Source organism: Blastococcus sp. KM273128 (assembly GCF_021698975.1).
Classification (GTDB): domain Bacteria; phylum Actinomycetota; class Actinomycetes; order Mycobacteriales; family Geodermatophilaceae; genus Blastococcus.
This window is the reverse complement of record NZ_SSXA01000016.1, coordinates 1-57,671: the sequence shown is the minus strand read 5'-3', so window position 1 is coordinate 57,671 and position 57,671 is coordinate 1. Positions and strand designations below refer to the sequence as shown.

Annotated in this window: 52 protein-coding genes (1 of these 52 running past the window's edge); 31 read left to right on the top strand and 21 right to left on the bottom strand. The window is 75.2% G+C overall.

Going from position 1 to position 57,671, the window contains the following annotated elements; translation table 11 throughout:
• A protein-coding gene (locus E9529_RS07315; RefSeq protein ID WP_236826386.1) for a rhodanese-like domain-containing protein crosses the window boundary here: on the top strand, positions 1-241 show its 3' portion. The gene continues 89 nt to the left of window position 1, outside the view; only the last 241 of its 330 coding nucleotides appear in the window; the start codon falls outside the window, past its left edge; its stop codon occupies positions 239-241.
• Between the two features lie 38 nt (positions 242-279).
• Here the strand turns inward: E9529_RS07315 and E9529_RS07310 are convergent, their stop codons facing one another.
• The 4 genes from E9529_RS07310 to E9529_RS22640 all read right to left on the bottom strand — a co-directional run bounded on the left by E9529_RS07310 (position 280) and on the right by E9529_RS22640 (position 4,675).
• Positions 280-1,050: a hypothetical protein gene (locus E9529_RS07310; RefSeq protein ID WP_236830475.1), complete on the bottom strand. Its 771-nt coding sequence runs from the start codon at positions 1,048-1,050 to the stop codon at positions 280-282.
• Positions 1,047-1,553, bottom strand: a complete 507-nt coding sequence (locus E9529_RS07305) for a SigE family RNA polymerase sigma factor (RefSeq protein WP_236830474.1) — start codon at positions 1,551-1,553, stop codon at positions 1,047-1,049. Before E9529_RS07305 ends, E9529_RS07310 begins: the two co-directional genes overlap by 4 nt.
• Positions 1,554-1,697: 144 nt before the next feature.
• Positions 1,698-3,314 (bottom strand): long-chain fatty acid--CoA ligase, encoded by a 1,617-nt coding sequence (locus tag E9529_RS07300; RefSeq protein WP_236830473.1) that lies wholly within the window; start codon positions 3,312-3,314, stop codon positions 1,698-1,700.
• Positions 3,315-3,478: 164 nt separating this feature from the next.
• Positions 3,479-4,675 (bottom strand): cytochrome P450, encoded by a 1,197-nt coding sequence (locus tag E9529_RS22640; RefSeq protein WP_236830472.1) that lies wholly within the window; start codon positions 4,673-4,675, stop codon positions 3,479-3,481.
• A gap of 212 nt (positions 4,676-4,887) precedes the next feature.
• Between E9529_RS22640 and E9529_RS07290 the strand changes: the two genes are divergently transcribed.
• Positions 4,888-5,820: a DUF5926 family protein gene (locus E9529_RS07290; protein WP_236830471.1), complete on the top strand. Its 933-nt coding sequence runs from the start codon at positions 4,888-4,890 to the stop codon at positions 5,818-5,820.
• A gap of 145 nt (positions 5,821-5,965) precedes the next feature.
• On the opposite strand, the gene E9529_RS07285 is transcribed toward E9529_RS07290, so the two are convergent.
• The 3 genes from E9529_RS07285 to E9529_RS07275 form a co-directional block, all read right to left on the bottom strand.
• Positions 5,966-7,408, bottom strand: coding sequence for a M20/M25/M40 family metallo-hydrolase (locus E9529_RS07285; protein ID WP_236830470.1), 1,443 nt, complete (start codon positions 7,406-7,408; stop codon positions 5,966-5,968).
• A complete protein-coding gene (locus E9529_RS07280) occupies positions 7,405-8,880 on the bottom strand; it encodes an MFS transporter (RefSeq protein WP_236830469.1) in 1,476 nt (491 codons plus the stop codon). Before E9529_RS07280 ends, E9529_RS07285 begins: the two co-directional genes overlap by 4 nt.
• 135 nt (positions 8,881-9,015) lie before the next feature.
• Positions 9,016-10,242: an arginine deiminase gene (locus E9529_RS07275; protein ID WP_236830468.1), complete on the bottom strand. Its 1,227-nt coding sequence runs from the start codon at positions 10,240-10,242 to the stop codon at positions 9,016-9,018.
• Positions 10,243-10,348: 106 nt separating this feature from the next.
• Between E9529_RS07275 and E9529_RS07270 the strand changes: the two genes are divergently transcribed.
• Positions 10,349-11,116, top strand: a complete 768-nt coding sequence (locus tag E9529_RS07270; protein WP_236830467.1) for an SDR family oxidoreductase — start codon at positions 10,349-10,351, stop codon at positions 11,114-11,116.
• Positions 11,117-11,200: 84 nt separating this feature from the next.
• Here the strand turns inward: E9529_RS07270 and E9529_RS07265 are convergent, their stop codons facing one another.
• The 4 genes from E9529_RS07265 to E9529_RS07250 are packed head-to-tail and all read right to left on the bottom strand — an operon-like array spanning position 11,201 to position 12,906.
• The gene (locus E9529_RS07265) at positions 11,201-11,608 is read right to left on the bottom strand and encodes a PPOX class F420-dependent oxidoreductase (RefSeq protein WP_236830466.1); all 408 of its coding nucleotides are present in this window, start codon (positions 11,606-11,608) and stop codon (positions 11,201-11,203) included.
• On the bottom strand, positions 11,605-12,147 hold the full coding sequence (locus E9529_RS07260) for an NADPH-dependent FMN reductase (RefSeq protein WP_236830465.1): 543 nt from the start codon (positions 12,145-12,147) through the stop codon (positions 11,605-11,607). Before E9529_RS07260 ends, E9529_RS07265 begins: the two co-directional genes overlap by 4 nt.
• 31 nt (positions 12,148-12,178) lie before the next feature.
• Complete coding sequence (locus E9529_RS07255; RefSeq protein WP_236830464.1) at positions 12,179-12,613, bottom strand: DUF6069 family protein; 435 nt, start codon at positions 12,611-12,613, stop codon at positions 12,179-12,181.
• 59 nt (positions 12,614-12,672) lie between these two features.
• Positions 12,673-12,906 (bottom strand): hypothetical protein, encoded by a 234-nt coding sequence (locus E9529_RS07250; RefSeq protein WP_236830463.1) that lies wholly within the window; start codon positions 12,904-12,906, stop codon positions 12,673-12,675.
• A 177-nt stretch (positions 12,907-13,083) separates the two neighbouring features.
• On the opposite strand from E9529_RS07250, the gene E9529_RS07245 reads away from it, so the two are divergent.
• Positions 13,084-13,536: a MarR family winged helix-turn-helix transcriptional regulator gene (locus E9529_RS07245; RefSeq protein ID WP_236830462.1), complete on the top strand. Its 453-nt coding sequence runs from the start codon at positions 13,084-13,086 to the stop codon at positions 13,534-13,536.
• 47 nt (positions 13,537-13,583) lie between these two features.
• On the opposite strand, the gene E9529_RS07240 is transcribed toward E9529_RS07245, so the two are convergent.
• On the bottom strand, positions 13,584-15,650 hold the full coding sequence (locus tag E9529_RS07240) for an anthranilate synthase family protein (protein WP_304505590.1): 2,067 nt from the start codon (positions 15,648-15,650) through the stop codon (positions 13,584-13,586).
• 211 nt (positions 15,651-15,861) lie between these two features.
• Here E9529_RS07240 and E9529_RS07235 point away from each other — a divergent pair, with 211 nt between their 5' ends.
• The 17 genes from E9529_RS07235 (at position 15,862) to E9529_RS07150 (ending at position 38,937) form a co-directional block, all read left to right on the top strand.
• Positions 15,862-17,190, top strand: coding sequence for an aspartate kinase (locus E9529_RS07235; protein ID WP_236830461.1), 1,329 nt, complete (start codon positions 15,862-15,864; stop codon positions 17,188-17,190).
• A 56-nt stretch (positions 17,191-17,246) separates the two neighbouring features.
• Positions 17,247-18,083: a 2-amino-3,7-dideoxy-D-threo-hept-6-ulosonate synthase gene (locus E9529_RS07230; RefSeq protein WP_308195259.1), complete on the top strand. Its 837-nt coding sequence runs from the start codon at positions 17,247-17,249 to the stop codon at positions 18,081-18,083.
• Positions 18,084-18,129: 46 nt separating this feature from the next.
• Positions 18,130-19,239: a 3-dehydroquinate synthase II gene (locus E9529_RS07225; protein ID WP_308195258.1), complete on the top strand. Its 1,110-nt coding sequence runs from the start codon at positions 18,130-18,132 to the stop codon at positions 19,237-19,239.
• Positions 19,236-20,003: an amidohydrolase family protein gene (locus E9529_RS07220; protein ID WP_236830460.1), complete on the top strand. Its 768-nt coding sequence runs from the start codon at positions 19,236-19,238 to the stop codon at positions 20,001-20,003. The genes E9529_RS07225 and E9529_RS07220 overlap by 4 nt, the downstream gene beginning before the upstream one ends.
• A gap of 2 nt (positions 20,004-20,005) precedes the next feature.
• Positions 20,006-21,319 carry a phenylacetate--CoA ligase family protein gene (locus E9529_RS07215; RefSeq protein WP_236830459.1) on the top strand — a complete coding sequence of 438 codons (1,314 nt, stop codon included), beginning with the start codon at positions 20,006-20,008 and terminating at the stop codon, positions 21,317-21,319.
• Positions 21,320-21,382: 63 nt separating this feature from the next.
• A complete protein-coding gene (locus E9529_RS07210; RefSeq protein WP_236830458.1) occupies positions 21,383-22,582 on the top strand; it encodes an FAD-dependent monooxygenase in 1,200 nt (399 codons plus the stop codon).
• 95 nt (positions 22,583-22,677) lie between these two features.
• Entirely contained in the window at positions 22,678-24,057 is a 1,380-nt protein-coding gene (locus E9529_RS07205; protein ID WP_236830457.1) for a cation:proton antiporter, read from the top strand.
• Positions 24,058-24,240: 183 nt separating this feature from the next.
• The gene (locus tag E9529_RS07200; protein WP_236830456.1) at positions 24,241-25,563 is read left to right on the top strand and encodes an NAD(P)/FAD-dependent oxidoreductase; all 1,323 of its coding nucleotides are present in this window, start codon (positions 24,241-24,243) and stop codon (positions 25,561-25,563) included.
• Between the two features lie 170 nt (positions 25,564-25,733).
• Positions 25,734-27,173, top strand: a complete 1,440-nt coding sequence (locus E9529_RS07195; protein ID WP_236830455.1) for an FAD-binding oxidoreductase — start codon at positions 25,734-25,736, stop codon at positions 27,171-27,173.
• Between the two features lie 55 nt (positions 27,174-27,228).
• A complete protein-coding gene (locus E9529_RS22635; protein WP_236830454.1) occupies positions 27,229-29,343 on the top strand; it encodes a prenyltransferase/squalene oxidase repeat-containing protein in 2,115 nt (704 codons plus the stop codon).
• A 121-nt stretch (positions 29,344-29,464) separates the two neighbouring features.
• Positions 29,465-29,866, top strand: a complete 402-nt coding sequence (locus tag E9529_RS07185; RefSeq protein ID WP_236830453.1) for a hypothetical protein — start codon at positions 29,465-29,467, stop codon at positions 29,864-29,866.
• Positions 29,867-29,868: 2 nt separating this feature from the next.
• Positions 29,869-31,473 (top strand): MFS transporter, encoded by a 1,605-nt coding sequence (locus E9529_RS07180; RefSeq protein WP_236830452.1) that lies wholly within the window; start codon positions 29,869-29,871, stop codon positions 31,471-31,473.
• Positions 31,474-31,669: 196 nt separating this feature from the next.
• Positions 31,670-34,471, top strand: a complete 2,802-nt coding sequence (locus tag E9529_RS22390) for a LuxR family transcriptional regulator (RefSeq protein WP_304505589.1) — start codon at positions 31,670-31,672, stop codon at positions 34,469-34,471.
• An 89-nt stretch (positions 34,472-34,560) separates the two neighbouring features.
• A complete protein-coding gene (locus E9529_RS07165; protein ID WP_236830451.1) occupies positions 34,561-36,159 on the top strand; it encodes an FAD-dependent monooxygenase in 1,599 nt (532 codons plus the stop codon).
• A gap of 73 nt (positions 36,160-36,232) precedes the next feature.
• On the top strand, positions 36,233-37,432 hold the full coding sequence (locus tag E9529_RS07160) for a 3-deoxy-7-phosphoheptulonate synthase (protein ID WP_236830450.1): 1,200 nt from the start codon (positions 36,233-36,235) through the stop codon (positions 37,430-37,432).
• Complete coding sequence (gene dhbA, locus E9529_RS07155) at positions 37,429-38,187, top strand: 2,3-dihydro-2,3-dihydroxybenzoate dehydrogenase (RefSeq protein WP_236830449.1); 759 nt, start codon at positions 37,429-37,431, stop codon at positions 38,185-38,187. Before E9529_RS07160 ends, dhbA begins: the two co-directional genes overlap by 4 nt.
• 39 nt (positions 38,188-38,226) lie before the next feature.
• Positions 38,227-38,937 carry an isochorismatase family protein gene (locus E9529_RS07150; protein ID WP_304505588.1) on the top strand — a complete coding sequence of 237 codons (711 nt, stop codon included), beginning with the start codon at positions 38,227-38,229 and terminating at the stop codon, positions 38,935-38,937.
• Here E9529_RS07150 and E9529_RS07145 read toward each other — a convergent pair.
• Positions 38,934-40,586 carry an FAD-binding oxidoreductase gene (locus E9529_RS07145; protein ID WP_236830448.1) on the bottom strand — a complete coding sequence of 551 codons (1,653 nt, stop codon included), beginning with the start codon at positions 40,584-40,586 and terminating at the stop codon, positions 38,934-38,936. The genes E9529_RS07150 and E9529_RS07145 overlap by 4 nt on opposite strands.
• Positions 40,587-40,624: 38 nt before the next feature.
• Here E9529_RS07145 and E9529_RS07140 point away from each other — a divergent pair, with 38 nt between their 5' ends.
• Together E9529_RS07140 and E9529_RS07135 are read left to right on the top strand one after the other, a co-directional pair.
• Entirely contained in the window at positions 40,625-42,121 is a 1,497-nt protein-coding gene (locus tag E9529_RS07140) for a glycerol-3-phosphate dehydrogenase/oxidase (RefSeq protein ID WP_236830447.1), read from the top strand.
• Positions 42,122-42,186: 65 nt separating this feature from the next.
• Positions 42,187-42,981: a methyltransferase domain-containing protein gene (locus E9529_RS07135; RefSeq protein WP_236830446.1), complete on the top strand. Its 795-nt coding sequence runs from the start codon at positions 42,187-42,189 to the stop codon at positions 42,979-42,981.
• A gap of 7 nt (positions 42,982-42,988) precedes the next feature.
• Here E9529_RS07135 and E9529_RS07130 read toward each other — a convergent pair whose 3' ends face one another.
• Positions 42,989-44,077 carry an aromatic acid exporter family protein gene (locus E9529_RS07130; protein WP_236830445.1) on the bottom strand — a complete coding sequence of 363 codons (1,089 nt, stop codon included), beginning with the start codon at positions 44,075-44,077 and terminating at the stop codon, positions 42,989-42,991.
• A gap of 268 nt (positions 44,078-44,345) precedes the next feature.
• Between E9529_RS07130 and E9529_RS07125 the strand changes: the two genes are divergently transcribed.
• From E9529_RS07125 to E9529_RS07110, 4 genes are read left to right on the top strand one after another with little or no spacing between them, the layout of a single operon-like run.
• Positions 44,346-44,987: an ABC transporter permease gene (locus E9529_RS07125; protein ID WP_236830444.1), complete on the top strand. Its 642-nt coding sequence runs from the start codon at positions 44,346-44,348 to the stop codon at positions 44,985-44,987.
• Entirely contained in the window at positions 44,980-46,167 is a 1,188-nt protein-coding gene (locus E9529_RS07120) for an ABC transporter ATP-binding protein (RefSeq protein ID WP_236830443.1), read from the top strand. The genes E9529_RS07125 and E9529_RS07120 overlap by 8 nt, the downstream gene beginning before the upstream one ends.
• On the top strand, positions 46,164-46,979 hold the full coding sequence (locus tag E9529_RS07115; protein ID WP_236830442.1) for an ABC transporter permease: 816 nt from the start codon (positions 46,164-46,166) through the stop codon (positions 46,977-46,979). The genes E9529_RS07120 and E9529_RS07115 overlap by 4 nt, the downstream gene beginning before the upstream one ends.
• Complete coding sequence (locus E9529_RS07110; RefSeq protein ID WP_236830441.1) at positions 46,979-47,956, top strand: glycine betaine ABC transporter substrate-binding protein; 978 nt, start codon at positions 46,979-46,981, stop codon at positions 47,954-47,956. The genes E9529_RS07115 and E9529_RS07110 overlap by 1 nt, the downstream gene beginning before the upstream one ends.
• Before the next feature lie 22 nt (positions 47,957-47,978).
• Here E9529_RS07110 and E9529_RS07105 read toward each other — a convergent pair whose 3' ends face one another.
• On the bottom strand, positions 47,979-48,731 hold the full coding sequence (locus tag E9529_RS07105; RefSeq protein ID WP_236830440.1) for a MerR family transcriptional regulator: 753 nt from the start codon (positions 48,729-48,731) through the stop codon (positions 47,979-47,981).
• Between the two features lie 77 nt (positions 48,732-48,808).
• Here E9529_RS07105 and E9529_RS07100 point away from each other — a divergent pair, with 77 nt between their 5' ends.
• Positions 48,809-49,510, top strand: a complete 702-nt coding sequence (locus tag E9529_RS07100) for a methyltransferase domain-containing protein (protein ID WP_236830439.1) — start codon at positions 48,809-48,811, stop codon at positions 49,508-49,510.
• Here E9529_RS07100 and E9529_RS07095 read toward each other — a convergent pair.
• Complete coding sequence (locus tag E9529_RS07095; RefSeq protein WP_236830438.1) at positions 49,507-49,887, bottom strand: hypothetical protein; 381 nt, start codon at positions 49,885-49,887, stop codon at positions 49,507-49,509. The genes E9529_RS07100 and E9529_RS07095 overlap by 4 nt on opposite strands.
• A gap of 69 nt (positions 49,888-49,956) precedes the next feature.
• Between E9529_RS07095 and E9529_RS07090 the strand changes: the two genes are divergently transcribed.
• Together E9529_RS07090 and E9529_RS07085 are read left to right on the top strand one after the other, a co-directional pair.
• Positions 49,957-50,517, top strand: a complete 561-nt coding sequence (locus E9529_RS07090) for a TetR/AcrR family transcriptional regulator (protein ID WP_236830437.1) — start codon at positions 49,957-49,959, stop codon at positions 50,515-50,517.
• 101 nt (positions 50,518-50,618) lie between these two features.
• Positions 50,619-51,506, top strand: coding sequence for a haloalkane dehalogenase (locus tag E9529_RS07085; protein ID WP_236830436.1), 888 nt, complete (start codon positions 50,619-50,621; stop codon positions 51,504-51,506).
• A 7-nt stretch (positions 51,507-51,513) separates the two neighbouring features.
• Here the strand turns inward: E9529_RS07085 and E9529_RS07080 are convergent, their stop codons facing one another.
• Positions 51,514-52,110, bottom strand: coding sequence for a TMEM165/GDT1 family protein (locus E9529_RS07080; protein WP_236830435.1), 597 nt, complete (start codon positions 52,108-52,110; stop codon positions 51,514-51,516).
• A 92-nt stretch (positions 52,111-52,202) separates the two neighbouring features.
• Complete coding sequence (locus E9529_RS07075; RefSeq protein ID WP_304505587.1) at positions 52,203-53,702, bottom strand: diguanylate cyclase domain-containing protein; 1,500 nt, start codon at positions 53,700-53,702, stop codon at positions 52,203-52,205.
• A 268-nt stretch (positions 53,703-53,970) separates the two neighbouring features.
• Here E9529_RS07075 and E9529_RS07070 point away from each other — a divergent pair, with 268 nt between their 5' ends.
• The gene (locus E9529_RS07070) at positions 53,971-55,035 is read left to right on the top strand and encodes an MFS transporter (RefSeq protein ID WP_236830434.1); all 1,065 of its coding nucleotides are present in this window, start codon (positions 53,971-53,973) and stop codon (positions 55,033-55,035) included.
• Here E9529_RS07070 and E9529_RS07065 read toward each other — a convergent pair.
• The 3 genes from E9529_RS07065 to E9529_RS07055 form a co-directional block, all read right to left on the bottom strand.
• The gene (locus E9529_RS07065) at positions 54,928-55,662 is read right to left on the bottom strand and encodes a YitT family protein (protein WP_236830433.1); all 735 of its coding nucleotides are present in this window, start codon (positions 55,660-55,662) and stop codon (positions 54,928-54,930) included. The two genes, E9529_RS07070 and E9529_RS07065, sit on opposite strands and share 108 nt — an antisense overlap.
• Before the next feature lie 153 nt (positions 55,663-55,815).
• Complete coding sequence (larC, locus tag E9529_RS07060; protein ID WP_236830432.1) at positions 55,816-57,018, bottom strand: nickel pincer cofactor biosynthesis protein LarC; 1,203 nt, start codon at positions 57,016-57,018, stop codon at positions 55,816-55,818.
• A partial coding sequence (locus E9529_RS07055) for an AIR carboxylase family protein (RefSeq protein ID WP_236830431.1) occupies positions 57,015-57,671 on the bottom strand: 657 nt, incomplete at its 5' end. The genes E9529_RS07055 and larC, both read right to left, overlap by 4 nt.

The window sequence follows — 57,671 nt, the reverse complement described above, 5'->3', positions numbered from 1 at the left end:
CGGCCACATCGAGGGGGCCACGCACATCCCGATGGGCGACGTCCCGGCGCGGCTCGACGAGCTGCCCGAGGGCGACCCGCTCTACGTCACCTGCCGCGGTGGCGGCCGCTCGGCGCGGGTGGCCGCCTGGCTGAACGCCAACGGCTTCGACGCGGTGAACGTGGGGGGCGGCATGGGCGAGTGGCAGGCCGCGGGCAAGCCCATGGTGAGCGAGACCGGCGAGGAGCCCTTCGTCCGCTGACCCCCTATGGCGTTTTGTGCACAAAACGCCCGGAGGGGTCAGCGCCAGGCGGCCGCGGTCTCCTCGTCGAAGTAGCGGGTGAACCCGCACAGCCAGGCGATCGGCTCCAGCGGCTCGCCCTCCCAGCGGTCGGCGCCGCTGACCAGCAACCGCGAGCCGACCCCGTAGACCGGCCCCGGCGTGCTGCTGCCCGCGGCCGGGGCGTACGGCGCCGGGAGGTCCACGGTCACCGTCTGCCCCGGTCCGCCGGTGAACCACTCCTGCACGGCGAAGGTGACGCCGACCAGGTCCTCCGGTGGGCCGGGCCGGGTCGTCACGGCGGGCCCGATGTCCACCACGACGCCGGCGAAGGCGAAGTCCTGCTTGCTCAGCGCGGCCGGGCTGTACTCGACGGCGCACGAGCCCGTCGGGGTGCTGTCGAGCGGCCCGGTGCGCCCGGCGGTCGGGTCCTCGGCGAGCTGCGAGAGCTCGCTGCCGGCCGCCGTCCCGGGGTCGTCCCGGCCGTCCGCGGGCGGCATGCCGGTGCCCGGGAGGGCGTCGGCCGCCTCCGGGCCGCTCTCGCGCGGCTCCTCAGCGCTCAGCGCGGCCGCGGAGCCGGCGGCGTCGCCCTGCCCGTCCGGCAGGTCGACGACGGTGACCACGCCCCCGGCGACGACCGCCACCCCCGCGGCGACGGCGAGCGAGACGCCGGCGGTGCGGCGCCGGCGTGCACGGCGCCCCGCTTTCAGCAGCTGCCCCACGGGTGCGGGGCCCACCGGCACGCGATCGGCGGCCTCCCCCAGCAACGTCGAGGTCTCCCGGTCGGTCACGATGCCCTCCCTCCCCGCAGCTCGGCGACGTCCAGATCGGTCTGCAGCTGGGCCAGCGCGCGGGAGAGCCGGCTCTTCACCGTTCCCGGTGCGATGCGCAGCGCGTCGGCGATCTGCTGCTCGCCCAGGTGGGCGTAGTAGCGGAGGACGACGACCTCCCGGTGCGGCGGGCTCAGCCGGGCCAGCGCGCGGCGGACGGCGTCGGCGTCGTCCACCTGCGCGGTGCCGTCGTCGGTGGCGACGTCGGGTACCTCGGCGGTGGGCCGCTCGCCCCACCAGCGCCGGCGGCGGCTGTCGTGGTGGCAGTTCACCAGCACCCGGTAGACGTAGGCGTCGCGGTTGGCCGCGCTGCCGACCTTGTCCCAGGCGACGTAGCAGCGCACCAGCGCCGTCTGCACCAGGTCCTCGGCCTCGGGGCGGGCGCAGCCGAGCAGCACCGCGGAGCGGACGAGCACCGGCCAGCGCTCGTCCACGTACCGCGTGAACGCCTCGTCCCGCTCCACTCGCCCTCCGGAAGTCGTCCTCTGGAGAGCATGACGGGTGAGGGGGCGGGCGTGGTTCCACCGCGCCCGGAGTCGATCATCGGCGAGTGGTCGCCCGACGCGCCGGCGGGGGCAGCCACCCGCCGATGATCAACCCGGAGGCGGTCAGCTCTTCAGCTCGTACTCCGCGAACCGGCTGCGCAGGTCCTTCTTGGAGAACTTGCCGACGCTGGTCTTGGGCACCTCGTCGATGAACTCCACGGCCTCGGGCATCCACCACTTGGCCACCAGGGGCTTGAGGTGCTCGAGGATCTCCTCCTCGGTCGCCTCCTCGCCCTCGTTGAGGACGACGCAGGCCAGCGGGCGCTCGTCCCACTTCGGGTGCGGGATGCCGACGACCGCGGCCTCCTTCACCTTCGGGTGGCTCATGATCGCGTTCTCCAGGTCCACCGAGCTGATCCACTCGCCGCCGGACTTGATGAGGTCCTTGGTGCGGTCGGCGATGCGGATCGAGCCGAAGGAGTCCATGGCGGCGACGTCGCCGGTCTTCATCCAGCCGTCGGCGGTGGTGAGCTCCACGCCGGCGTCGGGGTTGTAGTAGTCCTGCGCGCACCAGGGGCCGCGGACCTGCAGCTCACCGGTGGCCTTGTCGTCCCACGGCTGCGGCTCGAGGGTGTCGGAGTCGACGATGCGGGCCTCGACGCCGAGGAAGGGGATGCCGGCGCGGGCGCGCTGGGTGGCCTTGGTCTCGTCGTCGGCGTCCTGGTAGCGCTTGGGCAGCACGCCGGACGAGGCGACCGGGTGGGTCTCGGTCATGCCCCAGGCCTGCAGGATCGGGATGCCGACCTGCTCCCGGTAGGCCTCGCTCAGCGCCTTCGGGACGGCGGAGCCGCCGCAGCCGATGTCGCGGAGCTTGTGCGGCTTGCCGGCCAGGTGGGGAAGCACGCCCTGCCAGATGGTCGGGACGCCGGCGGTGAAGGTGACGCCCTCGTCGACGATCAGCTTGGCCAGCGCCTCGGGCTGCATCAGCGCGCCCGGCATGACCAGCGAGGCGCCGGCGGCCGGGGCCGCCTGCGCGATGCCCCAGGCGTTGGCGTGGAACATCGGGACGACCGGCATCGCGACGTCGTTGATGCCGAGGCCGAAGGCGTTGGGCGCCATCACGCCCATCGTGTGCAGGAACGTCGAGCGGTGGGAGTAGACGACGCCCTTGGGGTTGCCCGTGGTGCCGGAGGTGTAGCACATGGACGCGGCGGAGTTCTCGTCCGTGACGGAGAACTCGACCGGCTGCGCGTCGGCCAGCAGGGTCTCGTAGTCGAGCACCCGGGGGTCGTCGGGGATCTCGTTGTCGCCGCCGTCGTCCATGACCACGACGTGCCGGACCGTCTTCATCGTGTCGATCAGCGGCCACAGCAGCGGCAGGACGGTGCGGTCGACGAAGACGACCTCGTCCTCGGCGTGGTTGGCGATGTAGGTCAGCTGCTCGGGGAACAGCCGGACGTTGAGGGTGTGCAGCACGCGGCCGGTGCACGGCGCGGCGAAGTAGAGCTCCAGGTGCCGCTGGCTGTTCCAGCCGAAGGTGCCGACCCGGCCGTCGGCGCTGATGCCCAGGGTGTCGAGGACGCCGCCCAGCCTGCGGGTGCGCTCCGCCCACTCCGCGTAGGTGGCCCGGGTGACGCCGCCGGGGTTGTTGGTGACGATCGTCCCGTCGCCGTAGTGCTGCTCGACGTGCCGGAAGATCGAGTCGATCGTGAGGGGGTAGTCCTGCATCAAGCCGCGCATGGCCGGATCCTGCCAGTGACCGCGCTCACCTTCTACCGGTGCGGCGATGATCAGCTTCCCTGATCATGGCGCGTCCTCCCTCGCGGTGGGCGCTGGGGGAGGACACCGTGCGGTGAGGGAGGACGGCGGCGTCCCCGCCAGCGGCGGGGCAGGACGGCGAGGCGTCAGCGGCCGAGGACGACGGGCAGCGTCTCCAGGCCGCGGATGACGAACTCGGGGCGGCGGACCGGCTCCCCGCCGAGCTCCAGCACCGACGCCCGGTCCAGCAGCGCGCCGAACGTGGCCTGCAGCTCCACCCGGGCCAGCGGCGCCCCGATGCAGAAGTGGATGCCCGCCCCGAAGGCGATGTGCGGGTTGTCGGTGCGCCGGACGTCGAGCGCCTCGGGGTCGGTGAAGACGGCGGGGTCGTGGTTGGCCGCACCGAGCAGCGCGGCGACCTTCTGGCCCTCCTGCACGGTGATGCCGCCGATCTCGACGTCGGCGGTGGCGGTGCGCTCGAACAGCTGCAGCGGCGGGTCGAACCGCATCAGCTCCTCCAGTGCCGCGGGGAGCAGGGCTCGGTCCGCGCGCAGGGCGGCCAGCTGGTCGGGGTGGCGCAGCAGCGCGAGCATCCCGTTGCCGGTCACGTTGACGGTCGCCTCGTGGCCGGCGTTGAGCAGCAGGATGCAGGTGGTGACCAGCTCGTCCTCGGTGAGCTTGTCGCCGTCGGCGTCCCGCACGGAGACCAGGTGGGAGAGCAGGTCGTCGCCGGGGGCGGTGCGCCGCTCGGCGGCCAGCCGGCGCAGGTAGGTGACGAACTCGTCCGCCGCGCGCTCGGCCGCCTCCTCGACGGCCGCCGTCCGCCCGTACTCGTACATCTTCACGATCGCGTTGGACCACGGGCGCAGCAGCGGGCGGTCGGCCTCGGGCACGCCCAGCAGCTCGGCGATGACGGCGACGGGCAGCTGCTCGGCCATGCCGGTGAGCAGGTCCACCGGCTCCGACCCGGCCGAGCGCTCGACCAGCTCGTCGGCCAGCCGCCCGGCGAGCTCCTCCACCCACGGCCGCAGCCGCTCCACGTGCCCGCGGGCGAACGCGCTGGTGATCAGCCGGCGCAGGCGCGTGTGGTCCGGCGGCTCCATCTCCAGGATGGCGTTGCGGTGGATGAGGTTGAAGCTGCCGAACCGCTCGGCCGGCTCCTTGTCCCGCCAGATGCGGCCGAGCCGCCGGTCGCGCAGCACGGCGTTGGACTCCGCGTGGGTGAACGCCAGCCACAGCCCCAGCCCCTCGTGCCACTGCACGGGCGCCTCCGCCCGGGCCTGCGCGAAGGCGGGGTAGGGGTCGGCGACGAACGAGGGGGCGCGGAGGTCGAGCTTGGTCACGCGGCGAGCCTAGGGAAGGCCTCCCGCGCCGAGTCATGCGCAGTCGTGGCGATCAGCCGTCGACGGCCACGAGTGCGCATGGTCCGAGGGCGGGCGCAGCTGCCGGCGAGGGCGGGCGGAGCTGCCGGCCGGGCGGGTGGGCGGAACGGGCGCAGGGGTCGGACGGGTCGGGCGCGGGCGGGGCCCCGCGTGCGGCCACCTACGCTGCACGCATGGCTTCCCGCAAGCGCTCCGCCGCTCCCGCCGCCGTCGCCGAGGGTGGCGTCAACCCGAAGGCGCCCTGCCCCTGCGGGTCGGGCCGCCGCTACAAGCACTGCCACGGCTCGGGGTACGCCCCGCCGGTCACGCGGCCGTTCGAGGGCCTGCCCGGCGAGGTCGACTGGGTGGCGCTGCGGGAGCTGGTCCCGGCGGCGACGGCGACGCTCCGGTCGGCCGACGGCCGCGAGCTGACGCTGGCCAGCGTGCTGCCCGGGGGTGCGCCCGGCCTGGTGCGCGCCAACGGCCAGATCCTCGTCGGCGCGCAGCTGGCGACGTCGTCGGACGACGTCAGCCGCGACCTCGGCACCGCGATCGCCGCGGCGCTGGAGGCCCCCGCCGGCGCCCCCGTGGACCCGGGCCCGATCGGTGGCGCCGGGTCGGCCGGACCCCGGCTGCAGGAGGTCCTCGACGTCACCGCGCCGCTCGAGGTGACGGTGCACGAGACCTTCGACTTCTGGCTGGAGGGCACCGACCCCAGCCCGCAGGCGCGCGCCGGGCTGGCGCAGGCCAACGAGGCGATCCTGCCCACGGTGCGGCTGGAGGGCCTGGAGGCCGCCTACTGGGTGCGCCCGGGCAACGAGCGGGCGCACCTGCGCTGGGTGCGCGCGGAGAAGGAGGAGCAGCTCCTCGACGCGCTGGCCCGCCTCTCGGCCGCCGAGCAGATCCTCCTGGGCGAGGGCACGCGCTACGCCGGGGCCTTCCGTGCGCACGGCCTGGTCGTCCCGGTGTGGGACCTCCCCGCCGACGTCCCCGCCGCGGACTGGGTCGGCCCCGCGACGGAGTTCCAGGCACGGCTGGAGAAGGCGCTCGCCGAGACCGCGCCGCTGACCGCCGACGAGCGGCGCGCCCGGGCCGGCCTGCTGTCGCGCCAGATCACCCTGCGCTGATCCCACCGGTCCCGTGCCCGTCACCTGCGGGCGCGGGACCGGGGCGCCCCGACCTGCTGGGGTGGTCCCGGTGCAGTAGCGCTCTGCCCCCGGTGGGGTGGGCAGAGCGCGAGAAGCCCCGCCGTCGGTGGGCCGGACGACGTCGTCAGACGCTGCGGACCAGGTGCCGGAAGAAGCCCGCGCCGCGGTGCAGGGCGGCGATCGAGATGCGCTCGTCGGCGGCGTGCAGCGCGGACAGCTCCTCGCGGCTCAGGTCGAACGGCATGAAGCGGTAGACGCTGTCGCAGATCTGGCTGAAGTGCCGGGCGTCGCTGGCCTGCACCATCACGTACGGCGCGACGACGGCCTCGGGGTACGTCGCCCGCGCCGCGGCGCTGATCAGCGCGAACGCCTCGTTGTCCGCCCGCGAGACCGGCGACGGGTCGTTGCCCGACACGACGCGCACCTCCACCGACGGGTCGCCGATGACCCGGTGCAGCCGGTCGACCGTCGACTGCACGGTCTCGCCCAGCGCGATCCGGATGTTCAGGTGCGCCAGCGCGCGGGTCGCGAGCACGTTGGACGCCCGGCTGCCCTCGAGCCGGGTGACCGCCACCGTCGTCCGCACCATGGCGCCGGCCTCCCGGCCCGCCCGCGCCAGCACCGACGCCAGCACGGGGCGCAGCCGGCCGGCGTGGGCGAACAGCGCCCGGTGGGCGAGCGGGGCCCGCCGGCCGACGGCGTCGATCATGCCGAGGACGACGTCGTGCAGCCGCGCGGGGAACGGGTCGGCCTCCAGCGCGAGGATCGCCTTCGCCAGCCGCGCCGGCGCGCCACCGAGGGCGGGGGAGGAGGCGTGCCCGCCCGCGTCGGTGGTGACCAGCTCGACGTCGAGCAGCCCCTTCTCGGCCAGCCCCACGACGGCGACCTGCCCCGGGACGCCCGGGAACATCCCGCTCACCACGGCGCCGCCCTCGTCGACCACCGCCCAGGGCCGGATGCCGCGGGCGGTGAACGCCTCGACGGCGAGCCGCGCCCCGACCCCGGCGACCTCCTCGTCGTTGCCGAACGAGAGGTAGACGTCGCGCCGGGGCGTGAAGCCGTCGGCCACCAGCGCCTCGACCGCCTCGAGGATCGCCACCATCGAGCCCTTGTCGTCGATGGCGCCGCGGCCGTGCACGCAGCCGTCCTCGACCAGCCCGGAGAACGGGTCGCGGCTCCACTCCTGTCCGGCGACCGGGACGACGTCGTAGTGCGCCATGAGCACCAGCGGCGGCTCACCGGTGGTGCCGCGCCAGCGGTAGAGCAGTGCGCCGTCGCCGAGCACCTCGCGCTCGAGCGCCTCGTGGGTGCGCGGGTACAGCTCGGCCAACCGGGCGCGGTAGGTCTCGAAGGCCGCGGCGTCCACCTGGTCGGGGTCGCGCGAGGAGACCGTCGGGATGCGGATCAGCTCGGCGAGCCGGTGCGCCGCGGCGTCGGCGTCCAGGCCGGTGAGGTCGACCGGGGCAGCGGGCTGCTCCACCGGCCGGAACCGGGCCACCCGGCGGGCGGCCGTGGCGGCGGCCGCGGCGGCGGCTCCGGTCGCGGCCAGCGTCAGCGCGCGCTTCATGCCCGGGACTCCTCGGCGGTGGTCGGGTCGGAGAAGGCCAGCTTCGGGACGACGAGCAGCGCCACCGCGGCCAGCAGCGCCGTCGTCCCGCAGATCACCCACACGGTGATGTAACCGGACAGCGAGCCGGCCGTGCCCGCCGACCCGTCGGCCAGCAGCGGCACGTTCGAGGCCAGCGCGAGCGCGAACGCCGCCGAGGCGAACGACCCGCCGATCACCTTGGTGGTGTTGGTCAGGCCGGTCGCGACGGCGGTGCGCCCCACCGGAGCGGCGGCGGCCGCCGCCGCGGGCAGCGCCGCGACCAGGGCACCGGAGCCGAGCCCGGCGATCGCGATGCAGGAGAGCATCTGGGCCAGCGTGTCGTGGAAGGGGACGAGCAGCAGGTACCCGGTGCCGGTGAGGGTGGCCGCGCCGATGAGCGTGCTCCGCGGCGTGGTGAGCCGGCTGACCCGGGAGAACTGGCTCGCGCCGACCAGCATCGAGATGACGTAGGCGCCGATGACGACCGAGACCTCGCTGGTCGACAGGCCCAGCCCGTAGCCGTAGACCGCCGGGTCGGTGCGGGCGTAGGTCGAGAGCGGGCCCTGGGCGCCGAGCACGCTGACCCCGAACAGCCCGGCGGTGAGCTGCACCGGCCACATCGCGGGGCTGCGGAGCACCCGGAAGTCCACCAGCGGGTCGTCCTGGCGCAGCTCGTAGGCGACGAACGGGACGACGAGCAGGATGCCGGCCGCGGCCACCGCCCACGGCCACAGCGCACCCTCGTTGAGCCGGACGAAGCTCAGCCCGCCGGTGATCACCAGCAGGATCACGCTGAGCACGGCGACGCCGGTCGCGTCCACGCTGCCGCCGGTGCGGTCCTCGCTCTCGGGCACCCGGAACGCGACGACCAGGCAGACGCCGACGACCAGCACCGCGGGCAGCACCAGCACCAGCCACAGGGAGTCGCCGAGGCTCTGCCCGATCTGGCCGCCGCCCAGCGCGCCCGCGATCGCCCCGGCCTGCAGCGCGGCCACGATCAGCCCGGTCGCCCGGCGGGTCTGGCCCGCCGCCCCTGGTGTGCGGCGGGACCGGTCCCAGATCAGCGCCACCTGCAGCGGCAGCCAGACGACGTAGAGGCCCTGCAGCGCCCAGGCGACCAGGAACACGGGGAAGCTCGTGGCGAACGCCAGGGCGACCGTGGCCAGCGCCGTCGCGACCGCCGACCACAGCAGCACCCGGCGGTGCCCGTGCAGGTCGCCGAGCTTGGCCAGCACCGGGACGGCGATCGCCGAGAGCACCAGCTGGGCGGCCTCGAGCCAGTTGACGTCGGCGTCGTTGACCCCGAGGTAGCGGGCGATGTCGGTGAGCAGCGGGATGTAGTAGCCCTGCAGGACGCCGCTGGTGAACTCGACGAAGACCAGGTAGCCGACCAGCCCGCCGCCGATCCCCGCGATCCGCCCCGCCCCGCGCGCCGTCCCCGTCGTCGCCACCCGCGCCGTCCCTTCCCCGAGGCGCCGGGCCCGGCGCGGAGAGCCAGCAGCGTAGTGGCCGGGATCACCGCGGTCGCCTCCCACCAGCGGAGATTCCCTCTCCCGGCGTTATGTGCACAAAACGCCGGGAGGGGGTCAGAGGGGGTCGCGGGAGACCGGGCAGGACATGCAGCGCGGGCCGCCCCGGCCGCTGCCGAGCTCGGAGCCGGCGATGCGGACCACCTCGATGCCGGCCGCCTCGAGCGCGGCGTTGGTGACGGTGTTGCGCTCGTAGGCCACCGCCAGCCGCGGGGCCAGGGCGAGGGTGTTGTTGCCGTCGTCCCACTGCTCGCGCTCGGCGGTGACCGGGTCCAGCCCGGTGTCGATCACCCGCAGCTTGTCGATGCCCATCGCGCTCGCCGCGGCACGGACGAACGGCTGCGGCCCGGTGACGGCGAGGTCGGTGGTGCCGGCGTCCTCGGGGGTGGAGCCCTCGGGGGCGCGCACCGTCCAGGCGACCAGCGAGTCGGCGACCGCGGGGTACATGACCATCGCGTCGACGTCGACCATCGTGGCGATCGTGTCCAGGTGCATCGTCGCCCGCTCCTGCGCGATCGGGACGACGAGGGCGGTGTGCGCCAGCCCGCGGGCGAACAGCCGCCGGGCCAGCCGCTCCGCGCCGCCGGGCGTCGTCCGCTCGCCCACCCCGACGGCGACCACGCCCTCGGCCAGCAGCAGCACGTCCCCGCCCTCCAGGTGCTCGAGCTCGGGCCCGTACAGCTGCTCGGCCCCGGCGAAGCGCGGGTGGTGGGTGTAGATCGCCGCGGTGATGGTGCTCTCCCGGTGCCGCGCGGGCATGGCGAGGGAGGTCACCGCGACCTCGTCGCCGATCCACACCGACGAGTCGCGGGTGAACAGCAGGTTGGGCAGCGGGGGGACGACGAAGTCCGAGCGGTCCATGAGCTGGTAGGCGAGCCCCGAGCCGCGCAGCTCCTCGTGCGCCAGCCCGGCGATGAGCGCCGTCGCCAGGTCCTCGGGGGCGAGCCCGGCCAGGTGCCGGGTGGCGTCGCGCTGCAGGGTGGCGCCGAGCCGGGGGTCGTCGACGGCGGCGGCGACGAGCTCCTCGCGGGCCGCGGGGACGGCGAGCACCTCGGCCAGCAGCGTGGCCACGTGCAGCACCTCGACGCCACGGTCGCGCAGGGCCTGGGCGAACGCGTCGTGCTCGTCCTGCGCCCGGGCCACCCACGGGACGCCGTCGAAGAGCAGCTGGTCGTTGTTCCGCGGCGTCAGCCGGCGCAGCTCGGGGCCGGGCCGGTGCAGCATCACGGTGCGCAGGGGGCCGACCTCGCTCGTGGCCCCCGGGGTCGCGGCGGATCCGATCATGACCGCCAGGCTGGCACAGGTCGGCGCGGACGGCGTCGTGGGCGCCTCGTTAGGGTGCCGGGGTCGGTGCCGACGACGGCGCCGCGACGCCGAACCGGAGGTACCCGTGGACCTGTTCGACCTGACCGGCAAGGTGGCTGTGGTCACCGGGGGCACGCGCGGCATCGGCCTGATGATGGCCCGGGGCCTGCTCCAGGCGGGGGCGAAGGTCTACATCAGCTCCCGCAAGGCCGAGGCCGGCGAGGCCGCGGCCGCCGAGCTCGCCGAGCACGGCACCGTCGTCTCCATCCCGGCCGACCTCTCCACCGAGGCCGAGTGCAAGCGGCTGGCCGAGGAGGTGGGCCGGCAGGAGGAGAAGGTGCACGTCCTGGTCAACAACGCCGGCGCCACGTGGGGCGAGCCCCTGGAGACCTTCCCCGAGTCGGCCTGGGACAAGCTGCTCGACCTCAACCTGAAGTCGCCGTTCTTCCTCACCCGGGCGTTCCTGCCGAAGCTGGAGGCCGCAGCGTCCGACGGCGACCCGGCGCGCATCGTCAACGTCGGCAGCATCGACGGCCTGCACGTCAACCCCATGCCGACCTACTCCTACGCCGCCAGCAAGGCCGGGCTGCACCAGCTCACCCGCGTGCTCGCCCGGGAGCTCGGGCCCAAGGGGATCACCGTGAACGCCGTCGCCCCCGGGCCGTTCGAGTCGAAGATGATGGCCGCGACGCTGGACGCCTTCGGCGCCGAGATCGCCGCGAAGTCGCCGCTGGGCCGCATCGGTCGCCCCGACGACATGGCCGGCGTCGTCGTCTACCTCGCCTCGCGGGCGGGCGCCTACGTCACCGGCGCGGTCATCCCCGTCGACGGCGGCATCGCGACGACCATCTGAGCGCCGCCTCGCCGTCGTCGGCACCGCGTCGCACCGCGGTACCGACGACGGCAGCGGGGGAGGAGCCGCGCCGCGTGGGCCGGCTCAGGCGTCGAGCCCCCACGAGACGACCTTGTCCGGGTGGATGCGGATCATCGCCTCGCGCCCGCCCGACCGGTCGGCGTCCAGGGTCTCCACCGGCCCCTGGACCATGACGCACCGCGGCCGGAACGGCGGCAGGACGTCGTCGACGACGAAGGCGGCCTGCGGGTTGGCCGCCGCGTTGCGGTACTTGCGGGTGGCGGCGAACCCGTGCCCGGAGATGTCGATCGTCCCCAGCTCGGCGTTGTAGCTCCAGCCCACGGGGACCACGTGCGGACGGCCGGTGGCATCGGCGGTGGCCAGTCGTCCGAGCCGGCGTTCCCCCAGCAGGTAGGCGATCTCGTCGGCGGACAGCGTCGCGGTCGGCCTGAGGTCGCTGTCCGTCGACGCGGTCGCGCCCGGGGCGGTCATGCCGACAGCGCCGGGGGTTGCACGTCGAGCGCGTCGGCCAGCAGCGCGCCGAGGTCCGCCAGCAGCTCCGGATCCGACGGCACCTGCCCCAGCCGCTGGTGCGCCGTCGCCACCGACAGCCCGGCGGGCCGCACCGCCGCGCCCGCACGGGTCAGGACGCCCCGCAGGTGCTCCGCGGCCCAGGTCCCCCCGTAGGGGGTGGGGGAGGCCGACAGGACCAGGACCGGGGTGTCCTGCAGGACCGATTCCCGGGCCGGCCGGGAGAGCCACTCCACCGCGTTGGCCAGGATGCCGGGGACGGTGCCGTTGTACTCCGGTGTCACGAAGACGACGACGTCGGCGGACGCGACGTCCGAGCGGAGCTGCTCGACGGCCCGGGGGATGCCTGCCGCCTCGACGTCGCCGTCGTAGAACGGCACGACGTCCAGGTCGTTGCGGACGCGTACGGCGTCCTCGGGGCGGACGGCCGCGACCAGGTGCGCCAGGCGCGTGTTGAACGAGCCCTCCCGGGTGGACCCGGAGATGACGAGGATGTCCATGGTTGCCTCCAGTACCTCGGGTGCGACGACGTCAGCGGGTCGGCGACGTGCGCCGCAACGCGGGGACGAGAACGGCTGCCACGGCCACGTGCAGCAGGGCGAGGGTGACCTTGGCCGCGCCGGTGACGCCGGCGCCGAGCGGGCCGCCGAGCGACAGGACGAGGACAACGACGGCCACGACCGTCCAGATGCCGCGGGCTCGCGGCGTGCGCTTCTCGAGCAGGGTCAGCAGACCCCAGCCGAGGAGGGAGGCCAGCAGGCTGGCGACGAGGACAGGGACGACGCCGACGGTCTGGGTGGTGTCGCCGGTGGCGACCTCGAGGTCCACGCCGGCCAGCGGCGAGGCGATCGTCCAGACGACGACCGGAGCGATGACGGCCCCGGCGACGGCCAGCAGCCGCGTGCGCAGGACGGGAGTGGCCGTGGCCGGTCCGGTGGTGGACTGGTCGGTGAGGCGTGCGGTCATGGGAGGGCTCCTTCCGGGGTGCCTGCGGGTGCAGGCGGGACAGGACGGCGGTGCGTGGGCTACTGGGCGGGTGGGCAGGCCTGGTCGGCCGCCGCAGTGGGCGTCTGGGCCCGTCGGAGGGCCATCACGACCAGGTAGGCGGCCAGCCCGGCGAGCCGGAGGTAGGGATCCGCGGCGTTGCGGCTGTCCTTGTACTGGGACATCACCGCGGTGACCCGGCTGTCGAGCCGTCGCAGACGACTCGACAGCGCGGCGCTCGTCGCGGCCGGTCCGGCAGCATCGGTGCTCGTCACTGGCCCTCCTCGGCGCGATTACTAAGGCGACTGAAATTTAGGCGCCTAACGGTCGGCTTGGCAAGACCCTTGTCGACCTCCCCTCCCGTGGGGGAGGCCGGCCGTGCGCCGGCGACGGAGAGGGGGACGGGGGCGTAAAGTTGGGTGGCTAAGTTTTCGAGCAGGAGGAGCGGACAGGTGCGTCGCGAACAGGTCGAGGCCCTCAACGGCGCCGTCCGCACCATCGCCATCCGGCACCGTGCCCTCGCCGGAGAGCTCTTCAGCCGGCTCGGGCTGCATCCCGGGCAGGAGGTGGTGCTCTTCGACCTCTACGCCTCCGGGCCGCGCACCCAGGGCCAGCTGGCGGTCGCGGCCGGCTGCGAACCGTCGACGATCACCGTCTCCGCGCGGAAGCTCGAGGCCGCCGGCCTGATCACCCGCCGGCCCTCGCCGACCGACGCCCGCGCCACGATCGTGGAGCTCAGCGACGCCGGCCGGGAACTGGTGCCCGAGCTGCAGGCCGCGTACGACGAGCTGGCCGAGCGCAGCGTCGCCGGTCTCACCTCGGTCCCGGTGGACGAGCTCGTCGCGGTGCTCACCGCGTTCGCGCAGAGCCTCCAGGCGAGCGACCGCGCCCCGTTGCGCAGCTGACCCGGGCGGGTTCCGCGGCGGCGGGTGGGCCCCCCGCGGGTGCTGGGTCACGGGAGCCGCGCGACCGGCGTCGGCTCCACCACCCCGACCGGGACCCGGCGCGGCGTGGCGATGGTCCCCTCCGGCACCCTCCGCCGAGCCACCTGCTGCGCAGGCCGCACCCCCAGGGACCAGAGCACGCCGTCGGCCAGGATGCCCGGTCCGTCCGCCGTCAGGACCGACTCGGGGTGGAACTGGGCCGACGCGAAGTGAGCGCCTCGGAGACCGTGCACCTCGCCGCTGCGCTCGTCGCGGCTGACGAGCACCGGATCTGACGGAGCGGCCGCGGAGAAGGTGCTGCTCGCCGACGTCGCCACGAAGGTGTTGTAGAAGCCCACCCGCTCCGGCCGGCCGAACCAGTCGATCTCCCGCTGCTGCCCCTGGCTCGGCACGGTCTTGCGCACCAGCGGCAACCCGAGCGCCGTCGACAGCACCTGGTGACCCAGGCAGACGGCGAGGAAGGGCGTCCGGTCGGCCAACAGCCGTGAGACGACGGCCCGCAGCGTGGCGATCTTCGGATCGGCCGGCTCCTGGGGGTCGCCCGGACCGGGCCCGACCAGCACGAGGTCGTAGCCCTCCGCGACGCACGCCGGGACCACGGTGCGGTGGGACCGCACGTCCACGACCAGCCCGAGCGCCCGGAGCTGGTGACCGAGCATGGCCGTGAAAGTGTCCTCCGCGTCGACGACCAGCACCCGGCGTCCCAGGAGCGCGGGCACGGCGGTGCCCAGGGTCGCCGGTCGCAGCCAGAAGGGCGCCAGCCGGTCGTTGCGGCTCTCGAGCGCCGCCCGGACCCGTGGATCCGAACCCAGCCCGCCGGCACGCTCCGCGCGGTCGTCCCTGCGGACCGGTGCGCCGCGGGCAGCGGCCAGCAGCCCGGCCGCCTTGGCCCGCGTCTCCAGCACCTCGGTTGCCGGGTCGGAGTGACGGACGAGGGTGGCTCCCACGCGGAGGGTCAGGCGGCCGGCATCGTCGATGTCCGCGGTCCGGATCAGGATCGCCGAATCGAGGGTGCGCGCGGCGCCGGCGTCCCGGCCGATGAGTGCGAGGACGCCGCTGTAGTAGCCGCGGCCTGCCGGTTCCTGCCGCGCGATCACCCGGCAGGCGTTCTCCAGCGGGCTCCCGGTCACCGTGGGCGCGAACATCGTGGCGCGCAGCATCTCCCGGACGTCGAGACGGCTGCGGCCGGCGATCAGGTACTCGGTGTGCGCGACGCGGGCCATCTCCTTGAGGTAGGGGCCGATCACCCGGCCGCCCTCCTCGCAGATCCCGGCCATCATCTTGAGCTCCTCGTCGACGACCATGTACAGCTCGTCGGTCTCCTTGGCGTCGGCCAGGAACTCGAGGGCGCCGGCCACCGACGGGCCGCCCGGCGGGTAGCGCAGCGTCCCGCTGATGGGGTTCATCGTGGCCACCTTGCCCTCGAGGCTGACGTGCCGCTCGGGGCTCGCGCCCACGAAGGTGCGCGTGCCGGTGTGGACCACGAAGGTCCAGTAGGCGCCCGCCTCCGCCGTCAGGAGATTGCGGAAGAGGGTGAGGGCCGAGCGGTGCGAGTAGTCCGGCACCACCGCCTGGAACGCGCGCTGCAGCACGAAGTTGGACCCCGAGCCCCGGCCGATCTCGTCCCGGAGCACCCGGCGGACCAGGTCGGCGTACTCGTCGTCCCCGACGTCCAGCGTCAGGTCACCCAGCTCGAGCGCACCGGCCGGCAGGAGTTCCTGCGCCTCCTCGAGGGGAACGGTGGCCTGCTCGGTGACGACCAGGGCGAGGAGCGGCTCGCCGTCGTCCCGGCAGTCGAAGCCCCGCTCGCGGACCTGGCGGTAGGGGACCACGACGACCAGGTCCTGCGGTCCGCCGGCCGCCGGCGCCCCGGACTCGGGCAGCGGGAGGTCGGCGAGCCGCTCGACCTCCTCGACCCTCCCGATCAGCACCTCGAGGGCACCCCCGCCGGTGCTGGCCGGGCGGTGCAGGAGGGCGAAGGAAGGAGGTGGGGCGGTGCCGGGCGCGGTGAGCCTGCGGAGGAGCTCGGCACCGGCGCTGCGCTCGGGCCGCGGCGTGCGCACGGCATCGGTCATGGCGGGCCTCGCTTCCTGTCCTGCGCCGGCCGGGGCGACGGCAGCTTGCGGTCCCGACCCTGCCGCCGGAGCCCACGGGGCGGCATCACGTCTTCGCGTGCTCCCGGTCCGGCGGAGCCCCTGCCGACGCAGCCGGGCAACTGGCGCGATCGCGTGATGACCCGGTCCGGCACCGGGCAGCAGGCTCGTCCCCGACGGACGGAGTGGGGACATGGGCACGACGAGAACGCGCGGCGAGGTCGGCGGACCGGGGAGCACGGTCCCTGCCGGCGAGGACCAGCGCGCCGGCCGGGTGGTCGTCTGCAAGTACGGCGGCACGTCGCTGGGCACCGACCAGCGGCTGGCGGGGGTGTCCGACGTCCTGGCCGCCCGCCACGCGGCGGAGGGGCCGCTGGTCGTGGTCGTCTCCGCACGCGGTGAGGTCACGGACCTGCTGCTGGCCCAGGCCGTGCGGGCCGGCGGGGAACGCACGCAGCGGGAGACCGACCAGCTGCTGGCGACCGGGGAGTGCAGCTCGGCCGCCCTGCTCGCGATGTCCCTGCGGGCGAGGGGTGTGGTCGCGACCTCGCTGACCGGCTGGCAGGCGGGCATCCACGCCACCGGGAAGCACGGCGAGGGCGTCATCACCTCGATCGACCCGCGGCGCATCCGGTCGCTCCTCGCAGCCGGGAGCTCGGTGGTCGTCGCCGGGTTCCAGGGGATCGACGAGGAGGGCGACGTGCTGACCCTGGGTCGCGGGGGGTCGGACACGACGGCCGTCGCACTCGCGGTGGCCCTCGAGGCGCGCCGCTGCGAGATCTACACCGACGTCGACGGCGTCTACACGGCCGATCCGCGCCTGGTTCCCGGTGCCCGGTCGCTGGAGGTCGTCGACCTCACGGTCATGACCGAGATGGCCTTCGCGGGAGCCCGCGTGGTGCACTCCCGCGCGGTCGAGCTGGCGGCGATGCACGGCATCGACGTCGAGGTCCGCAGGTCGCTGGACCCGCGGCCCGGCACGCTGCTCACCGAGCTCGCCGGAGCGGACGTCCTGGAGTCGAGCGGGGTGGTCGTGGGCGTCACCCACGACGCCGACGTCGCTCGCGTGCTGCTCGAGGCCACCGGCGGGCGCAGCGACCTGGCCGCCGACGTGCTCGGCATCCTGGGGGCCAACTCCGTGCCCGTCGACCTGGTCGCACGGTCCGGTCCGCAGGAGACCGAGTTCCGCATGGGCTTCACCATGCGGCGCAGCGACGTGCCCGAGGTCGAGGTCGCGCTCCGGGACCACCTGGACGGGATCGGCGGCCGGATCCGCATCGACCAGCACGTCGGCAAGCTCTCGCTCGTCGGGCGGGGGCTGCTCAACCGGCCCGAGTACACCGCGCGGCTCCTCCGGAGGCTGGCTGCCGCCCAGATGTGGACCAGCTGGGTGTCGACCTCGCAGCTGCGCACGTCCGTGGTGATCCCGCTCGACCGCCTGGACGAGGCGGTCGCGCTCGTGCACGCCGAGTTCGGCCTCGACGAGAGCGAGCTGCCCGCCCACGTCATGGCCCTGCTCTAGCCCGTCGCCCGTCGGACGCAGGCCGCCGGTCTGCGCCAGAGAGAGAGGAAACGACCGTGTGCCTACCCTTCTCCCGCGAGCTCCGGCTGCGGCGCCTGCACCGCGCGCCCGGGACCCGCATGCTCGTGGTCCCGCTCGACCACTCGGTGACCGACGGACCGATCAGGGCCAGCGCCGGGGACGTCCGCCACCTGGTGACGCAGCTGTCGCTCAGCGGCGTGGACGCCATCGTGCTGCACAAGGGGGCCTTGCGCGCCGTGGACCCCAGCTCCTTCACCGACACCGCGCTGATCGTGCACCTGAGCGCGAGCACCGCGCACGCCGCCGACCCGGACGCCAAGTACCTCGTGGCCACCGTCGCCGAGGCGCTGCGCCTGGGTGCCGACGCCGTCAGCGTGCACGTCAACCTCGGCTCGCGGGACGAGGCCCGCCAGGTGGGCGACATGGCGACGGTCGCCGAGGCGTGCGATCGCTGGAACCTGCCGCTGCTGGCGATGATGTACCCCCGCGGGCCGCGCATCACCGATCCCCGGTCGCCCGAGCTGATCGCACACGCCGCCGTGCTCGCCGCCGACCTGGGCGCCGACCTGGTGAAGACGCCGTACGCGGGTTCCCCCGAGGCCATGCGCGACGTCGTCCGGGCCAGCCCCATACCCGTGCTCGTCGCCGGCGGTGCGCCCGTCGGGGGCACCGCGGAGCTCATGGCCTACGTCGACGAGGTGCTCGAGTCGGGCGCCGGTGGCTTGGCCATGGGGCGCAACGTCTTCCAGGCCCGTGACCCCGGCGACGTCGCCCGGCAGATCGCCGAGCGGGCCCACACGACCGCGGACCTCGTCCCGCTGTTCCACGACTCCACGCTGGACCTGTCGCGCCCGCCGGCGCTGGCGGGCTGATCGCACCGACCTCGCCCATCCCGGGCGACGACCCTAGGAGAAAGCCGTGAAGCTCTGCTGGCTGGACATCCGCCGGACCGACGAAGCGGTGCGCGCCGCCGTGCTGGAGGAGGCGGTGCACCAGCGCATCGACGCCGTCCTCAGCGATGACGCGGCCCACCTCGCCGACCTGCCACCGACGGTGAAGCGGGCGCTGCTGCCGTCGGGGCCCGAGCTCCCCGACGACCTGGACGGCGTCGACATCGTCCTCGTCGACCAGGCCCGGCACGGTGTGACCACGGGGCAGCTGCGGCAGCAGCACCCGGGGACCACCTTCGGGCGCTTCGTGGAGATCGTGGACGCCGACACCCTCGAGGAGGCGTGCCAGGCGACGCGGTCGGAGCCGTGGTCGGTCCTCCTCTTCCGCGATCCGACGAAGATCCCGCTGGAGATCGTGCTGGCCGCCGCCGAGGGCGCCCCGGGGCAGATGATCACCGCGGTGGAGGACGTCGAGGAGGCGGAGATCGTCTTCGGTGTCCTCGAGCGGGGGTCCGACGGGGTGCTCATGCCGGCCGCCAGGGTCGGCGACGGCACCGACCTCCGGGCGGCTGCCACGGACGTGGAGCAGGAGCTCAACCTCGTCGAGCTGAAGGTGGTGGGCATCACCCACGTCGGCATGGGGCAGCGCGCCTGCGTCGACACCTGCACCTACCTGCGGGAGGACGAGGGCCTGCTGGTCGGCTCGCACTCGAAGGGCATGATCCTCTGCGTCAGCGAGACCCACCCGCTGCCCTACATGCCGACGCGTCCGTTCCGGGTGAACGCCGGCGCCATCCACTCCTACACGCTCTCCAAGGACGGCCGCACCAACTACCTCAGCGAGCTGCGCAGCGGCGGCAAGGTGCTGGCCGTCGACGTCAAGGGCCAGACCCGCCTGGTCACGGTGGGGCGGGTCAAGATCGAGACCCGGCCGCTGCTCCAGATCGACGCCGTGGCGCCCGACGGTCGCGCGGTGAACCTGATCCTGCAGGACGACTGGCACGTCCGCGTCCTCGGGCCGGGCGGGGTCGTGCACAACAGCACGCACCTCAAGCCGGGCGACGTCCTGCTGGGCTACCAGCCCGAGGAGGACCGGCACGTCGGGTACCCCATCGACGAGTTCTGCCTCGAGCAGTGACGACCACCGCGCCCGAGGAGGTCGTCGACTTCCACGCCCGGGTCCTGCCCTCGGCCGCGGCCGTGACACGGCTGCTGGCGGAGATGGACCGGCACGGCATCGCCCGGGCGGTCGTCGTGGCGGCCGGTGCCGTGGACCTCGACACGCTGGCCACCCAGATCATGGAGGGGGGCTTCGTCGACGTCGACGCCGACAACGCCGGCCTGCTGGCCGTCTGCGCCGAGTCCGGAGGGCGGCTCCTGCCCATGTTCTTCGGCAACCCGCACCGGCCGCCGTCGGAGTACGCCCGGGTCGCCGCCGGCTGCTACGGGCTCGAGCTCTCCCCGGCGGTCCACGGCGTCGCCCTGACCGATGAGCGCACCCGGGCGTGGGTCGAGGTGGCCGGCCGGCACGGGCACCCGGTGTACGTGGTCTGCCTCGGCCGGCCGGGCACGACCGCCGCGGACCTCGCCGTGCTCGCCCGGGAGTTCCCGGACACCGACTTCGTGCTCGGGCACTGCGGCTTCGTCGGCATCGACGTCTGGTCGGTCGAGAGGATCCGCGACAGCCCGAACGTCTTCGCGGAGACCTCGGGCTGCTACACGCGCACCGCGGCTGCGGCCGTGGCGCGGCTCGGCGCCGATCGCGTCCTGTTCGGGACCGAGTGGCCCCTCCAGGACCCTCGGGTGGAGCTCGCCAAGATCGCCGCCCTCGATCTGGAACCGGACGACCGGCGCAGGGTCCTGTCGACCAACGCCGACCGACTGCTGCGGAGGTCCAGCTAGCCATGCCCGAGAACTCCGTCCTGCCCCAGCTGGGTGACTGGGACAGCATCGACGAGGTCCTGCGACTGCAGGAGAAGCAGCTGCCGCAGTTGCTGCGCGCAGCCGTGCGCTCGCCGTTCTACTCCAGGGCCCTCGACGCCTCCGCGCTGCCGCAGACCGTCGCCGACCTGGCCGACCTGCCGCTCACGGAGAAGGACGACCTGCGCAACGCCTACCCGTTCGGCATGCTCGCCGTCGACAAGCGCGAGCTGGCCACCTACCACGAGTCCAGCGGCACCGCGGGCCGGCCGACACCGTCCTACTACACGGCCGAGGACTGGGTCGACCTGACCGAGCGGTACGCCCGCAAGTGGGTCGGCATCACGCCCGAGGACGTGTTCCTGGTGCGCACGCCGTACGCCCTGATGATCACCGGGCACCTCGCCCACGCAGCGGCGCGCTCCCGGGGGGCCACGGTCGTGCCGGGGGACAACCGGTCCCTGGCCATGCCCTACTCCCGCGTCGTCCGGGTGCTCCGGGATCTCGGCGTCAGCCTCACCTGGTCCATGCCGACCGAGACGCTCATGTGGGCCGCCGCTGCCCGGGCCGCCGGGCTGGAACCGGGCCGGGACTTCCCGGGGCTGCGGGCGCTCTTCGTGGGCGGGGAGCCGCTCAGCGACGCGCGACGCCGGCGCATCAGCGAGATCTGGGGCGTTCCCGTGGTGGAGGAGTACGGCTCCACCGAGACCGGCAGCCTGGCGGGCGAGTGCCCGTCCGGCCGCCTGCACCTGTGGGCCGACCGCGCCGTCTTCGAGGTGCTGGACCCGGGCACCGGGCGGGTCACCCGGGAGGGCTCCGGCCAGCTCGTGGTCACCCCGCTCTACCGGACGGCGATGCCGCTGCTCCGCTACAACCTCGGGGACGACGTGGAGGTCTCCTACGCCGGCTGCGGCTGCGGCTGGCACCTCCCCACCGTCCGCGTGCTCGGCCGGTCCGCGTTCGCCTACCCGGCTGGGCCGGCGCGGGTCACCCAGCACGACCTGGAGGAGCTCGTCTTCGGGCTGCCCGCGGAGTACCAGGTGGTGTTCTGGCGCGGGCGGGCCGAGCCGGACGGGCTGCGCCTCGAGCTGGAGGTGCCGCCGCGGTACGCCGACGCCGCGCGGGACGAGCTGGCGGCTGCCGTCCACCGGGTCCTCGGGGTCCGGCCCACGGTCGGCACGGTCCCGCCCGGGACGCTCGTGCCGGCCGACGTGCTGACCTCGGTCCAGGACGTCATGAAGCCCCGCAGCCTCTTCGGCGCCGACGAGCCCTGGGACAAGGGGCTCCTCTACTACTGATCACGGGCGGCCGGCCACGGCCCGCGGTGCGGGGCGGGGCGGGCCACCCACGGAGGGAGAACGGTGAGCACCGAGGGATTGCGCATCGGCATCGTGGGTGCCGGGATCGCCGGCCTGACGGTGGCGAACACGCTGATCGCCTCGGGCGCCGACTGCCACGTGTTCGAGCAGGCCGGTCAGTTCGCCGACGTGGGCGCGGGCATCCAGGTGGCGCCCAACGCCGCGCGCGTCCTGCACCGGCTGGGGCTCGGGCCGTCGCTGGACGCGGTGGCCGTCCGCCCCCGGCGGATCGAGATGCGCCGGTGGGACGACGGCGCGGTCCTGCGCAGCACGGACCTCGAGCCCTGCGCGGAGCTCTTCGGGGCTCCCTACTACACGGTCCACCGCGCCGACCTGCACCGCGTGCTCGTCGAGCACCTGCCGTGCGGGGTGGTGCACCTGGGCCGGCGCTGCGTCGGCGCAGTCGAAGGTCCGGACGGTGTCGCGCTCCGGCACTCGGACGGGAGCACCACGACGGTCGACGTCGGCATCGGCGCCGACGGCATCCGCTCCGTCCTGCGCCGCCTGGTGGCCGACGACGAGCCGACGTTCTCCGGCCAGCACATCGTCCGGGGCCTCGTCCCCGGGACGGCGGTGCCCGAGCTCGCGGCCGATCCGCGGGTGCAGCTGTGGCTCGGTCCGGGCCAGCACCTGGTCTGCTACCCCGTCCGCGGCGGCCGGCTGATCAGCTTCGGCGCCACCATCCCCGCGTCCACCGCGGGCGACGAGTCCTGGACCGCTCCCGGCTCCGCCAGCGAGCTCCGCGCCCGGTACTGGGACTGGCACCCCGTGGTCGACCGGATCCTGGCGGCGGCGGAAGAGGTCACCCGGTGGGCCCTGCACGACCGCGAGGTCCTGCACCGGTGGAGCACCGCCCGGACGACCCTCGTCGGCGACGCGGCACACCCGATGCTGCCGTTCCTGGCGCAGGGGGCCAATCAGGCCATCGAGGACGCCATGGTCCTCGCCCGGGGGCTCCGGGGTATCGCCACCGGGGAGGTCGCCCCGGCGCTCCTGGGCTACGAGGAGCTCCGGCGGGCCCGCACCGAGGAGGTGCACCGGACGTCCCGTCGGAACACGCAGATGCTGCACCTGCCCGACGGCCCCGAGCAGCGGGAGCGCGACGCGGTCCTGGGCCGCACGGCCGACGTCCGCACCCAGGCCTGGCTGTTCGGCCACGACGTCACCGAGGGGTGGACGGCGGAGGCCTCGATCGCCGGCTGAGGCCGCGCCGCGGCAGCGGGACCCCACGCGACGGACGGGTCCGCCTCGCCCGGGGCCTGCACCCCACCGACGTCACCGGAGAGAAGGACGCGGGAATGCTGAGCGCGGGATCGTTCCAACCACTGCCGCAGGTCGCGCACGCCGAGCTGCTGACGTTCCTGCTGCAGCTCGTCCTGCTGCTCAGCGTCGCGATGGTCCTGGGCAGGCTGGCGGTGCGGTGGTCGATGCCCTCGGTCGTCGGGGAGCTGCTGGCCGGTGTGCTGCTCGGCCCCTCCGTGCTGGGGGCCGCCTTCCCCGGCGCCTGGGACAGCCTGTTCCCCCACTCGGTGGAGCAGAGCCACATGCTCGACGCCGTCGCCCAGCTCGGTGTGCTGCTCCTGGTCGGCTTCACCGGGTCCCAGCTCGATCTGCAGCTGGTGCGGCGGCGGGGCGCGGACGCGCTGCGGGTCAGCCTGGGAGGGCTGTGCCTGCCCCTGGGACTCGGCATCGCCGTGGGCTTCTTCCTGCCCGCCGAACTCATGGGCACCTCCGACCGTGCCACGTTCGCGTTCTTCATCGGCGTGGCCCTGTGCGTGAGCGCGATCCCGGTGATCGCCAAGACGCTGTCCGACCTGGGTCTGATGCATCGGGACGTCGGCCAGCTGACCCTCACCGCCGGCATGGTCGACGACGCGGTGGCCTGGCTCCTGCTCTCGGTGGTCTCCGCCATGGCCACCGGGGCGGTGCACGGCTGGGAGGTGGCGTCGGCGGTGGGCGTGCTGGCCGCCGTCATCGCCGGGTGCGCCCTGGTCGGGCGCCCGCTGGTGCGTGCGCTGCTGCGCCGGGCGGATCGCAGCAGCACTGCCGGCGCGACGTCGGCCACGGCGGTGGCGGTCATCCTCGGCGGGGCCGCGGCGACCCAGTTCCTGGGCCTCGAGCCGGTGTTCGGGGCGTTCGTGGCCGGCGTGCTGCTCGGTAAGCCGCTCGCCGACGGCGTGGTGTCGCCGGTCGCGCTGGCCCCGCTGCGCACCTTCGTGATGAGCGTGGGTGCTCCCGTCTTCCTCGCGACGGCCGGGCTGCGCATCGACCTGTCGGCGCTGGCGGATCCGGCGGTCCTCCTCGCCGGCCTGGGCGTGCTGGCCGTCGCGGTGATCGGCAAGTTCGGTGGCGCCTACCTAGGTGGGCGGCTCTCACGCATCGGTCACCGCGAGAGCATGGCGCTGGGCGCGGGGCTCAACGCCCGGGGCGTCGTGGAAGTAGTCATGGCCCTGGCCGGTCTGCGTCTGGGGGTGCTGACCACCGCCTCGTACACGATCATCGTCCTGATCGCGGTGATGACGTCCCTGATGGCGCCACCGCTGCTCCGCTGGGCCATGGCCGGCATCGAGCACACCCCGGCCGAGCGCATCCGGGAGCAGGCCCACGCGATGTGGGTGCCCGGCGCAGTGGCGCCGGGCACCACCGCCGCCGAGCGGCCGCACCCCCCGGCGTCGTGAGACGGCGCGTCGGACGGTGACGTCCTCCGCCGGTCCCGTGCCGGCCGCACCTCCCGCCGTCAGATCCCGCGGATGCGGGATGTCGTGGGGGGTCGCCCTGAAAAAGCTTCCCAGCACGGGCCGGCGCTGCCGGCGCACCGGCAGCACCGCGCACGGGCCGCGGACCGACGAGAGGGAGCAGCGATGTCAGGCACGGAGAACGGTTCCGGCGCGGTGGACGTGATCATCATCGGAGCGGGGCCCGCGGGGGCCGTCGCCGCCTACCACCTCGCCCGGGCGGGGAGGTCGGTCCTGGTCCTCGAGCGGCGCTCGCTGCCCCGGTTCCACGTCGGCGAGTCCCAGGTGCCCTACACCGCGGAGCTGGTCCGGGAGATGGACCTGTGGCCGGCGATCCTGGCTGCCGGGTACCCCGTCAAGCGCGGCGCCGAGTTCATCTTCCCGAACGGGGACTTCCGGAGGACCGACTTCGCCGACCAGGGAGAGGGTCGGCAGCCGGCCGTCTTCCAGGTCGAGCGCGGGCACTTCGACAACCTGCTCATCAGGCACGCCGTCGCCGCCGGCGCGCAGCTGCTCGAACGGGCGGTGGTGGACGAGCTCTTCATCGAGGGTGAGCGGGTCGTCGGGGTGCGGTACGAGCACGCCGGCGTCGTCCACGAGGTCCGGGCGGGCCACCTCCTCGACGCGGGCGGCCGGGCCGCGAAGACCGCCAAGACGTTCCGGACGCGCCGGTCCATCCCGTGGCTGCAGAACGTCGCGGTCTTCCGGCACTACGACGGTCTCGACGAGTCGGCGAACCCGGGCCACGAGGGGGACATCCAGGTCGGCGGGCACCCCGACGGCTGGGTGTGGGCCATCCCCATCTGGTCCGACGTCATCAGCATCGGCGCCGTCATGCCCGCCACGGCGCTCAGGGCCGCCGCGAGCGCGGAGGAGGTGCTGGACGAGCACATCAGCCGGGTCCCCCGGATCGTCGCCCGGCTGGCGGGAGCGACCCCGCGCCGGGACCTCCACGTCGAGTCGGACTACTGCTACTTCTCGGACGTCGTGACCGGCCCCGGGTGGACGATGGCCGGCGACGCCGGCCACTTCATCGACCCGATCTTCTCCGGCGGCACCTTCCTGGCCATGCTTTCGGGCCGGGAGGCGGCCCGGGCCGTCGACGCGATCCTGCGCGGTCCGGAGCGCGAGGAGGAGCTCCAGGCGGCGTACGCGTGCCTGTACAAGACCGGCTACGACACCTACACCAGGCTGATCTCCGCCTACTACGAGTCGGACTACCGCCTGGGCGCCTACCTGCACCAGCGCGGCTTCTCCATCGAGGGCGACCCGCACTTCGCGCGGATCCTGAGCGGGGACTTCTGGAGCGACAACAACCCCTTCGGCGAATGGCTCCGCGCGCAGCCCCGCTGGGACACCTTCGCGCCCTACGAGCGGGTCACCACGTGCCCGGTCTACCCGCACATCGATGCGCTGGAGCGCGCGCCGGTCCTGCCGGCGCTCATCTGACCCGCACCGATCCACGAGGGAAGGAGACCCGGGTGTCCGAGACGTTGGCCGAGGCCGGCCGAGCCCCGGACGGGGCATCGCACGGTCCGGGGACGGCGACGCCGGTGGACGCCGACCGGAAACCCCGCGCCGGTGCCCGTCCCGCCTTCGCCTCCCGGATCGGATCACGGGTGGGACTGGGGCGGGCACGGCTGCGCGGCATCCCCGAGCCCGCCGTCGCGCGCCCGTCGCCGGCGCCGGCGCTCTGGGAGGACCCGCTGGCCGCGCGCGTCGCGGGGCCGGTCCTCCGCCCCGGTGACGGCGACGCCTTCCGCGCCGAGTGCGCCGCGGTGGGTGTCGATCCGGGCCACGAGCCCGCGGTCGTCGTCGGCGCCACCGGGGCAGCCGACGTGGTGGCCGCCGTGGCCCACGCCACCGAGCACGGCCTTCCGGTCGCGGTGCTCGCGACGGGGCACGCGGCGCCGCCCGGGACCGCCGGGGCGGTCCTCGTCGTGACGCGGCGCATGCAGGGCGTCCGCGTCGACCCGATGGCACGGACGGCCCGCGTGGACGCCGGCGTGCGGTGGGAACGGGTGCTGCACGAGGCCGCCGCCTTCGGGCTGGCCCCGCTCGCCGGGTCGTCGCCGGACGTCGGCGCCGTCGGCTACACGGTCGGTGGTGGGCTGGGGCTCCTCGGCCGCCTGCACGGCTACGCAGCCGATCACGTGACGAGCATCGACGTGGTCAGCGGCAACGGCAGCCTGCGCACGGCGACGGCGGGCCAGTACCCGGACCTCTTCTGGGGTGTGCGCGGGGGCAAGGGCAGCCTCGGGGTGGTCACGTCGATGGACATCGGGTTGTTCCCCGTGCCCCGCTTCTACGGCGGGGGCCTCTTCTTCCGCGGCAGCACCGCCGGCACGGTGCTGCACGCCTACCGCCGGTGGGTCCGCGACGTCCCGGAGGGAATGTCCTCGTCCGTGGCGCTCAACCGCTTCCCGCTGTCCGAGGACGTGCCCGAGGCCCTGCGCGGCCGGTTCACCGTCCACGTCCGCATCGCCTACTGCGGCAGTGCGGAGGACGGCGAGGCGCTCGTACGGCCGCTCCGTTCCGCGGCGGTGCCGCTCAGCGACACGGTCGCCGAGATGCCGTTCCGCGAGTGCGGCCGCATCCACGCCGACCCGCCCCTGCGCTCGGACGTCGTGGAGCGCAACGCTCTGCTCCGGGAGCTGGACGAGGACGCGGTGGACGCGCTGCTGGACGTCGTCGGACCGGACAGCGCCTCACCGCTGTCCTTCCTGGAGGTGCGCCACCTCGGCGGCGCCCTGGCCCGGCCGCCCGCGGTGCCGAACGCGGTCGGCCACCGGGGGGCGGGCTTCCTCCTCTACAGCGCCACGCCACCGGACCGGGACGGCGCAGTACTGGCGCACTCGGCGCTGCTCGCCGAGCGGATGGCGCCGTGGGCCGCCGGGACGGCGCTGAACTTCCTCGGTACGGACGACGAGTCCCGGGAGCGGATGCCCGCGGCGTACGAGCCCCGGGACCTCCAGCGGCTCAGGCAGCTCCAGCGCACCTACGACCCGCACGGCCTCTTCCGCGCCGACCGGCCGGCCGTGGCCGCCGGACCGGGCTAACCCGGTGGCGGTCGAGCGCTCGGGCCACGAGACGGCACACCCCGGAGGTGCGACGGTGATCCCCACGGCACGCGAGTTCCTCAGCACGTGGCTCCTCGACCGGGCGGTCGGTGGTGCCTTTCGGACGGTGGACGAGACCGGGCGCCGGATCCTCACCACCGACAAGCACCTCACCGACCAGTCCAGCACGCTGCTGGCGCTGGTCGACGGAGGGCAGGACGACGACGTCCGCACGCTGGTCGAGGGGCTGCTGCGGCTCCAGGACCGCAACGGGCACCCGGGCTTCGCGGAGTTCAGCGACCGCTACTGGCAGCCCTACCCCGCCGGCCGGACGAGGACGTTGCGCTACCAGCTCCACGGCGCCACGGCGATGCTGGCCGCGGCGGGGCGGCTGGACGTGGACGAGCTCCGCGTCCGGTCCGTGGACATCCTGAACCGCTGCTTCGCCCTGGCCGTCGACGGCGAGCTGCCGGACCGGGTCACCGAGGACTGGCGTCACCCGCTGCGCGCGATGCCCACCGTGCAGACGGCGATCGCGGCCGTCCGCGCGCTGGCGGCGGTGCGGCGGATGGGCGAGCAGGGGGTGGACGACACGGTCCTGCCCACGTTGGCCAAGCGCCTCACCGAGCTCGCCGGTCACGCTGCCGGGGGGACGGCTCCGGCGGCCGAACTGCGGCGGTGCGGCGGCAGCGCGCGCCTGTGCATGGCGCTGGTCCAGGCCGCCCGGCTGCTCGGTGACGAGGACTGCGCCTCCGCCGCGCACGCGGTGCTCGAGCTGATCGGGCAGCGCTTCCTCGACCCCGTCGAGGGTGGCTTCTGGGACCGGGTCGCCTCGGACGGTTCCACCGGCGTCGACTGGGTCGAGGCGCCGGCCCGCGGGGAGATGCCCTACCCGATCAAGCGGGCGGCCGACGCGGCCCAGGTGCTCGCCGCGGCGACCCACTTCGACCACGCGAACTGCGCCTGCCGTGCGGTCGAGGCGCACGCGCGCGCTGCCCTCGCCGGGCTGGCCGACGACCGGAACGGGGGCTACTACCTCGCGATCGGGCACGAGTGGGCGACGGCGGACGAGGTGGCCGCCCGCGCGGTGCAGATGCTGTGGACCCCTCCCTACCAGCCGGGCAGCCTCGTGCAGGAGGGTCCGCGCAGCGTCCCGCTGACGCAGAAGAGCGCCCACACGCAGGCCACGGTGGCGCGCGCGCTCGGCGACACCGAGATCCGGCAGCCCGGCAGCCCGGCGACGACCCGGGCCGGGCTGGTCGTCCGCGGGGCCGGCCGGCCGGCACGCCGGCACGCGCCCCGCATCGAGGTCGGTCCCGTCCCGGTGGACCGCGATGCCCACCTGCGCTGGTACGGCGACGAGGACCGGACGTCTGGCTGGCGCCTCACGACCGGCTTCCACGACGTCGCCAACATGTACGCCCTGGGTGCCGCCGCCCAGCTGCCGCCGTCCACCGCGGCGCGCGTCCTCGGCTGCCAGAACGCCGACGGCGGGTTCGGCCAGGCTCCCGGCTCGGGCAGTGACGTGCTGAGCACCTACCGCGCCGTCCTCACGCTGCGGCTGCTGGGCTCCGGTGCGCCGCGGGACGACGTGCTCGGGTACCTGCGGGGGTGCCAGCGGCCGGACGGCGGCTTCGGACCGGTCGCAGGCCTGCGCGGTGACGTGTGGCACACGAGCTTCGCCGTGGCTGCGCTGCACTGCCTGGACGCCCTCCCGGACGACCCCACGGCCTGCGCGGACCACGTCCTGGCCGCGCGCACCGACGACGGCGCGTACGCCGACCGCCCGGGCGGCCGCGGGAGCACGGTGCTGACGGCGCGGGCGCTCGCGACGCTCACCCTGCTCGGCCACCAGCCACCGGACGCCTCCCGGACGGCGGCCTGGCTCCGCTCGGCCCAGGTCCCGGTGGGTGCGTTCGCCCTCGCATCCGGCCGGGCACCGAGCCTGATGGCGACCCACCACGCGGTCGCGGCCCTCATGGTCCTGGGCAGCGAACCCCAGTCCCCCGAACGCTGCCGTCGCTGGCTGGCCGGCCACCAGACCCCGGACGGCGCCTTCGGCCGGCGCGGGGACGTGCCGCACCCCACGGCTGACGCCTTCGCCTGCGTCCAGACCCTCGCCCTGCTCCGCACCGGGACCGAGGTCGGGTGGGCCCTGCTCGTCGGGTGAACCGGTCACGTGCCAGGACACGTGGATACGGGATGCCCGCGTGCTCCGGCCACCAGAAGACTCCGACGCGCCCGGCCGGCCCCGACCGGTGACACCCCGCCAGAACGGTAGGAGGAGCCACGTGTCCGCTCCGGAGACGGTCATCAAGCTCGTCGCCCGACCACAGGTCCGCGAGGTCTACAAGAACGGTCCGGAGGAGGTGAACCTGGGGGACCGCAGCGTCTTCACGCACCAGGTGCTGCGGGACGGCGAGCCCGTCGGCTTCGACGGCGGCGTCTGCACGGTGGTGCGGAAGGAGGACGACGGCAGCTACTACATCCTCTGCACCGTCAGCATGATGCTCGACGAGGGCACGATCAGCTTCCAGACCTTCGTGCAGGAGGTCTTCCCCCCGCCGCCGTTCTACGCGGCGATCACCGGCGGGACCGGGGCCTTCGCCGGAGCCCGGGGCGAGATGCACATCGACCCGGCCAGCCCGGACACCCACTTCTACACGATCTACCTGGGTGCGGACGAGGGCTGATCGTGGCCCGTTCCCCGGCCGGCGAGTCCGCCGTCCGCACCATGGCCCGGCCGGGTGCGTTCCGGCTCGGGGTGGCGATCGTCCTGGCCGGGACCCTCCTGCACCTGCCGGACGTGTTCATGTCCGGCCACCACGACTTCATGATGAGCCACATGCCCATGTCGGCGACGATGGTCCTGGGCATGGTGCTAATCGGCGTCGGCACGGTGCTCGCGGGTTACGCCCTCGTGCCGCGGAGGTCCACCGCGCCGGCCCTGCCGCCGCTGCGCATCGTCCCCTCGGATCGGGACCGGCTCACCCCGGCCCACGCCGGGCTGCTCGCCGTGCTGCTCTTCGCCGTCGTCATCGACGTGGCGAAGCCGGCCACGCTCGGTCTGGTGCTGCCGGGGCTGCGCGAGGAGTACGGCATCAGCGCCGACCAGGCTGCGCTGCTGCCCCTAGTGGCGCTGACCGGCACGGTCGTCGGATCGCTGGCGTGGGGGGTCGCCGCGGACCGGATCGGCCGTAGGCCGTCGATCCTCCTCGCCGCGGTGCTCTTCACCGCGACGGCGGTCTGCGGCGCGATGCCGTCGTTCACGTGGAACCTGATCACCTGCTTCGCCATGGGCTCGGCCGCCGGCGGCATGGTGCCCACGCTGTTCGCACTCCTGGCCGAGTCCATCCCCAGCCGGCTCCGGGGGCGCTGGTCGGTGCTCCTCGCGAGCCTCGGGGCCAGCGGGGGGTACCTCCTGGCGACGGGGATGGCCGCTGCTCTGGAAGCGGTCTCCTGGCGGTTCCTGTGGCTCTCCGGTCTGCCGACGGGGCTCCTGCTCGTCGCGCTCAACCGCTACATCCCCGAGTCGCCGCGCTTCCTGCTGGCCCGGGGTGACGCAGCGGGGGCCGAGGCCGTGATGCGCACGTACGACATGAGGACCGAGCCGATGGCGGCCTCGGCCGATCCCCCGGGGACGGGGGCGGGCGGTCTGCGGGAGCTCGTCCAGCACCGGCCGTACGCGCTGCGCTTCGTGATGGTGGCGGTCCTGAGCCTCAGCTGGGGCCTGGTCAACTACGGGTTCCTCACCATGCTGCCGACCATGCTGGACAGCGCGGTGCAGGTCGACTTCGCGAAGCTGCTGTTCGTGGCCAGCCTGTGCGCGCTGCTGATCTCGTTCGCCGTGGCGTTCGCCTACGAGCGCCTGGGCAGCCGTCGGAGCTTGATGATCTACGCCGGCGGGAGCGCGGTGGCGTTGGTGACCATGAGCCTGGTGCCGGCCTCGGTGCAGGCGACCAGCCCCCTGCTGCTGGGTCTCCAGATCGTGGTCGTCCTCATCACCTGCAGCGGGCTGAGCGCCATGCTGGGGCCGTACACGGCGGAGGTCTTCCCGACGGCCCTGCGGGGGAGCGCCGGCGGTCTCGGCGCGGCGTTCGGCAAGGCGGGCGGGGTCGTCGGTCCACCGGTCGTCGCGGTCGTCGCGGCGTCGGGCGGGATGGGCCTGGCCGCGCTCGCCGTGGCCGTGCCGCTGGGAGCCTGCGTCGCCATGGTCGCCGCGAGGGGGATCGAGACCTCCGGCATCGCGCTCGAGGACCTGGCCGCAGCCACGTCCGCCCCGGCCGGCTCACGGGTCTGACCCGGGCGTCCCGGGGGCGGCAGCGGGCGGGCAGCGGCGGGGCCGCGCAGGGCGGTCATGGCGTGCGTCTCACAGCCGGTGCTGCGCTCCGGAGGCTAGTGACATCCAACACGACGTCGTGCAGGATCACGGCCGCAGCCATAAACGGAGCGTTGCACCCTCGCTTCCCAGAGTGGCCGCTAGGGGGAACACCGACATGTCTCGAACCATCACCGAGGAACTGCAGGGCCGCGCGCGGGCGCTGGAGACGCTGGACTCCGTGCTCGCCGCTGCCGCCGCCGGCACAGGGGGATGCGTCGTCGTCGAGGGGCCGGCGGGCATCGGCAAGACCAGCCTCCTCGCGGCGGCGCTCCGCCGGGCCGCCGACGAGGACCTGACGGTCGCGCACCGGACGGCCGCGGAGGCCGACCAGTGGGCCCCGTTCACCACCCTCCTCTCCGCCCTCGCCGGCGTGCACGAGCTCAAGCCGCACATCGCCGACCTGGTCGCCGCGCGCGGCGCCCCTCTGCTCCAGGTGGCGCGGCTGGAGGAGCTGCTGGAGAACTACTCGGCCGTACGGCCGCTCGTCGTCGTCGTCGACGACGCCCACTGGGCCGACGAGCTGAGCTCGTGGGCGCTGCGCGCCCTGGTCCCCGCGCTGGCCAGCTCCCAGGTGCTCTGGGTCCTCGCCCGGCGGACCTCGCCGGCCCGACGTCCGGCCCAGGACGCCATCAGCTGGCTCCTCGAGCGCGGGGCGCACCGCCTGCCGCTCGAACCCCTGGACGACCGGGCGGTCGCCCGCCTGTGCGCCGACCTCCTGGGTGCCCGCCCGGCCCGACCGCTGGTGGACCAGGCGCTCCGCAGCGGTGGCAACCCCTTCCTCGTCAAGGAGCTGGTGGCCAGGCTCGTCCACGAGGGGCTGGTGCACATCGACGGCGGGGTGGCCCAGCTCTCGGTCAACCGGCTGCCGTCCGGTTTCCTGCAGGCGGTGAGCCGGCGGCTGGGTGACCTCTCCGACGACGCCCGCCGGCTGCTGGAGGCCGGCGCGGTCCTCGGCCGGGCCTTCACCCTGCACGAGGCCGCCGGGCTCCTGGGCTGCGAGGCGCTGGAGCTCGCCCCCGCCACCACGGAGGCGATCGAGTCCGGTGACCTGGTCGACCTGGGTGCCGAGCTGGTGCTCCGGCACGACCTCATCCGGGAGGCCGTGTACGGAGCGCTGCCCGGCCCGGTGCGCCTGGCGTTGCACCGGGTGGCCGCCACGGTCCTGCAGGCGGAGGGCTGCAGCCCGCTGGAGGTGGCCGACCACCTGCTCCGCAGCCGCCGCGTCGGCGACCCCCAGGGCCAGCAGATCCTGCGGGAGGCCATCGAGCGGGTCGCGACCACCGCCCCCGGAACGGCAGCCGACCTCGCGCTGCGGTGGATGGCGCTGACCGGGAAGGCCCAACCGCCCTGCCCCGCGCTCGGCGCCCTGGTCGTGCGGTTGCTCGCGGCAGCCGGTCGTGTCGACGAGGCACGGACCGTCGGTGAGAGCGCGCTGCGGCTGGGGCTCGACGGGGCGACGGAGGCCGGCCTGCGGCTGGGGTTGTGCCAGGCACTGAAGCACGCGGGTGACGACCGGGGCGTCACCGAGCACGCCCGGCAGGCGCTGCGCCGCTCCGGCGTCCCCGACGAGCTGCGCGCCCAGCTGATGGCGGTGCATGCCCACGCCCTCCTCAGCGGCGAGGACTTCGCCGAGGCGGAGGACATCGGCGCCCGGGCGGCGGAGCTGGGACGGGCCCGTCTGCACTTCCCTGCCGTCGTCTTCGCCACCGTGGCCCGGAGCGGGGTGGCGCGCACCCGGGGGGACACCGGACGGGCGCTGGAGCTGGCGCGCGAGGCGGTGGAGCTGGCGGACAGCCGGGGCGGTGGGTGCCTGTCGTGGCACCCCCGGCTCTGGCTGGGCCGTGCCCTGATCGCTGCCGACCGGATGACCGAGGCGCAGGCTGTCCTCGAGGTGGGGCAGCGGCAGGCCGACCAGCTGGGCTCGGCGTGGTCGCAGCCGCTGTGGCACTACTACCGGGCCGAGCTGCACATGGCGGTGGGTCGGGTGGACGACGCCGAGGCCGAGGCGGAGGCCGGCGTCCGCATCGCCGAGCAGCTCAACGTGCTGGCGCTCGACGTGCCGCTGCTCGCCGTCCTCGGCCAGGTCGCCTTCAACCGCGGCGACGTGGAGCTGAGCCGGGACTACGTCGAGCGGGCCGAGGCGCTGGTGGCCAAGGGCGTGGGGGCCCCGCCCGGGATGCTCGCCTGGCGGCGCGCGCTGGTGCAGGAGGCGTGCGGCGACACCGCCGGGCTGGCGCGGTCGGTCCGCGAGGTCTGCCGGGACCTCCCGCAGCGCCTGAGCCTGCTGGTCCAGGAGCCCAGGGCCGCGGCCCGCCTCGTCCGCATGGCTCGTGCGGTCGGTGACCCGGCGTCGGCCGCCGTCGCCGTGGCCGCGGTGGGCGGCCTGGCCGAGCGCAACCCCGACGTCGCCTCCTACCGGGCCGCGGCCTGGCACGCGCGGGGTCTGCAGCAGGGCGACCTCGCCACCCTGCGACGGGCCGTGGCGGAGTACGCGCCGACGCCTCGCGCGCTGGACCGGGCGGCCGCGCTGGAGGACGCGGCACGGGCGGCGCAGGTCGCCGGGTGCGGCTCCGAGGCGACCCTGCTGCTGGCCGGGGCCGACCAGCTCCTGGGCAGCGGTCCGCGCCGTCGGCTGCTCCAGCCGCGGCCCGTGGCCTCGCGCGGGGCGCTCCCCGGTCCGCGGGCCGTCGAGGCTCCCAACGTCGTCGCCGGGGGAGTGCTGACCGAGTCCGAGGTGCGCGTCGTCCGGCTGGTGGCCGAGGGCCTGACCAACCGCGAGGTCGCCACCCGCCTGTACCTGTCGCCGCACACGGTCGACAGCCACCTGAGGCACACCTTCACCAAGCTGGGGATCCGCAGCCGGGTGCAGCTCGCCCGCGAGGTCGCGCGTCGACCGGAGCTCCTCCAAATCCCGTGACCACGTGACGCGGACGGCCCCGGTCCTGCCCGAGGGTTGACCCGCCCCGCGGAACAGCGCGTGGACCGGACAGCCGGCAGGGAGCCACCGTGGACGATCAGATCAGCACACCGGAGACCGACAGCCCCGTCCTGGTCGTGGGGGCCGGCCCCGTCGGAGCGGTGCTCGCGCTGGAGCTGGCGCGGCTCGGCGTCCCCTCCGTCCTCCTCGACCGCTCCACCGCACCGTCGGCCCACCCGAAGATGGACTACCTGAACGCGCGCAGCATGCAGCTGCTGGCCCGGCTGGGCCTCGCGGAGGAGATCCGGCGTCGAGGGGTTGCGCCCGAGCACCCGTTCACCTTCGTCTGGACGCGCGGTGCGGACGAGCCTCCGGTCGCGACCTGGGACTACGCGTCGGTGGAGGAGCTGACCGCCCGCATCGAGCGCAGCGACGACGGGACGTTGCCGTCCCAGGCCCACCAGCGGCTGCAGGGCTCGCTGCTGGAGGAGATCCTCCGGGCGGAACTCCGGCGCTCCCCGCTGGTGGACTTCCGGGAGGGCTGGGCGTTCGAGGGCCTGGTCCAGGACGCCGACGGCGTGACGGCGACCGTCCGGGAGGCAGGGGGGCCGGCGCTCACGCTGCGGGCCGGCTTCGTCGTCGGCTGCGACGGCGCCTCCAGCGACGTCCGCTCGTCGGCGGGCATCGGCGTCTCCCAGCTCGGGCCGACCACCCGCCACCGCGACGTCTACTTCCGCAGCGCCGACCCTGCGCTGCGGCGGCACGGCCGGGCCTTCCTCACCATCACGGGGCGCGGCCTGACCCTCGTCTCGCGCGACGAGGTGGACACCTGGACCGGCACCATGCTGCTGCAGGAGTCGACCGCCGAGCTGGACCCGGTCGAGGTCATGCGCGAAGCGCTGGGCGCGGACTTCGTCGTCGACCAGGTGCTCAGCGTCGTCGACTGGGAGGGCCGGTTGGCCGTCGCCGACAGCTACCGGTCCGGACGGGTCCTCATCGCCGGCGATGCCGCGCACCAGTTCTACCCGACCGGGGGCCACGGCGCGAACACCGGGATCGTCGACGCGGCCGACCTGGCGTGGAAGCTGGCCGGCATCGTGCGGGGGTGGGCCGGTGCCGCGGTCCTGGACGCCTACGAGCAGGAACGCCGCCCGGTGGCGCTGTTCAACCGGGAGATGTGCAGCAACCTCCTCGAGGTGTGGTTGCGCTTCTTCCGCCTGGCGGCGGCCGGGGCGAGCAGGGAGCACCTGGCCGGGTTCCTCCACCACGAGCGGTACCAGATGGACAACCTCGGGATCCACTTCGGCTACCGCTACGCCACCTCCCCGCTCGTCGTCCCGGACGGGACGCCGGCGCCCGCCTGGGACTGGAACCGGGTACCGGCCACCACCTGGCCGGGCAGCCTGCTGCCGGCCGCCAGGCTGCCGCACGGACCGTGGGTCGACCAGGCGCTCGGCCACGCGTTCACCCTCGTGGACCTCTCCGGTGACCACGCCGGCAAGGAGCTCGTCCGGCAGGCGGAGGACCGGGGGCTGCCCATGGCGCACCTCGCCGTCGACTCGCCCCGGCTGCGTGAGCTCTACGAGCGCGACCTCGTGCTCGTGCGACCGGACCACCACGTCGCCTGGCGAGGCGACGAGCCCCCCGCCGACTGGGCGGCGGTCCTCGACCGGGTGGCCGGGCGCTGACCTTCCCCCCGGCCCCGGACGCCGCCGCCGAGGCGGAGCCGGCGGATCCGAGCGACGACGAACTGGAGCAGCCGTGCACGGACACGTTCTCACCGACCTCGCGACCGGGCCTGCCCCCCGGCCGCCGGCTGCGCAGCAGCCGCTGTGGGCCGACCACCCGGCGTACGCCCGCACCTGTGCGGCGCTGGCCGTGGCGCCCGCGCTCGTCTCGTGGGAGGAGGTGGCACAGCTGCGGCGCTCGCTCGAGGCGGTGGCCGAGGGCCGGGCGGTGGTCGCGCAGGTCGGTGACTGCGCCGAGAGCTTCTACGAGATCACCCCCGCACGGACGGCGGAGAAGCTGTGCCTGCTCGACCAGCTCGGTGACGAGATGGAGCGGGTCGGCGGCCGTCCGGTCGTCCGGATCGGGCGTCTGGGCGGGCAGTTCGCGAAGCCGCGCAGCTCGCCCACCGAACGCCACGGGACCACCGTCCTGCCGTCCTTCCGCGGGCACCTGGTCAACTCGGAGGTGCCCACGGTCAGCGCTCGCCAGCACGACCCGCGCCGCATGCTGTGGGCGTACGAGGCCAGCGGCCGGGTGGTGGAACGGGTCCGCGGGCACCGGGAGCGGCAGGGGACCCCTGCGGCCGGTCAGGTGCACCGGGGCCCGTGGACCAGCCACGAGGCGCTGGTCCTCGACTACGAGCGCTCGCTGGTGCGGACCGGTGAGGCCGGCCCCTTCCTCGCCTCCACCCACCTGCCGTGGATCGGCCTGCGCACGAACGACCCCGACGCCGAGCACGTGGAACTGCTGGGGCAGCTGGAGAACCCCGTCGGCTGCAAGATCGGGCCGGGGTCCGACCCCGCCCTGGTGCGGGCCCTCTGCGACCGCCTCGATCCGCAGCGGACCCCCGGACGGCTGGTCCTGATCGCCCGCATGGGCGCCCGGGCGGTCGGCGACGTGCTGCCGCCGCTGGTCGAGGCGGTCCGCCGGGCCGGTCACCGCCCCGTCTGGCTGTGCGACCCGATGCACGGGAACACCGTCACCACCGGTACGGGGCACAAGACCCGCCACCTGCGGGACATCCAGGCCGAGGCCCTGGTGTTCCGGGAGGTCGTGGAAGGCCTCGGGATGTGCGCGGGTGGGCTGCACCTGGAGGTCGCGGCGGAGGACGTCACCGAGTGCGTCGGCGGTCCGGTGCGTGACGAGTCGGAGGTGCCCGGGCGCTACACGACGTTGTGCGACCCCCGGCTGAACCCCGAGCAGGCACGGCACCTCGTGGGTGCGTGGTCGTGACGACCCGGCAGGACGACCCGGGCCCGGTCGCCCTGGTCACCGGTGCCGCCGGCGGCATCGGCGGGGCGGTGGTGCGGGAGCTGGTCGCGCGCGGAGCGCGGGTCGTGGCGGCCGACGCCGGACGGACCGCCGGACGGGAGCTGGCCGGCTCCTTCGCGGTGGACGTGCAGGACGCCGCCGGGGTCGAGGCGATGGTCGGCGAGATCGAGGAGCGCATCGGTCCGGTCGGCATCCTCGTGAACGTGGCCGGGGTGCTGCGGGCCGGTCCGCTCCTGACCATGGCCGAGGACGACTGGGCGGCGATGCTCGGCGTCAACGTCACGGGGGTGCTGACGGTCTCCCGGGCGGTGGCCCGCCGGATGGTCGGCCGCGGATCCGGTTCGATCGTGACCGTGGCGTCGAACGCCGGCTCGGTCCCCCGCGTGGGCCTGGGCGGGTACGCGGCCTCGAAGGCGGCCTCGGTGATGCTGACCAAGTGCCTCGGCCTCGAGCTGGCGGGCCACGGCATCCGGTGCAACGTGGTGTCGCCCGGGTCGACGGACACGTCGATGCTGCGCTCCCTCTGGCCGGACGCCGACGGCGAACGCGCCACCCTGCGGGGTGCTCCCGAGCACTACCGGGTCGGCATACCCCTGCAGAAGATCGCGCGGCCGGAGGACGTCGCCGCAGCCGTGGCCTTCCTGGCGTCGGACGCCGCGGGGCACATCACCATGCACGACCTCTGCGTGGACGGTGGCGCCTCGCTGGGCGCCTGAGCCACCACCACCGCTGGATCCCGGAGGACGACGGACACCATGAGCATCGACCGCATCGACCCCTACCCGATGCCCGGAGAACCCGATCTGCCCCCGAACGTGGTGGCGTGGCGGCCGGACCCGTCGCGCGCAGCCCTGCTGGTGCACGACATGCAGCGGTACTTCGTGCGCTTCCTACCGGAGGGCCGGTCACCGGCCGTGGAGCTGATCTCCCGCGCCAGGGCGCTGCTCGACGCCGCCCGCGCAGCAGGGGTGCCCGTCTACTACACGGCCCAGCCGGGCGCGATGACGGCGCAGGAGCGCGGTCTCCTGGCCGATTTCTGGGGGCCGGGAATGACCCGCGACGCCGGGGACCGCGAGATCGTCCCCGAGCTGGCGCCGGGTCCCGGGGACGTCATCCTGACCAAGTGGCGCTACAGCGCGTTCGTGCGCTCGGACCTGCACCGCCGGCTGGTGGACGGAGGTCGGGACCAGCTGATCGTCTGCGGGGTTTACGCCCACGTCGGCTGCCTGGTGACCGCCAACGACGCCATGGCCCGCGACATCCAGCCGTTCTTGGTGGCCGACGCGGTCGCGGACTTCAGCGCCGACCACCACCGGCTGGCGCTCGAGTACGCCGCCGAGCGCTGTGCCGCGGTCGTGACCACGGACGCCGTCGTCCGGGAGCTGGGCCGCGTCCGGCAGCCGCTCGCCGCGGCGCCCGGCGAACCCGTGACCCCCCGGCCTCGCGGTGGGTTGCACATTTCCTAGTCGGGGAGGAGGACGCCGGGGTTGCAGATGCCCTGGGGGTCCAGCCGCTGCTTGACCGCCCGCAGCACCTCGACGCCGAGCGGGCCCACCTCGCGCTCCAGCCACGGCCGGTGGTCGGCGCCGACGGCGTGGTGGTGGGTGAGGGTGCCGCCCGCGGCCAGCAGCGCGTCGGTGGCGGCGCGCTTCGCGGAGAGCCACTGCTGGATGGGCAGGGCGTCGTCGCGGTCGGCGAGCACGGTGAAGTAGAGCGAGGCGCCGGTCGCGTACCCGTGCGAGACGTGCGCCATGACCAGCGGCCGGTGCCCGCCGCGGGCCAGCGACTGCTGCAGCGCCCGGCGGGTGGTGTCGTACACGGTGGGCAGCGCGGTCCAGGTGGCCGCGGTCTCCAGCGTCTCGACCAGCAGGCCGCCGTCCATGAGCCGGTCGCGCAGGTAGGGCGCCTCGAACCGGTGCCGGCGCCAGGAGTCGCCCACCCGGCGGCCCAGCCGGACGGCGCCGCCGTCGCGGAGCAGCGACGACGCGGCCCGCACCCGGGCGCGCACCAGGTCGGGCACGCCCTCCCAGCCGACGACGAGCATGCAGCCGTCGGCGCGCCCCCGCGCCCGCAGGCTGCCGCGCAGCGCCGTGGCGCCGGCCCCGGCCGCCATGAGCAGGTTGGCCCGCGTCTCGTCGGCGTCGGAGAGCCGGACGACGTCGGGCAGCAGGTCGTGGCGGGCGAGCTGCTGGAGCGCGGCCAGCCCGGCCGCCCAGGTGCGGAAGGACCAGCCCTCGTAGGCGCTCGCCGTGGGCTTGGGGCGGACCCGCAGCGTCAGCTCGGTGATGACGCCGAGCGTCCCCTCCGAGCCCAGCGCCAAGCCCAGCAGGTCCGGCCCGGCGGCCGACGCCGGCGGGTGGCCGAGCTCAAGCACCCCGGACGGCGTGGCCAGCGTGAGGCCGGCGACCAGCTCGTCGAACCGGCCGACGCCGGTGGAGGACTGGCCGGCCGAGCGGGTGGCGGCGTACCCGCCGAGGGTGGCGAACTCCCAGCTCTGCGGCAGGTGGCCGAGGGTGAGCCCTTCGCGGGCCAGCGCCCGCTCGAGCGCCGGCCCGCGCATGCCCGGCCCGACGGTGACCAGCGAGGAGTGCCCGTCCAGCGCCTGCACCGACGCCATGCGGGACAGGTCGACGACGAGCACGGGCCGGTCGTCGGGGTCGACGCCGGCCAGCCCGCCGACGACGCTGGTGCCCCCGCCGAACGGCACGACGACGATGCCGCGCTCGCTGCACAGCGCCAGCAGCGCGGCCGTCTCCTCGGTGGTGCCGGGCAGCGCGACGGCGTCGGGGGCGTCGGAGGCGTCGCCCTCCCGCCGGCGCAGCAGGTCCAGGTAGCTCTTGCCCCCGGCCCGACGCAGCCGCGACTCGCGGTCGGTGCGCACGTGGTCCTCGCCGAGCAGGGCGGTGAGCGCGGCGCGGTCCTCCTCGGGCAGCCGGCAGGGCGCCAGCCGGATCTCCTCCACCGGGGCGGGGGGCGTGGCGCGCGGTTCCCAGCCCAGCTCGCGGGTGAGGTAGCGGCGCGCGGCCTTGGTCAGGACCCCGTCGGGCCCCTCCTCCCCGGGGGTGGCGGGGCGCGGGCCCCAGCCCTGGATCGTCAGTTCCGGCTGCTCGGGCACGGCTACAGTCTGCCGGTGCCGCAGCGCTGGAGGACCGGGTGATCGGTTCCCTGTCGCCCACCCGGCGGGCCCGTGACCTCGCCGCGGTCGCCGGGGCCGCCGTCGACGTGGTGGTCGTGGGCGCCGGCGTCACCGGCGCCGGGGTGGCGCTGGACGCGGCCGCCCGCGGGCTCTCGGTGCTCCTGTGCGAGCGCGCCGACCTCGCGTCGGGCACCAGCCGGTGGTCCTCGAAGCTCGTGCACGGCGGGTTGCGCTACCTGGCCCACGGCGAGCTCGGGCTGGCGCGGGAGAGCGCCCGCGAGCGCGCCGTCCTCATGGGGGCGACGGCGCCGCACCTGGTGCGCCCGCTGCCGTTCCTCGTCCCCGACGCCGCCGGCCGCGACGTCACCGCCCTCGCGGGGCTGGGCGGGCGGCTGGGCGACGCGGTGCGCTTCTCGGTGCCCGGGGGGCGGCGCTCGCTGCCCCCGACCCGGCGGGTGGGCGCCGCGGAGGTGGGCCGGCTGGTCGCGGGGGTGCGGCCCGGCAGCGGTGGTGTCGTCTTCTGGGACGGGCAGCTGGTCGACGACGCGCGCCTCGTCGTCGCCCTGGTCCGGACGGCGGCCGCGCACGGCGCCCGCGTGCTCACCGGGGCCCCGGTCACCGCCGTCGACGGCGCGGAGGTGCACGTGGCCACCGAGGAGGGGCCGTTCACGGTGCGGGCGGGGGCGGTGGTGAACGCCGCCGGTGTGTGGGCGCAGCGGCTGGCGCCCGGCCTGCGGCTGGTGCCCTCCCGCGGCTCGCACCTGGTGGTGCCCGGCGTGCGGCTGGGCTCGCCCTCGGCGGCGCTGACCGTGCCGCTGCCCGGGTCGCGCTCCCGCTACGTCTTCGCGCTGCCGCAACCCGACGGGCTGGTCTACCTCGGGCTGACCGACGAGCCGGTCGAGGGGCCGGTGCCCGACGACGACGCGACGCCGTCCGACGCCGAGGTGCGGCAGCTGCTGGGCACCGTGAACCGGGTGCTCGCCGAGCCGCTGACCCCCGCCGACGTGGTGGGCGCCTACGCGGGCTACCGGCCGCTGGTGCTGCCCGCGGCGGCGGCCCCCGGCAGCGCGACCGCCGACCTGTCCCGCCGGCACCTGCTGGCCTGGGACGGACCGGTCCTCTCCGTGGTCGGCGGGAAGCTCACCACCTACCGCGCGATGGCCGAGGAGGCGGTCGACGCCGTCGTGGCGCGGCTCGGGCGGGGGGCGGCGCGGTCGGTCACCGCGCGGCTGGCGCTGGCCGGGGCCGCGCCGCGGGTGGCGCTGGACCGGCTCACGGCGTCGCCCCGGCTGGTGGCGCGGTACGGCACCGAGGCGCCGGCGGTCGAGGCGCTGGGCCCGGCGCTGGTCGTCGCGGGGCGGCCCGAGACGGTGGGGGAGCTGCGCTTCGCCGTCCGCCACGAGGGGGCGCGCACCGTGGCGGACCTGCTCGACCGGCGGACCCGCATCGGCCTGGTGCCCGCCGACCGGGAGCGCGCGGTGGCGGTGGCCGAGCAGGTGCTCGCCGAGGGTTGATGCCGCCGTCCCAATAAATGAGAAGGTCGTATCGCTCGATGGGACGGCGGGTGTAGGACCTCACCGTGGACACCTACACGCACGGGCACGCCGAGCCGGTCCTGCAGTCGCACCGGTGGCGCACCGCCGAGAACTCCGCCGCCCACCTCCTGCCCGCGCTGCGCCCCGGCCTCGACCTGCTCGACGTCGGGTGCGGGCCGGGCACGATCACCGTCGACCTGGCCGCGCGGGTGGCCCCCGGCCGGGTGCTGGGGCTGGACGTCTCGGCCGATCCGCTGGGCGAGGCGCGGGCCGCCGCCGAGCGGGCCGGGGTCGCGGTCACCTTCGCCGTGGGCGACGTCTACGCCCTCGACCTGCCGGACGCCTCGTTCGACGTGGTCCACGCCCACCAGGTGCTCCAGCACCTCACCGACCCGGTGGCCGCGCTGCGGGAGATGGCGCGGGTCTGCCGGCCGGGCGGGCTGGTCGCCGTCCGCGACGTCGACTACGCGGCCACCACCTGGTTCCCAGCGGACGAGGGGCTCGACCGCTGGCTGGCGCTCTACCAGCAGGTGGCGCGCCGCAACGAGGCCGAGCCCGACGCCGGGCGGCGGCTGCTGTCGTGGGCGCACGCGGCGGGCCTGCGCGACGTCACGGCGACGACGTCCTCCTGGTGCTTCGCCACCCCGGCCGAGCGGGAGTGGTGGGGGCGTTCGTGGGCGGGGCGGGCGACGGCGTCGGCGTTCGCCGAGCAGGCGGTCGCCCACGACCTGGCGACGCCGGAGGAGCTGCGGGGGATCGCGGACGCGTGGCTGCGCTGGGCAGCCGCGGACGACGGCTGGCTCGGCATGCTGCACGGGGAGCTGCTCGTCCGCGTCTGACCCCTCCTCAGGCCACCTCCTGCCGCTGGTGGTGGGCACCGAGGGTCGCCAGGCTGCGGCGGAGCCCGACGGCCACCGCCCCGAGGGCGAAGAAGCCCTGGTCGTCGCCGATGGCGGAGTCGCGCACCAGTGCGGTGAGCCGCCCGGCCGCGGCGAGCGCCTCCTCGACGGCCCGGTCGCGCGCATCCGGCCCGGTCCCCGGGGCGTGGTACGGGGTGCGGACGACGGCGGCCAGACCGTCGAGGGCGTCGGCCAGCACCCAGCCGGTCCCGTCGTCGACGCGGTCCAGGCTGCGGCGGTGCGGCTCGAACTCGACGACCAGGGTGGTGAGGTCGTCGATCAGGACGGCGACGCGGTCCAGGGACCGGGACTGCTCCCGGATGCTCGCGGCGGTCCCGTGCCACTTCCGCGCCCGCGGGTTTGCCCGTCGCGCGCGCTCGACCACCAGTTCCGCGTGCCGCATGCGCTCGAGGGCGCGGTCGAGCTCCGTCCCGCGGGCGTCCCACTCGTCGGGCGCCGGCACCCGGCCGCTGCGCAGCGCCGCCGCCATCGTCGCCAGGTGCTCGGCGACGAGGGACCGGGCCGCCTGGATGCGCTGGACCGCCGTGGTGAGCTGCAGCGGCGGGAAGAGCACGGTGGTCACCAGGACGCCGATCGCCGCGCCCAGGAAGGTGAGCCCGGCGTAGCGCACCGCGTAGTCGGCCGGGTCGGCCGTACCCACCGTGAGCATGAGGACGGCGGCGAAGCTGACCCAGCTCGCCTGCTCGCGCAGGGCCCGCCACTGCTCGACCACGATCGCCAGCAGCACGATCAGCGCGATGGTCAGCGCGTCGGGCACCGCGCGGGTGAGCTCGTAGACCGCGACGGCGAGCGCGAAGCCGAGCAGGATCGCCAGCAGGCTGCGCCACGCCGCCGACGCGGAGTCCGCCACGGTCGGGCTGACCGCGATGACCGCGCCGAGCGGGGCGTAGTAGGCGTAGTCGGAGAGGGTCCCGGGCAGCAGCAGCGCCACCTGCCACGACAGGCCCGCTGCCAGCGCTGCCCGGACCGCTCGCTGCACCCACGGCTGCTGCAGCCGCGCGACCACCCATCCCACCCCGCCAGGATGCGCTCCGCCCCCGGCGTCCCGTCCCCGGGGTGGGGGACGCTGCGCGCACCCGGCGACGGGCGCACGCGATGTCACGCAACCGTCATGGTCGTCGGGTCCGCCGACCCGGCGAGCTGTGCAAGAGTTGACGACCGCGTGTCGTGGGTCGCTGCCTGCCCGGAGGGTAGGGCCGCCTGACCACCCTGCCCGGGGAGGTGGCTCGCAGAGCCGGACGACGAGGACATGGCCCCGCCGCGGGCCCGGAGAGGTGCGGCCCATGTGGGAGTACGTGACCGAGCGTGCCGACCTCATCGCCTTCCAGGCCGTCCAGCACGTCAGCCTCGTCGTCCAGTGCGTCCTGCTCGGCTCGCTGATCGGCGTCGCGCTGGCCGTGCTGGTGTACCGCAACCCGAAGGCGACGGCCCTGGCCAACGGGATGTCGGCGGTGGGCCTGACCATCCCCGCCTTCGCGCTGCTGGGGATCCTGCTGGCCCCGTTCGGGTTCGGCATCACCCCCGCGGTGCTCGCCGTGACCTTCTACGCCGCGCTGCCCGTGCTGCGCAACGCCGTGGTGGGCCTCGCCGGCGTCGACCGGGCCACGGTCGAGTCGGCGCGGGGCATCGGGATGACCCGCATGGCCACCCTGCTGCGGGTGGAGCTGCCGCTGGCCTGGCCGGTCATCCTCGCCGGGGTCCGCGTCTCCACCCAGATGGTCATGGGTATCGCAGCCATCGCCGCCTACGTGCTCGGGCCCGGCCTCGGCGGCTTCATCTTCTCCGGGCTGTCCCGGCTGGGCGGCGCCAACGCCCTCAACTCGGCGCTCACCGGGACCACCGCGATCGTCCTGCTCGCCCTCGTCCTCGACCTGCTGCTCGTGCTGGCCGGTCGGCTCACCACCCCCAGGGGGATCCGTGTCTGAGACAGCACCCGCACCCTCGGCCGGACCGGTGGCCGCCGGGGACCGGCACATCAGCGGTGTGCCGATCCGCCTGGACGGCGTCACCAAGCGCTACCCGGGGCAGGAGCAGCCGGCCGTCGACGACGTCACCCTGGAGATCGCCGCGGGCGAGACGGTGATGTTCGTCGGCCCGTCCGGCTGCGGGAAGACCACCCTGCTGAAGATGCTCAACCGGCTCATCGAACCGACCAGCGGGCGGATCCACCTGGGCGACGAGGACGTCACCGACCAGGACGCCGACCAGCTGCGCCGGCGGATCGGCTACGTCATCCAGGCGGGCGGGCTGTTCCCGCACATGACCGTCGGGACGAACGTCGGGATGGTCCCCCGCATGCTCAAGTGGGACAAGGAGCGCACCGCGGCCCGCATCGACGAGCTGCTGGACCTGGTGGGGCTGGACCCGGCCGTCTACCGCGACCGGTACCCGCGGGAGCTCTCCGGTGGCCAGCAGCAGCGCGTCGGCGTGGCCCGCGCGCTCGCCGCTGACCCGCCGATCCTCCTCATGGACGAACCGTTCGGTGCCGTCGACCCCATCACCCGCCAGCGGCTGCAGGACGAGCTGCTGCGGATCCAGGAGGAGCTGGGGAAGACGATCGTCTTCGTCACCCACGACTTCGACGAGGCGGTGAAGCTGGGCGACAAGATCGTCGTCTTCGACGTCGGCGCCCGGGTGGTCCAGTACGACACGCCGGAGCGGATCCTCGCCGAGCCGGCGGAGGACTACGTCGCCGACTTCGTCGGCGCGGGCGCCACCCTCAAGCAGCTCACGCTCACCCGGGTCGGCGACGTCGACCTCGTCCAGGTGACGACGGCGGTCGCCGGCTCCCCGTCGGCCGAGGCGGTGGCCGCGGCGCGGGCCGCCGGCGACGACTTCGTCGTGGTCCTGGACGCCCGGGGTCGGCCGATCAGCTGGCCGACGGTCGCCGAGCTCACCCGGACGGCCACCGTGCCGCAGACGGTGGACGAGCGGCTCCCGGTCGTCGGGCTGCGCTCCACCCTGAACGACGCGCTGGACACCATGCTCGCGGCCAGCCAGGGCGGCGTCGTGGTGACCGGGCGGCGGGACGGCCTCGCCGGGGTGATGGCGGTGGAGACCGTCATGGCCGCCATCCAGCGGTCCCGCACGGAGGCCGCGGGATGACCGCCGCCCCCGAGGTGCGCGCCGGTGATGCGCCGGAGCCCGCGCCCGCCGAGGAGACCGCCCGGCACGCGGACCCCTCCGCCGCGGGTGGGGGAGGCTGGCGGGCACTGCTGCTGCAGCCCGCGCTCGTCGTCCTCGGCGTGGTCGCCTTCCTGGTGTGGCGGCTGACCGCCGACCTCAGCGACACCGAGGCCCGGCAGCTCGGCTGGGCGGTGCTCGGCGACAGCATCCGCGAGCACCTGGCCCTGACCGCCGTCGCCGCCGTCATCGTGCTGCTCATCGCGATCCCCCTCGGCATCGCGCTGACCCGGCGCCCGCTGCGACGGCTCAGCCCGCTGGTGGTCGGCATCGCCAACACCGGGCAGGCCGCGCCCGCCATCGGGCTCTTCGTCCTGCTGGCCACCTGGCTCGGGTTCGGCTTCGGGACGACGGTCGTCGCGCTCGTCGTCTACGCGGCGCTGCCGGTGCTGCGCAACACCATGGTCGGCATCGAGGGCGTCGACGCGCGCCTGGTCGAGGCGGGCCGCGGCATGGGGATGAGCGCGCTGGCGGTGCTGCTGCGGGTGGAGCTCCCGCTCGCCGTGCCCGTGCTGCTCGCCGGCGTGCGCACCGCCCTCGTCCTGCTGGTCGGGACGGCCACGCTGGCCACCTTCATCGACGGCGGCGGGCTCGGGGTGCTCATCAACACCGGGATCACCCTCTCGCTGGACTCGCTGCTGATCAGCGGGGCGGTGCTGGTCGCGCTGCTGGCGCTGGCGGTCGACTGGCTGGGCAGGCTCGTCGAGCACGTCGCCCGGCCGAAGGGGCTGTGATGCGCGCCCCCGCTGCCGCCGCCGCGGCCCTCCTGTCCACCGCCCTGGTGGCCGGGTGCGGCCTGCAGAGCGCCAACACCTTCACCCCGGAGGCCGCGCCGGGCGCGATCGAGCCGGTCGCGGACGAGGGCGCGCAGGTCGTCGTCGGCACCAAGAACTTCACCGAGGCGCTGGTCCTCGGCAAGATCGCCGTGATCGCGCTGCAGGTGGCGGGCTTCGACGTCGTCGACCGCAGCGGCATCCCCGGCGCCGCCCCGGCCCGGGCCGCGATGCTCGACGGCGAGGTCGAGGTGCAGTGGGAGTACACCGGCACGGGGTGGCTGAACTACCTGGGCATGCCCGAGGGGATCCCCGACCGGCAGGAGCAGTACGAGGCCGTGCGCGACGCCGACGCGACGAACGGGCTGACCTGGCTGCCGCCGGCGCCGCTGAACAACACCTACGCGTTCGCCGTCCGCTCGGAGGCGGTGCCGGAGCTGGGCGGGGTCGCCAGCCTCTCCGACATCGCGGAGCTGCCCGTGGAGCAGCGGACGTTCTGCGTGGAGTCGGAGTTCGCCACCCGCGGTGACGGCTTCGAGCCGATGCTCGAGGCGTACGGCATCCCGCTCGGCGACCCCCAGGGCGTCCCCCGGGAGAACGTCCGCGTCCTGGACACCGGCGCGGTCTACACCGCGACCGACGACGGGGCGTGCAACTTCGGGGAGGTGTTCACGACCGACGGGCGCATCGCGGCGCTGGACCTCACCGTGCTCGAGGACGACCGCGGGTACTTCCCCGCCTACAACGCCGCCCCGGTGGTGGTGACCGACGTCCTCGAGGAGAACCCCGCGATCGCCGACGTGTTCGCGCAGATCGCGCCGCGGCTCACCGACGAGGTGATGATCCAGCTCAACGGCCGCGTCGACGTCGGCGGGGAGCAGCCCGCCGACGTCGCGCTGGACTGGCTGGTCGCCGAAGGGCTGGTCACCCGCGGCTGACCCGCGCCCGACGAGGGAACGCTCAGCCCTGGCGGGCAGCGTTGGCCTGGACGGCGGTGCTCACGTACTGCGCCAGGCCGGGCGCGATCCGCTCGTAGTAGGCGGTGAACCGCTCGTCCTCGACGTACATCCGGCCCAGGCCGGCGTGCATCTCGGGCGGGCAGTCGTAGAAGTTCCGGCTGATCTGCTGCCGGTGCTCCTCGGCGAGGTCCATCGCCCGCTCCGAGTCGGCCCCGGCACCGGCGGCCAGCGCCTCGGCGAAGCGCCGCTCGACGTCGTCGGACTCCGCCTTGACCCGCAGCCAGTCCTCCTTGGTCATCGCGCGGGTCCGCTGCTGGGACTGCGCCCAGGCCTCGGTGTCGCCCCACTTCTCCTCGGCTTCGGCGGCGTACTCCTCGGGCAGCCAGTCGCCGAACACCTCGAACCGCTCCTCCGGTGTCAGGTCGATCCCCATGTTCCGTGCCTCCATCTCCTTCTCGACGGCCGCGACCATCGCCGACGTCCGCTCCAGCCGGTCCCGCAGCAGCCGGTGCTGCCGGCGCAGGTGCTCGGCGGGGTCGGCGGACGGGTCGTCCAGCAGGGCCGCGACCTCCTCGAGGGGGAACCCGAGCTCGCGGTAGAGCAGCACCCGGTGCAGCCGGTCGAGGTCGGCCGGCGCGTACTGCCGGTAGCCGGCCGACGTCCTCCCGGACGGCCGCAGCAGGCCGATCCGGTCGTAGTGGTGCAGCGTGCGCACCGTGACCCCGGCCAGCGCGGCCACCTGACCCACGTTCATCGGGTCCCTCCTTTCTCTGACGAGGAGAAGGCAACAGCCTGACGTTGCGTCAGCGTCAAGCCTCTATGGTCGGCCTGGTGAGCGGGGGAGCGGAGGGCCGGGGCGCGGTGCTGCACGAGGCGGTGCTCGACGCCACCGCGGTGACGGCCGGCACCCGGCTGCTCGACCTGGGCTGCGGCGCGGGTGGGCTGGCCCGGCGCGCGGCCGGTCGCGGTGCACGGGTGACCGGCGTGGACACCGATCCGGACGCCGTCGCGCAGGCGGCCGCGGCCGTCCCCGGCGGGACGTTCCTCGTGCGGCATGCGCAGGACCCGCCGCCCGGGCCGTTCGACGTCGTCACCGCCGTGCAGCTGCTCGGGCACGTGTCCGACCCGGTCGCGGTGCTGCACCGGGCGGGGCGGGCCGGCGGCGTCGTCGCCGCGACGGTGTGGGGCCGGGACCGGGAGTGCGACCTGCGGGTGCTGCAGGAGGCGCTGGCGACCCGTCGGCCCGGCCGGGGGCCCGCGGTGAACGAGCCGGCCCGGCTGCGCGCGATGGCGGAACGGGCGGGGCTGGCGGTCGAGCTGCTCGACGAGGTGGTCGTGCCCTTCGACTACGCGGACGCCGCGGAGCTGATCGGGCCGCTCCTGGCCACGCCGGTCGGTCGCTCGGCGGCGCGCCGGACCCAGCCCGACGACCTGCGGGACGCCGTGCTGGAGCACCTGGCGCCCTACCGCACCGGCGACGGCGGCTACCGGCTGCACAACCTGTTCCGGGTGCTGGTCGCCCGGACGGCCTAGGGGGTCGTCGCTGCCGGACCGGCCGGTTCCGGCGCCACGCCGGCGACACCCGGCCGCCAGGTGATGTCCGCCTGGTCCATGCGGGGCCGCCAGGAGCGCATGGCGGAGCGGTGCGGCTCCGCGTGGGCGAACGCCCGCGCCGCCTCCGCGTCGTCCCACCACGACACGGTCGTGAACCGGCGCGCCAACGGCTGGGCGCGCAGGCGCACCGAGCGGGCGCCGGGGCTCCGCACGGCCTGCCGGTGCACGGCGAGGGACGTGCGGAGGAACAGCGGCACGTCACGGAGCCGCCGCACGTGCAGGCGGGTGTCGACGACGACGCCGGGACCGGGGCCGGGAGCGGGCGCGGTCCAGGCCAGATCAGGGATGACTGCCATGTCCCCTCCTTCCACTTAACGGGTGTAAAGCAGCGTAGGACTGGTACTTAACGCCTGTAAAGTGCCGGTGTGCCCGCTCGTGACCTCCGTGCCGACCTGGTCGCCGCGGCGACCAGGCTGCTCGAGCGCGAGGGCTCGGTCGCCGCCGTGAGCCTCCGCGGGGTCGCGCGCGAGGCCGGCGTGAGCGCACCCGCCGTCTACGGGCACTTCGCCGACCTGGACGAGCTGCTGCGCGCCGTCCTCGACGAGGGCTTCGAGCAGCTGCGGGCGGCCGTGCTGGCGGCCGTGGAGCGCGAGTCGGACCCGGTGCGGCGGCTGCTGGCCGGGTGCCGGGCCTACGTGCTGGCCGGCCTGGCCGCACCGGTGCGGTACCGCGCCATGTTCGGCCCGAGGAAGCCCGACAGCGCCGACCTCGCCTTCGGCGTCCTGGTGCGGGGCATCGAGGCCTGCGTCGTGGCGGGCCGGTCGCGCAGTCCCGACCCGCGCGAAGAGGCCACCCTGGTGTGGACGGCGCTGCACGGCGTGGTCACCCTGCGGTCCGCGGCGCCCGCACCGGGCTGGCCGGACCTCGACGGGCAGCTGTCGGCGCTGGTGGAGCGGCTGGCGCTGCTGACCCCGCCGCCCGGGTGACGGCGGGCGCCACCTCCACGACGGCGGGCACGGGGAACGAGCCCGCGGTGCCGTCCGGGCCGGCCCGGCGGACCGGCCGTGGTGCGTGTGAGGATCGGCACATGCCCGATGCCATCTCGCCCGAGGACCCGTTCCCCCGCACGCGGATCACCGTCGAGGACGCCGAGATGGCCTACGTCGACGTCGGCACCGGGGAGTCGATCGTCTTCCTGCACGGCAACCCGACGTCGTCCTACCTCTGGCGCAACGTGATCCCGCACGTGCAGCACCTCGGCCGCTGCATCGCCCCCGACCTCATCGGCATGGGGGAGTCGGACAAGCTGCCCGACGCCGGCCCCGGTACCTACTCGTTCGCCATGCATGCCGCCTACCTGGAGGAGTTCCTCGACCGCGTCTTCGTCGGCGACCGCGTCACGCTGGTCCTGCACGACTGGGGGTCGGGCCTGGGCTTCGACTGGGCCGAACGCCACCAGGACCGGGTCCGGGGCATCGCGTTCACCGAGGCGATCGTCGCCCCCGTGACCTGGGACGACTGGCCCGCCGCCGCACGCAACGTCTTCCAGGTCATGCGCGGGCCGGACGGCGAGGCGGCGGTGCTGGACAAGAACGTCTTCGTCGAGCGGGTGCTGCCGGCGTCGGTGGCCCGCGGCCTCACCCCCGAGGCGCACGACCGCTACCGGGCCCCCTTCGCCCGGCGGGAGGACCGCTGGCCGACCCTCGAATGGCCCCGCCAGCTGCCGATCGAGGGTGGGCCGGCGGCGGTCGTCGAGGTGGTGGAGCGCTACGGGGCGTGGCTCGCCGGCAGCGACGTCCCCAAGCTGTTCATCGACGCCGACCCGGGGTCGATCCTGGTGGGGCGGCAGCGGGAGTTCGTCCGCAGCTGGCCGGCGCTCACCGAGGTCACCGTCGCGGGCAGCCACTTCGTCCCGGAGGACTCCCCGCACGAGATCGGCCGCGCCGTGGCCGACTGGCTGGCGACGCTGCCCTGACCGCCGATCAGGTGAGGGCGCGGACCGTCTCGACGGCCGCCACGACGGCGAACGCGAGGAACAGGCCCGCGGCGACCCGGCGGATGAGCGGGATGGGCAGCCGGTCGGCCAGCTTCTTGCCCAGGAAGACGGCGAGACCGGAGACCACCAGCAGCGCGGCCCACGCGCCGACGAACACCGACAGCGGGGCTTCGTAGCGCGCGGCCAGCCCGGCCGTGGCGAGCTGGGAGAGGTCGCCCCACTCGGCGGCGAACAGCACGCCGAAGGAGATCGCGGCGACGCGGAGGAAGGAGGATCCCTCGCGGCCAGCGACGACGTCGTCGGCGTCCTCGGCGCCCGCGGTGGCGCTGCGCCAGAGGATCACCGCCCCGACCAGGAACAGCAGCGCGACGACGCCGGTGACCAGCGCCTCGGGCAGCAGCGAGAGCAGCGACCCCGCGGTGACCGCGATCGCCACCTGCAGGCCGAAGGCGGTGCCGACGCCGACGAAGACCGGCAGCGGCGGGAAGCGGGTGGCCAGCACCAGGCTGGCGAACAGCGTCTTGTCGGGCAGCTCCACGGGGAGCACCAGGACGAACGCGGCCAGCACGACCGACCAGATCACGGGGGACCCTCCTCGCACGGCTCTGCCGGGCGAAGCTCGGGCAGGCGACCTCTCGGCGGTCCACGGTAGCGGCCGCCGTTGGGGCGGTCCGGTCAGGGAGCGGGGACGGCGGGGTCGGCGACCGCGCGCGGCGCCGGCAGGCGGGCGGCCCGGCGGGCCGCCTTCACCCGGTACATCGCGGCGTCGGAGGCGGCCAGCGCGGAGTCGGGGGTCTCGCCGGGCCCGCAGAGCGTCACCCCGATGCTGATGCCGACGGCGTGCTCGTCGCCGTTGGCGCGGCGGAGGGGCAGGTCGAAGGCGGCGGTGATCCGGTCGGCGATGACCTGGGCCGCCCGCTCGGAGCCGGCCTCCGGGCAGAGGACGACGAACTCGTCGCCGCCGATCCGCGCCACCGTGTCGCCGGGGCGGATCGCACCGGCCAGCCGCCGGGCGGCCTCCACGAGCACCTCGTCACCGGCGGCGTGCCCGGCGGTGTCGTTGACCGGCTTGAACCCGTCGAGGTCGCAGTAGAGGACCGCCATCGGCCGGCGCGCCCGCTCGGCGGCGGCGAGGGTCTGGTCCAGCCGGTCGAGGAGCAGGTTGCGGTTGGGCAGGCCGGTGAGCGGGTCGTGCAGCGCGGCGTCGCGCAGCGCGTCCTCGAGGGCGCGCTGCTCGGTGACGTCGGAGAGCGTGACGACCGCACCGAGCAGGTCGCCGTCGGCCTCTCGCACCTGCACGCCGGAGCAGGAGATGCGGCGGAACGGACGCCCCGGGAGCGTGATGCCCATCTCGACGTCGTCGATCCGCCCCTCGTCGTAGATCCTGCGCAGCGGCACCTGCTCGGGAACCAGCGGCTGCCCCGTGACGTCGGTGAGGCCGAAGGTGCCCGGGATGTCCTCCGGCTCCACCGTCGGGTCGGCGTCGAGGCCGTGCCAGCGGCGGCTGGCTGCGTTGAAGAGGGTCACCCGGCCCGCGGCGTCCGCGCCCACCACGCCGACGGGCAGCACCTCGAGCAGGGAGCGGGTGAACGCCGTCGAGCGGGCCAGCTCCTGGTGTGCCCGGGCGGTCTCGGCGCGGGCCAGCTGGCTGGCGGCGGCGAGGTCCGCGAGCTCGCGGGCCTGCTGCGCGGCGCGGACCATCGCGGCCACCGCGGCGGCGACGTCGGCCAGCCGGGCGCGCTCGGTGTGGCTGAAGGCGTGCGGCACGGTGTCGAGGACGCAGAGCGCGGCCACCGTGCGGCCGTCCACGACCACGGGGACGGCGCCGAAGGCGCGCATCCGCGCGCGGCGCCCGTCCAGCCACGGGCTGCCGGCGAACGCCGGCTCGAGCGCCAGGTCGTCGCAGGTCTGCACGCCCGGCCCCCGCGCGAGCACGGTCGCGACCATGGAGCCCTCGCGCGGCCACGGAACGCCGCGGAAGCCGTGCACCGCCATGACGTGCATGACGGCGGTGTCCATCGTGATCACCGAGGCGTAGGGCATGCCGGTGACCGCGGCGGCCACCCGGACCAGGCCCTGGAGCGCGGGGTCGGCGTCCATGACGGGCAGCTCGGGCTCTCCCTCGCGGGCGTCCGGACGCGCGGGCACCGGCGCGGGCTCGGCCGTGCTCGTCATCGCTGTCCCTCCGCGGGCGGCACCGGCGGCTCCGGTCCGTCTGGTTTCGCAACGGCGCGCACGGTACGGCGGTTGAGCACCTGGTGGCCACTTCCCCCGCACGGGTCATCCGCGGTTCGAGGTTTCCCGTGGAACAGGGGTGCGCCGGAGCCGCGCCGGGTCTACCGTCCGGGTCATGCGCCGACATTGATCCGCACCGCCCCCGCTGCCCCCGGCGGCCAGGCCGCTCGCCCGCCTGGGCATCGGCTGGGCCGCGCTCTCCGAGTGGGTGCCGCTGTACCCGCTCTACGCCCTGCTGTTCCTCGACGCCGGGGTCTCCGCAGCCGAGCTGTCGCTGCTGTTCGGCCTCTGGTCGGTCACCGGTCTGCTGGCCGAGGTCCCGGCCGGGTTGCTCGCCGACCGGTGGTCCCGCCGGGGTGTGCTGGTCCTCGCCGGGGTGCTGCAGGCGGCGGCCTTCGCCCTGTGGACGGCGGCCCCCTCGACCGGCGCCTTCGCCGCCGGGTTCGTGCTGTGGGGCCTGGCGGGCGCCGGCACGTCCGGGACGGCGGAGGCGCTCGTGCACGACGGCCTGGCCGCGGTCGGCGCGGCGGGCTGCTTCGCCCGGGTGAACGCCGCGATGACCGCCGCCGAGCTGCTCGTGCAGGTGCCGACGGCGCTGGCGGCGACCGCCCTGCACGCCCTCGGCGGCTTCCCGCTGGTGGGCTGGGCCAGCTCCGCGGCCTGCCTGGCCGCCGCCGGTCTCGCGCTGCGGTTCCCCGAGGCCGCGGCCGACGGGAGGGACGACGACGAGGAGCCCGCCGTGCGCCCGGGCGCCGTGCTGCGGCGCCCCGCCCTGCTGGCCGCGGTCCTGGCCGTGGCGCTGGTGGGCGGGCTGGACGGTGTGGAGGAGTACTTCCCGGTGCTGGTGGCCGACCGCGGCGTGCCCGCGGTGGCGGTGCCCGTGGCGGTGCTGGCCGTCTCGCTGGCCGGGGCCGCCGGCGCGGCGCTGGGCGGCCGGCTGGTCCGGCCCCCGGGGCGGCTGCTGGGCGCGCTGCTCCTGGCGGCCGGCGCGGGGTTGCTGCTCGTCGCGGCGACGGCGGGCCTGCTGGTGGTCGCCGTGCTCGCCGCGGCCTACGGCGTGTACCTCGCGGTGCTGGTGGCCGCGGAGGCAGAGCTGCAGCGGCGGATCACCGGGCCGTACCGGGCGACGATCACCTCGGTGGCCGGGGTGGGGGTGGAGCTGTCGTCACTGCTGGTCTTCGCGGCCTGGGCCGTCGCCGGCAGCAGCGCGGTCGGCCTGCTCGTGCTCGTCGTCGCCCCCGTCGCGGCCCTCGGGCTGGGGCGCCGGGTCTGAGCCGGCCAGGGGGAGCGAGAGCCGCGGCAGCAGCACCTGCACCAGCGGGCCGATGCCCAGCGCGTAGACCACGGTGCCCAGGCCGAGGGTGCCGCCGAGCAGCCACCCGGTGGCGACGACGCCGACCTCCAGCGAGGTGCGCACCCGCCGCACCGGCCACCCGGTGCGCCGCACCAGGCCGGTCATCAGGCCGTCGCGCGGCCCCGGGCCGAGGTGGACGCCGATGTAGGCCGCCGTGGCCACGGCGTTGAGCAGCACGCCCGCGACCAGGAACCCCGCCCGAGCCACCGCCGCGTCCGGTGCGGGCAGGACGGCGAGCGTCGCGTCCACGGCCACGCCGATCACCAGGACGTTGCTGACCGTGCCCAGCCCCGGGCGCTGCCGCAAGGGGACCCACGCCAGGAGCACGAGCACTCCCACGGCGATGGTGACCGCCCCGATCGACCAGCCGAGCCGGCCCGCGAGCCCCTGGTGGAGCACGTCCCAGGGCATCACGCCGAGCGCAGACCGGACGAGCAGGGCCATCGAGGCGCCGTACAGGGCCAGCCCGGCGTAGAGCTGGAACAGCCGCCGCCCGGTGCCACCGGCGGTGGCGGGGGCGCCGGCGAGCAGGAGACGGCGGTCCACGCGGAGATCATCGGCCACGGCGCGCGCCGCGGGCGCAGGCCACTCGGGAGAAATGGCTCGCCGCGCCGCCGACTTCTCCGAAGGAGGGCTCCGTCGCGGCGATCGGAGGCCGACTTCCGAGAAGTTGCGTACCGACCGGACCGGCGACGGGCTTCAGCGCCAGAGCGGGGGAGCCTCGGCCCGCGGGTCCACCGGGTGGGCCGCCTCCGCGGCGGCGGTCGCGGCCCGCAGCACCTCCTTGACCGGCAGGTCCCGGGCGCGGGCCAGCGCGACGACGTCCTCGTACTCGACGCTCACGTTGACCACCCGCCCGCCGGAGACGGCGAGCTTCACGCCGACGGGGGCGCCGAGCACCTCGACGGTGGCGTGCGCCCGCTCCAGGGCCACCTTGCCGACCTCGACCACCCGCAACCCGATGGTCGACGTCGTCGCGAAGACCACGGCCTGCACGGCGGGCACGACCTTGGGCCGGCACAGCACCGACAGGGTGTGCGCCGGGCGGCCCTTCTTCATCAGGATCGGGGTGAGCCACGCGTCGGACGCCCCCGCGGCCAGCAGGCCGTCGAGGACGCCCGGCCAGAGCCGCGGGTCGAGGTCGTCGACGTTCGCCTCGAGCACCACCGAGCGGTCCGGCGCGGGCTCGGCGGCCTCGCCCAGCACGAGGCGGACGACGTTGGGCAGCTGCTCGGGGTCGCGGCCACCGGCGCCCACGCCCACCCGCTCGACGCGGAGCGCGGGCAGCGTCGTCCACTCCGCCACCCGGGCGGCGAGCAGCGCGGCGCCCGTGGGCGTGCACATCTCCGCCGGGACCGCCCCCGCGTGCACCGGCACCCCGGCCAGCAGTTCCAGCACGGCCGGGCCCGGTACGGGGACGACGCCGTGCGCGCCGCGGGCCGAGCCGCTGCCCAGCGCGACGGGGGAGGCGGTCAGCCGGGACAGCCCCAGGTGCTCGAACCCGGCGACCACGCCCACCACGTCGGCGAGGGCGTCCAGCGCGCCGACCTCGTGGAAGTGCACCCTCTCCGGGGTGACGCGGTGCACCCGGCCCTCGGCGACCGCCAGCCGCTCGAACACGGCCAGCGCGCCGTCGCGGACCGCCGGCGCCAGGGCGGCGGACCCCAGCAGCGCCCGGACGTCGGCCCAGGTGCGCAGCACGTCCGACGGCGGGGCGTGCACGTGCACCCGGGTGGCGCCGAGGCCGTGCCGGGTCACCTGCTCGGTGGTCAGCCGCACCGGCTCGACCGGCAGGGCGGCCACCGCCTGCGCCGGTACGTCCAGCGGCACCCCGGCGTCGACCAGCGCGCCCAGCAGCATGTCCCCCGACGCGCCCGCCGCCAGGTCCAGCCACCCGATCACGGCCGCCGCGCGCTCCTCCGGGCGACGCGGGCGGCGAAGATGCCCGCCGAGCAGCCGTCGTCGACCGCGGTGACCACGACGCCGGAGCCGGCCGGGTGCAGCATCGACACCAGCGCGCCCAGGCCGCCCAGCCCACCGGGGTGCGCGGCCGACGTCGGCACCGCCACCACCGGCACGTCCGTGCGCGCGGCGATCGCGGAGACCTGCGCGGCGTCCGCGCCGGCGACGACGACCAGGCAGTCGGCGTCCTCGGGGAACGGGTCGCCCTCGACCAGCACGACCCCGGTGCCCGCGACCCGCGCCACGAAGGCGGCCTCGGCCGCGGCGACGGCGTCGGCGCCGTCGGTGCGGAGCAGGGCGGTGCGGCCGGCCGGCGCGGGCAGCGGGCCGACGGCGGCGGCCGCCGCGGCGCCGTCCACCGTGCTGGCGGGGCCGTGCTCGGTGGCCAGCGCCACGAGCAGCTCGGGTGCGGCCCGGACCACGAGCACCGGGCGGTCCGGGGTGTCGCGGCGGGCGTCACGGACCAGGGCGAGCACCTGCTCGGTGCTGCGGCCCGCGGCCCGCACGACCGCCGGGCCGACCTCCTCGGCGGGGCGGGCTGCCACGGGGCCGGGTGCGAGCAGCGGCTCGCCCGGGTGGGCGCGGCCCAGCGG

Coding starts and splice junctions, on each gene's coding strand:
- E9529_RS07255 (WP_236830464.1), bottom strand. CDS start 12,613: ATGACCGCACGCCTCACCGACCAGTCCACCACCGGACCGGCCACGGCC.
- E9529_RS07105 (WP_236830440.1), bottom strand. CDS start 48,731: ATGAACGTGGGTCAGGTGGCCGCGCTGGCCGGGGTCACGGTGCGCACG.
- E9529_RS07240 (WP_304505590.1), bottom strand. CDS start 15,650: ATGACCGATGCCGTGCGCACGCCGCGGCCCGAGCGCAGCGCCGGTGCC.
- E9529_RS07265 (WP_236830466.1), bottom strand. CDS start 11,608: ATGACCGCCCCGGGCGCGACCGCGTCGACGGACAGCGACCTCAGGCCG.
- E9529_RS07260 (WP_236830465.1), bottom strand. CDS start 12,147: ATGGACATCCTCGTCATCTCCGGGTCCACCCGGGAGGGCTCGTTCAAC.
- E9529_RS07290 (WP_236830471.1), top strand. CDS start 4,888: ATGGCTTCCCGCAAGCGCTCCGCCGCTCCCGCCGCCGTCGCCGAGGGT.
- E9529_RS22390 (WP_304505589.1), top strand. CDS start 31,670: ATGTCTCGAACCATCACCGAGGAACTGCAGGGCCGCGCGCGGGCGCTG.
- E9529_RS07200 (WP_236830456.1), top strand. CDS start 24,241: ATGTCAGGCACGGAGAACGGTTCCGGCGCGGTGGACGTGATCATCATC.
- E9529_RS07085 (WP_236830436.1), top strand. CDS start 50,619: ATGCCCGATGCCATCTCGCCCGAGGACCCGTTCCCCCGCACGCGGATC.
- E9529_RS07235 (WP_236830461.1), top strand. CDS start 15,862: ATGGGCACGACGAGAACGCGCGGCGAGGTCGGCGGACCGGGGAGCACG.
- E9529_RS07125 (WP_236830444.1), top strand. CDS start 44,346: ATGTGGGAGTACGTGACCGAGCGTGCCGACCTCATCGCCTTCCAGGCC.
- E9529_RS07095 (WP_236830438.1), bottom strand. CDS start 49,887: ATGGCAGTCATCCCTGATCTGGCCTGGACCGCGCCCGCTCCCGGCCCC.
- E9529_RS07300 (WP_236830473.1), bottom strand. CDS start 3,314: ATGCGCGGCTTGATGCAGGACTACCCCCTCACGATCGACTCGATCTTC.
- E9529_RS07215 (WP_236830459.1), top strand. CDS start 20,006: ATGCCCGAGAACTCCGTCCTGCCCCAGCTGGGTGACTGGGACAGCATC.
- E9529_RS07115 (WP_236830442.1), top strand. CDS start 46,164: ATGACCGCCGCCCCCGAGGTGCGCGCCGGTGATGCGCCGGAGCCCGCG.
- E9529_RS07150 (WP_304505588.1), top strand. CDS start 38,227: ATGAGCATCGACCGCATCGACCCCTACCCGATGCCCGGAGAACCCGAT.
- E9529_RS07110 (WP_236830441.1), top strand. CDS start 46,979: ATGCGCGCCCCCGCTGCCGCCGCCGCGGCCCTCCTGTCCACCGCCCTG.
- E9529_RS07205 (WP_236830457.1), top strand. CDS start 22,678: ATGCTGAGCGCGGGATCGTTCCAACCACTGCCGCAGGTCGCGCACGCC.
- E9529_RS07075 (WP_304505587.1), bottom strand. CDS start 53,702: ATGACGAGCACGGCCGAGCCCGCGCCGGTGCCCGCGCGTCCGGACGCC.
- E9529_RS07275 (WP_236830468.1), bottom strand. CDS start 10,242: ATGATCGGATCCGCCGCGACCCCGGGGGCCACGAGCGAGGTCGGCCCC.
- E9529_RS07285 (WP_236830470.1), bottom strand. CDS start 7,408: ATGAAGCGCGCGCTGACGCTGGCCGCGACCGGAGCCGCCGCCGCGGCC.